This is a genomic window from Ruegeria sp. AD9, from assembly GCF_056542305.1.
This window is the reverse complement of sequence record NZ_JBQFZP010000011.1, coordinates 56219-113590: the sequence shown is the minus strand read 5'-3', so window position 1 is coordinate 113590 and position 57372 is coordinate 56219. Positions and strand designations below refer to the sequence as shown.

The 57372-nt window shown below is 55.7% G+C and carries 55 protein-coding genes and 1 pseudogene (1 of these 56 running past the window's edge); 28 read left to right on the top strand and 28 right to left on the bottom strand.

The features are described from left to right. A protein-coding gene (locus ACR0AM_RS15705; protein WP_480623425.1) for an Lrp/AsnC family transcriptional regulator crosses the window boundary here: on the bottom strand, positions 1–377 show its 5' portion. Its footprint begins 118 nt before the window's first position; only the first 377 of its 495 coding nucleotides appear in the window; its start codon is at positions 375–377; its stop codon lies off the left edge, out of view. Positions 378–462: 85 nt separating this feature from the next. Here ACR0AM_RS15705 and ACR0AM_RS15700 point away from each other — a divergent pair, with 85 nt between their 5' ends. Further along, on the top strand, positions 463–1650 hold the full coding sequence (locus ACR0AM_RS15700; protein ID WP_480623424.1) for a diaminopropionate ammonia-lyase: 1188 nt from the start codon (positions 463–465) through the stop codon (positions 1648–1650). Between the two features lie 135 nt (positions 1651–1785). Here the strand turns inward: ACR0AM_RS15700 and ACR0AM_RS15695 are convergent, their stop codons facing one another. The 4 genes from ACR0AM_RS15695 to ACR0AM_RS15680 all read right to left on the bottom strand — a co-directional run bounded on the left by ACR0AM_RS15695 (position 1786) and on the right by ACR0AM_RS15680 (position 4295). After that, positions 1786–2568, bottom strand: a complete 783-nt coding sequence (locus ACR0AM_RS15695) for a VOC family protein (protein WP_480623423.1) — start codon at positions 2566–2568, stop codon at positions 1786–1788. A gap of 128 nt (positions 2569–2696) precedes the next feature. Continuing rightward, positions 2697–2909: a hypothetical protein gene (locus tag ACR0AM_RS15690; protein WP_480477745.1), complete on the bottom strand. Its 213-nt coding sequence runs from the start codon at positions 2907–2909 to the stop codon at positions 2697–2699. A gap of 117 nt (positions 2910–3026) precedes the next feature. Then, complete coding sequence (locus tag ACR0AM_RS15685; RefSeq protein ID WP_480623422.1) at positions 3027–3752, bottom strand: MOSC domain-containing protein; 726 nt, start codon at positions 3750–3752, stop codon at positions 3027–3029. Then, positions 3753–4295 (bottom strand): MarR family winged helix-turn-helix transcriptional regulator, encoded by a 543-nt coding sequence (locus ACR0AM_RS15680; protein ID WP_480623421.1) that lies wholly within the window; start codon positions 4293–4295, stop codon positions 3753–3755. It lies immediately after the preceding gene. Positions 4296–4382: 87 nt separating this feature from the next. On the opposite strand from ACR0AM_RS15680, the gene ACR0AM_RS15675 reads away from it, so the two are divergent. The 4 genes from ACR0AM_RS15675 (at position 4383) to ACR0AM_RS15660 (ending at position 7715) form a co-directional block, all read left to right on the top strand. Continuing rightward, positions 4383–5132 (top strand): hypothetical protein, encoded by a 750-nt coding sequence (locus tag ACR0AM_RS15675; protein ID WP_480623420.1) that lies wholly within the window; start codon positions 4383–4385, stop codon positions 5130–5132. 56 nt (positions 5133–5188) lie between these two features. Further along, a complete protein-coding gene (locus tag ACR0AM_RS15670; protein ID WP_480520712.1) occupies positions 5189–5713 on the top strand; it encodes a redoxin domain-containing protein in 525 nt (174 codons plus the stop codon). A gap of 343 nt (positions 5714–6056) precedes the next feature. Further along, the gene (locus ACR0AM_RS15665) at positions 6057–6842 is read left to right on the top strand and encodes a phosphodiesterase (protein WP_480623419.1); all 786 of its coding nucleotides are present in this window, start codon (positions 6057–6059) and stop codon (positions 6840–6842) included. Positions 6843–6845: 3 nt separating this feature from the next. Further along, a complete protein-coding gene (locus ACR0AM_RS15660) occupies positions 6846–7715 on the top strand; it encodes an EamA family transporter (RefSeq protein ID WP_480623418.1) in 870 nt (289 codons plus the stop codon). Between the two features lie 292 nt (positions 7716–8007). Here the strand turns inward: ACR0AM_RS15660 and ACR0AM_RS15655 are convergent, their stop codons facing one another. The 7 genes from ACR0AM_RS15655 to ACR0AM_RS15625 are packed head-to-tail and all read right to left on the bottom strand — an operon-like array spanning position 8008 to position 16878. Beyond that, on the bottom strand, positions 8008–9372 hold the full coding sequence (locus ACR0AM_RS15655) for an aminotransferase (RefSeq protein ID WP_480555787.1): 1365 nt from the start codon (positions 9370–9372) through the stop codon (positions 8008–8010). Further along, positions 9365–10939: a trimethylamine methyltransferase family protein gene (locus tag ACR0AM_RS15650; protein ID WP_480623417.1), complete on the bottom strand. Its 1575-nt coding sequence runs from the start codon at positions 10937–10939 to the stop codon at positions 9365–9367. Before ACR0AM_RS15650 ends, ACR0AM_RS15655 begins: the two co-directional genes overlap by 8 nt. Further along, positions 10936–13002, bottom strand: coding sequence for an FAD-dependent oxidoreductase (locus ACR0AM_RS15645; RefSeq protein WP_480623416.1), 2067 nt, complete (start codon positions 13000–13002; stop codon positions 10936–10938). Before ACR0AM_RS15645 ends, ACR0AM_RS15650 begins: the two co-directional genes overlap by 4 nt. Positions 13003–13062: 60 nt before the next feature. Further along, the gene (locus ACR0AM_RS15640; protein WP_480477765.1) at positions 13063–14124 is read right to left on the bottom strand and encodes an ABC transporter substrate-binding protein; all 1062 of its coding nucleotides are present in this window, start codon (positions 14122–14124) and stop codon (positions 13063–13065) included. A 17-nt stretch (positions 14125–14141) separates the two neighbouring features. Beyond that, positions 14142–15239, bottom strand: a complete 1098-nt coding sequence (locus tag ACR0AM_RS15635; RefSeq protein WP_480623415.1) for an ABC transporter ATP-binding protein — start codon at positions 15237–15239, stop codon at positions 14142–14144. After that, the gene (locus ACR0AM_RS15630) at positions 15236–16024 is read right to left on the bottom strand and encodes an ABC transporter permease (RefSeq protein ID WP_209599079.1); all 789 of its coding nucleotides are present in this window, start codon (positions 16022–16024) and stop codon (positions 15236–15238) included. Before ACR0AM_RS15630 ends, ACR0AM_RS15635 begins: the two co-directional genes overlap by 4 nt. Further along, entirely contained in the window at positions 16021–16878 is an 858-nt protein-coding gene (locus ACR0AM_RS15625; protein WP_480520727.1) for an ABC transporter permease, read from the bottom strand. The genes ACR0AM_RS15630 and ACR0AM_RS15625 overlap by 4 nt, the downstream gene beginning before the upstream one ends. A 139-nt stretch (positions 16879–17017) precedes the next feature. Between ACR0AM_RS15625 and ACR0AM_RS15620 the strand changes: the two genes are divergently transcribed. The 11 genes from ACR0AM_RS15620 to ACR0AM_RS15570 all read left to right on the top strand — a co-directional run bounded on the left by ACR0AM_RS15620 (position 17018) and on the right by ACR0AM_RS15570 (position 25886). Beyond that, on the top strand, positions 17018–17647 hold the full coding sequence (locus tag ACR0AM_RS15620) for a TetR family transcriptional regulator C-terminal domain-containing protein (protein WP_480520802.1): 630 nt from the start codon (positions 17018–17020) through the stop codon (positions 17645–17647). Between the two features lie 402 nt (positions 17648–18049). Next, on the top strand, positions 18050–18442 hold the full coding sequence (locus ACR0AM_RS15615) for a COG4315 family predicted lipoprotein (RefSeq protein WP_480623414.1): 393 nt from the start codon (positions 18050–18052) through the stop codon (positions 18440–18442). 6 nt (positions 18443–18448) lie between these two features. Beyond that, positions 18449–18994 (top strand): RNA polymerase sigma factor, encoded by a 546-nt coding sequence (locus tag ACR0AM_RS15610; RefSeq protein WP_480623413.1) that lies wholly within the window; start codon positions 18449–18451, stop codon positions 18992–18994. Then, positions 18991–19737, top strand: a complete 747-nt coding sequence (locus ACR0AM_RS15605) for an anti-sigma factor family protein (RefSeq protein WP_480623412.1) — start codon at positions 18991–18993, stop codon at positions 19735–19737. The genes ACR0AM_RS15610 and ACR0AM_RS15605 overlap by 4 nt, the downstream gene beginning before the upstream one ends. A gap of 196 nt (positions 19738–19933) precedes the next feature. After that, complete coding sequence (locus ACR0AM_RS15600) at positions 19934–21094, top strand: Gfo/Idh/MocA family protein (RefSeq protein WP_480623411.1); 1161 nt, start codon at positions 19934–19936, stop codon at positions 21092–21094. 395 nt (positions 21095–21489) lie between these two features. Then, complete coding sequence (locus tag ACR0AM_RS15595) at positions 21490–22104, top strand: TetR/AcrR family transcriptional regulator (RefSeq protein WP_480623410.1); 615 nt, start codon at positions 21490–21492, stop codon at positions 22102–22104. Then, entirely contained in the window at positions 22101–23255 is a 1155-nt protein-coding gene (locus tag ACR0AM_RS15590) for an efflux RND transporter periplasmic adaptor subunit (protein ID WP_480623409.1), read from the top strand. The genes ACR0AM_RS15595 and ACR0AM_RS15590 overlap by 4 nt, the downstream gene beginning before the upstream one ends. Next, positions 23252–24388: an ABC transporter permease gene (locus tag ACR0AM_RS15585; protein ID WP_480608018.1), complete on the top strand. Its 1137-nt coding sequence runs from the start codon at positions 23252–23254 to the stop codon at positions 24386–24388. The genes ACR0AM_RS15590 and ACR0AM_RS15585 overlap by 4 nt, the downstream gene beginning before the upstream one ends. A gap of 4 nt (positions 24389–24392) precedes the next feature. Next, positions 24393–25106, top strand: coding sequence for an ABC transporter ATP-binding protein (locus ACR0AM_RS15580; RefSeq protein ID WP_480477790.1), 714 nt, complete (start codon positions 24393–24395; stop codon positions 25104–25106). After that, complete coding sequence (locus tag ACR0AM_RS15575; RefSeq protein ID WP_480477792.1) at positions 25103–25504, top strand: hypothetical protein; 402 nt, start codon at positions 25103–25105, stop codon at positions 25502–25504. Before ACR0AM_RS15580 ends, ACR0AM_RS15575 begins: the two co-directional genes overlap by 4 nt. Positions 25505–25664: 160 nt before the next feature. Beyond that, entirely contained in the window at positions 25665–25886 is a 222-nt protein-coding gene (locus tag ACR0AM_RS15570) for a hypothetical protein (RefSeq protein WP_480623408.1), read from the top strand. Between the two features lie 29 nt (positions 25887–25915). On the opposite strand, the gene ACR0AM_RS15565 is transcribed toward ACR0AM_RS15570, so the two are convergent. After that, on the bottom strand, positions 25916–26386 hold the full coding sequence (locus ACR0AM_RS15565; RefSeq protein WP_480477796.1) for a MaoC family dehydratase: 471 nt from the start codon (positions 26384–26386) through the stop codon (positions 25916–25918). Next, entirely contained in the window at positions 26383–27399 is a 1017-nt protein-coding gene (locus ACR0AM_RS15560) for an aldo/keto reductase (protein WP_480623407.1), read from the bottom strand. Before ACR0AM_RS15560 ends, ACR0AM_RS15565 begins: the two co-directional genes overlap by 4 nt. A gap of 175 nt (positions 27400–27574) precedes the next feature. On the opposite strand from ACR0AM_RS15560, the gene ACR0AM_RS15555 reads away from it, so the two are divergent. Genes ACR0AM_RS15555 through ACR0AM_RS15540 form a run of 4 tightly spaced genes read left to right on the top strand, consistent with a single transcriptional unit; the run spans position 27575 to position 31510 of the window. After that, on the top strand, positions 27575–28720 hold the full coding sequence (locus ACR0AM_RS15555) for an acyl-CoA dehydrogenase family protein (protein ID WP_480623406.1): 1146 nt from the start codon (positions 27575–27577) through the stop codon (positions 28718–28720). Beyond that, positions 28717–29487, top strand: a complete 771-nt coding sequence (locus ACR0AM_RS15550; RefSeq protein WP_480623405.1) for a 3-ketoacyl-ACP reductase — start codon at positions 28717–28719, stop codon at positions 29485–29487. The genes ACR0AM_RS15555 and ACR0AM_RS15550 overlap by 4 nt, the downstream gene beginning before the upstream one ends. A 9-nt stretch (positions 29488–29496) precedes the next feature. Then, positions 29497–30645 carry a dihydrodipicolinate synthase family protein gene (locus ACR0AM_RS15545; protein WP_480623404.1) on the top strand — a complete coding sequence of 383 codons (1149 nt, stop codon included), beginning with the start codon at positions 29497–29499 and terminating at the stop codon, positions 30643–30645. A 4-nt stretch (positions 30646–30649) separates the two neighbouring features. Further along, a complete protein-coding gene (locus ACR0AM_RS15540; protein WP_480623403.1) occupies positions 30650–31510 on the top strand; it encodes a sugar phosphate isomerase/epimerase family protein in 861 nt (286 codons plus the stop codon). Between the two features lie 68 nt (positions 31511–31578). Here the strand turns inward: ACR0AM_RS15540 and ACR0AM_RS15535 are convergent, their stop codons facing one another. From ACR0AM_RS15535 to ACR0AM_RS15525, 3 genes are read right to left on the bottom strand one after another with little or no spacing between them, the layout of a single operon-like run. Continuing rightward, positions 31579–31890: a Dabb family protein gene (locus ACR0AM_RS15535; protein WP_480623402.1), complete on the bottom strand. Its 312-nt coding sequence runs from the start codon at positions 31888–31890 to the stop codon at positions 31579–31581. Between the two features lie 25 nt (positions 31891–31915). Beyond that, positions 31916–32680, bottom strand: coding sequence for an enoyl-CoA hydratase/isomerase family protein (locus tag ACR0AM_RS15530; RefSeq protein ID WP_480623401.1), 765 nt, complete (start codon positions 32678–32680; stop codon positions 31916–31918). Continuing rightward, on the bottom strand, positions 32680–34260 hold the full coding sequence (locus tag ACR0AM_RS15525; RefSeq protein ID WP_480623400.1) for an acyl CoA:acetate/3-ketoacid CoA transferase: 1581 nt from the start codon (positions 34258–34260) through the stop codon (positions 32680–32682). The genes ACR0AM_RS15530 and ACR0AM_RS15525 overlap by 1 nt, the downstream gene beginning before the upstream one ends. Before the next feature lie 144 nt (positions 34261–34404). Between ACR0AM_RS15525 and ACR0AM_RS15520 the strand changes: the two genes are divergently transcribed. Further along, positions 34405–35223, top strand: a complete 819-nt coding sequence (locus ACR0AM_RS15520; protein WP_480623399.1) for an aldo/keto reductase — start codon at positions 34405–34407, stop codon at positions 35221–35223. A 75-nt stretch (positions 35224–35298) separates the two neighbouring features. Here the strand turns inward: ACR0AM_RS15520 and ACR0AM_RS15515 are convergent, their stop codons facing one another. The 8 genes from ACR0AM_RS15515 to ACR0AM_RS15480 all read right to left on the bottom strand — a co-directional run bounded on the left by ACR0AM_RS15515 (position 35299) and on the right by ACR0AM_RS15480 (position 44689). Continuing rightward, on the bottom strand, positions 35299–36900 hold the full coding sequence (locus tag ACR0AM_RS15515) for a GMC family oxidoreductase (protein WP_480623398.1): 1602 nt from the start codon (positions 36898–36900) through the stop codon (positions 35299–35301). Further along, positions 36900–38402, bottom strand: coding sequence for an aldehyde dehydrogenase family protein (locus tag ACR0AM_RS15510; RefSeq protein WP_480623397.1), 1503 nt, complete (start codon positions 38400–38402; stop codon positions 36900–36902). Before ACR0AM_RS15510 ends, ACR0AM_RS15515 begins: the two co-directional genes overlap by 1 nt. Before the next feature lie 28 nt (positions 38403–38430). Then, entirely contained in the window at positions 38431–38988 is a 558-nt protein-coding gene (locus tag ACR0AM_RS15505; RefSeq protein WP_480623396.1) for a hypothetical protein, read from the bottom strand. Then, a complete protein-coding gene (locus ACR0AM_RS15500; RefSeq protein ID WP_480623395.1) occupies positions 38989–40047 on the bottom strand; it encodes a zinc-dependent alcohol dehydrogenase in 1059 nt (352 codons plus the stop codon). Next, positions 40044–40985: an ABC transporter permease gene (locus tag ACR0AM_RS15495; RefSeq protein WP_480623394.1), complete on the bottom strand. Its 942-nt coding sequence runs from the start codon at positions 40983–40985 to the stop codon at positions 40044–40046. The genes ACR0AM_RS15500 and ACR0AM_RS15495 overlap by 4 nt, the downstream gene beginning before the upstream one ends. A gap of 10 nt (positions 40986–40995) precedes the next feature. Beyond that, on the bottom strand, positions 40996–42504 hold the full coding sequence (locus ACR0AM_RS15490; RefSeq protein ID WP_480623393.1) for a sugar ABC transporter ATP-binding protein: 1509 nt from the start codon (positions 42502–42504) through the stop codon (positions 40996–40998). Positions 42505–42514: 10 nt separating this feature from the next. Next, on the bottom strand, positions 42515–43480 hold the full coding sequence (locus ACR0AM_RS15485; protein WP_480623392.1) for an ABC transporter permease: 966 nt from the start codon (positions 43478–43480) through the stop codon (positions 42515–42517). A gap of 102 nt (positions 43481–43582) precedes the next feature. After that, a complete protein-coding gene (locus tag ACR0AM_RS15480; protein ID WP_480477832.1) occupies positions 43583–44689 on the bottom strand; it encodes a sugar ABC transporter substrate-binding protein in 1107 nt (368 codons plus the stop codon). Positions 44690–44956: 267 nt separating this feature from the next. Here ACR0AM_RS15480 and ACR0AM_RS15475 point away from each other — a divergent pair, with 267 nt between their 5' ends. The 5 genes from ACR0AM_RS15475 (at position 44957) to ACR0AM_RS15455 (ending at position 50040) form a co-directional block, all read left to right on the top strand. Continuing rightward, positions 44957–45604, top strand: a complete 648-nt coding sequence (locus ACR0AM_RS15475) for a TetR/AcrR family transcriptional regulator (RefSeq protein ID WP_480477834.1) — start codon at positions 44957–44959, stop codon at positions 45602–45604. Positions 45605–45792: 188 nt separating this feature from the next. Beyond that, positions 45793–47043, top strand: a complete 1251-nt coding sequence (locus ACR0AM_RS15470; protein ID WP_480623391.1) for an ABC transporter substrate-binding protein — start codon at positions 45793–45795, stop codon at positions 47041–47043. Positions 47044–47122: 79 nt separating this feature from the next. Further along, on the top strand, positions 47123–48040 hold the full coding sequence (locus ACR0AM_RS15465; RefSeq protein WP_480623390.1) for a carbohydrate ABC transporter permease: 918 nt from the start codon (positions 47123–47125) through the stop codon (positions 48038–48040). After that, on the top strand, positions 48040–48921 hold the full coding sequence (locus ACR0AM_RS15460) for a carbohydrate ABC transporter permease (RefSeq protein ID WP_480495230.1): 882 nt from the start codon (positions 48040–48042) through the stop codon (positions 48919–48921). The genes ACR0AM_RS15465 and ACR0AM_RS15460 overlap by 1 nt, the downstream gene beginning before the upstream one ends. Before the next feature lie 3 nt (positions 48922–48924). Next, positions 48925–50040 carry an ABC transporter ATP-binding protein gene (locus ACR0AM_RS15455; protein WP_480623389.1) on the top strand — a complete coding sequence of 372 codons (1116 nt, stop codon included), beginning with the start codon at positions 48925–48927 and terminating at the stop codon, positions 50038–50040. Between the two features lie 102 nt (positions 50041–50142). Here the strand turns inward: ACR0AM_RS15455 and ACR0AM_RS15450 are convergent. Continuing rightward, positions 50143–50877: pseudogene (locus ACR0AM_RS15450) on the bottom strand (IS5 family transposase). Positions 50878–51443: 566 nt separating this feature from the next. Between ACR0AM_RS15450 and ACR0AM_RS15445 the strand changes: the two are divergent. Both ACR0AM_RS15445 and ACR0AM_RS15440 read left to right on the top strand, forming a co-directional pair. Beyond that, complete coding sequence (locus ACR0AM_RS15445) at positions 51444–53435, top strand: DEAD/DEAH box helicase (RefSeq protein WP_480623388.1); 1992 nt, start codon at positions 51444–51446, stop codon at positions 53433–53435. Between the two features lie 343 nt (positions 53436–53778). Then, positions 53779–56277, top strand: a complete 2499-nt coding sequence (locus ACR0AM_RS15440) for a tetratricopeptide repeat protein (RefSeq protein WP_480623387.1) — start codon at positions 53779–53781, stop codon at positions 56275–56277. 231 nt (positions 56278–56508) lie between these two features. Here ACR0AM_RS15440 and ACR0AM_RS15435 read toward each other — a convergent pair whose 3' ends face one another. Together ACR0AM_RS15435 and ACR0AM_RS15430 are read right to left on the bottom strand one after the other, a co-directional pair. Next, positions 56509–56670 carry a hypothetical protein gene (locus tag ACR0AM_RS15435; protein ID WP_480612346.1) on the bottom strand — a complete coding sequence of 54 codons (162 nt, stop codon included), beginning with the start codon at positions 56668–56670 and terminating at the stop codon, positions 56509–56511. A 124-nt stretch (positions 56671–56794) separates the two neighbouring features. Further along, on the bottom strand, positions 56795–57025 hold the full coding sequence (locus tag ACR0AM_RS15430; protein WP_480477850.1) for a hypothetical protein: 231 nt from the start codon (positions 57023–57025) through the stop codon (positions 56795–56797). Between the last annotated feature and the right edge of the window lie 347 nt (positions 57026–57372).

The following is a 57372-nucleotide window of genomic DNA, read 5'->3' as shown; positions in this document are numbered from 1 at the left end:
TCTCGAACGATAACGATCAGAACAAAATCCACTTCACCAGTAACATAGTAACATTGCTGAACCTCAGGGGCATCATAGAAGCTGTTCTTGATTTCATCAATTTTTCCGCCTGTCTCGGTTTTTAGTTCGACTTCGACGAAAATGGTCAGCGGCAATCCCACGGCTGCCGGATCAATATGCGCTGATTGCGCGGCAATGATCCCTTCCGCCTCCATGCGTTTGATCCTTCGCTGTACGCTGGGCGCAGACAGATTCACGCTTTCACCGATTTGACGGTGCGGCACCGTATTGTCCTGCTGCAACACCCTAAGAATCGCGAGATCGAAGCTATCCAGACTTCCTGATGAAAATTTTTGCTTCACGGCAACCTCATGCAAGTTTGCTTCAATTTCACCTGCAACTTAGAGCGAAAACATCACCGCTATTGATTTATTTTTGCACCAACAATGGAAGGACCACAAAATGCTCGCAAACTTTGAGACTGTCGGAATTGAAAGCCATGCAGCCAAGCCACGCTTTGGCCATGCCGCCGCAAACACTTTACCCCGCGAGGGTTTTGACCTCGCGCAGCGGGAAATTCAAAGCTGGAATGGATATGAAAGAGCCCCAATGCTATCCCTTCAAGGTCTAGCCGATGCGCTGAATCTGGGCACAGTCTGTTACAAGCATGAAGGGTTAAGATTTGGCTTGGGCAGTTTCAAAGCACTTGGCGGCGCTTATGCGGTTCTGCGGGTATTACAGCGTGAATTGACCGAAAAGGCAGGCCGGGAAGTCACCGCCGATGAGATTAGAAACGGCACCCATGCTGCCGGAATTGCAGACATAACCGTCATCTCCGCAACAGATGGCAATCACGGGCGTTCAGTGGCTTGGGGTGCCCAGCGCTTCGGCGCGCCTTGCCGAATTTACATTCACAAAGAAGTAAGCGAATTTCGCGCCGACGCAATGCGCCAGCTGGGGGCCGAAGTGATCCGAGTTGATGGAGATTACGACGCTTCCGTAGCACAGACCCGCATTGATGCAGCAGAACACGGCTGGTTGATCGTTTCGGATACTTCCTGGCCCGGTTACACTCAGGCACCGCTTGATGTCATGGCTGGCTATGGGGTCATGGCGCGTGAGATCGTGCAGGACTTAGCTTTGCCACCCACTCATGTCTTCCTGCAAGGCGGCGTTGGAGGCTTGGCGGCTGCCGTCACCGCGGTATTCCTCCAGGATTGGGGGCAGAATGCTCCGCGCGTCATCGTGGTCGAGCCTGAATTGGCCCCCTGCCTTTTTGCAAGCGCCCAGGCAAATCGGCCTACAGCCGTCGAAGTAGGCGAAGAAACCATAATGGCTGGGTTATCCTGCGGCGCGCCGTCCGAATTGGCATGGAACGTTTTGGGAGAGGCCGCCAGCGGTTTTATGACGATCCCTGATCAGCTTGTGGCACCGGCCGTCCGCCTATTGGCAAACGGCGCTTTCGGAGATGAGCCAATCGAGGCTGGCGAAAGCGCCGTAGCCGGTCTGATTGGCTTGATCTGCGCGTCATTGCGCACCGACCTGCGACAACAATTTCAAATTACACCAAAATCCAGAGTGATGTTAATCGGGTCAGAGGGCGTCACAGATCCGCATGTTTTCAACCGGATCATGAATGATAGCAACTGACATGCGGAAATGACCCCGCTTGGTATTCCCCCTTGGTGGAAGCCGCGCCCGGCTTCCACCTTCCGGCCAGGCCGCCGGAGTTTACCGCTGTCCCACCTGCTAGATACGCCTTTGTCCTTAGCCAATCATGCAGGTTCACTTCCTTTCGACAGTGAACCGCGTTCCCCACGGGTCCGTCAGCTCTTGCGGTTGCAATACAATCCCATCCGTCAACAGCACGATCTCGTCCAAGCCGCTGCTGTCAGTTGGACGAGCTTTTACGCCATTGCTGTTCCAGATATTGCCTGCAAAGTGATGGTGGTACCCGCCCGAACTGTAGAACCCTGCTGAACCTTCGTGCAGCATGCAGTCCTGCGCTAGATGTCGCGTCATGAATTCGTCGACCGCATTGATATCCCCGACCTGTAGGTGGACATGTCCGACCACCATATTTTCCGGAGCCCCGGACCAGTCTTGACGGGCCGCACCCGCAATGGCCTCCAGGTTCAGATGATGCGAGCCCATGCAGATATACTCTCCATCCATCTGCCATGTTTCAACAGGCCGGTCGGCGTAGATTTCGATCCCATTGCCTTCTGGATCGTTTAGATACAGCGCCTCGCTGACGTCGTGATCCGCCGCCCCGGTTAAAGGGATGCGGTTTTGTGCAGCATAGATCAGCCAGCGTCCCAGGTAATCGCGGTCCGGCATCAGAAAAGCTGTATGGAAAAGACCCGCCGCATGCGGATAGCGACGCGCGGTACGGTCTTGGCGCAACTCGAGCAGAACGTTGTTTCCAGCGCCCAGTTTCAGGGTTTCGCCATCCCGCGCCAATTCCTCAAGGCCGAGCACTTGTTGGTAAAAGGTCCCAACAGCGTCCAGATCGTTCACAATCAGTGCCACACGGCCGATTGACACGGGGGCTTCACTGCTTTTCATGCCAAAGACTCCTTTTCTGAGATTCGAAACCCCCTTCCCATCAACCGCGCTGGCGTAGGCCCGCGTTCCCAGCATATTCGCGATCATCGTTGTACTGGCGGCGGCAGTCAAACCTCCAGCCATCCTGTTTAGAAATCCTCGCCTGTGCACATTGCCGGGATTGCAGCATAGAGACCCTCGGCAAGCACGCGGTACAGATCGACCTGCACATCACGATCGGCGGCCAGTTCACCGGCAACAGCCTCGATCAACTCAACCGGCCCCTCGCCACACGCGGTGGCGTGCTGAACATAGGTATCGCCAATATACCACGCGAAGTTGTTGAGGTTCCGGTAAACCAAAACATCCCGACAAAACCCTTCGGACAGTTTGATCGAGGCCTGGGTTTGTGCGTCTTTGCTTAGCTTATCGGCAGGGAGCGGGGTACCTGCCCAAGTCGTCCACCCATCATACCGACGTCACCCAGTGGACCCCTCGGACGACGTATTCGGCATGCTCCCCAATCTTGCACGCGTATCTTCTTTTACATCGCCCATGGCCATGCGCGCGAAGGCTTGCCGCCAGCCTAGGGCGAGGTCTGTCAGATTTGCGAGGGCTTCGGCATCTTCACGGGAAACTCGTCGTGTTAGACGGGCGCGGGTCACGTACAACACGCTCCAGTCCGGATTGCGCCTTTCAATCAACGTTATTCGATCTCCTGCTTCGACCTCACCGGTTTCCAGAACACGGTAGTACCACCCTGTGCGACCCGTTTTCTGAAACAGGTAGGGCATCCATTCATTTCCAGTGTGCAGTCCCAGTTTCCAGCAGGGCTGACGGCCCTGGCTGATTTGAACGATTGCCGTGCCCAGCCTCAGGATGTCGCCAATGCACAGATTTTCCTCGGTCAAACCGGTTGTTGAGATGTTTTCACCAAAAGCAGCGGGCACTGCGCCGGGGGGCAGCTGCCCTTCTCTCTGCCAATCCGCATAGTGATCCTGCGCATAATGGTGAATGGCTTTCTCTGCACCGCCATGCACGGTCAGGTCCGCCTGTGCATCGTCTGAAAAACCAGTAAGCGAAATGACCTGACGTCCGGGCACCCGGTCCTTTTGAATGGCAGAGGGCGGCCTTGCCTCCCAGCGGTTAGTGACACGACCCAGGAAAATGCCACCGATTTCTGAGGATTGTTCAGGAAGGAACATTCAGGCTTCTTTGTGTTCGATGCATATCTTTTCTTCTTCGCCGCGCTCGAGGCTAAGGTTCAGCAAGGTGCAATAGTCATTTCCCATACCTGTCTCATGATAGGCGCAGGTCATGCATTTCCCGAACGAGTGGCCACCGTTCGCTGCCAATGCCAACCTCAAACTCTGAAGAAGACCCTCCTTGAGGGACACCTGAACGCTGGCGGGCAGATTGCCAATGGCGTCTGCAATCGGATTGGCCTCTGCCAAAACGGCGCGGCCAGCCTCGGTCAACTCATGCGAGATCGACCGCTGGTCAGATTTTTGCCGGTGTTCGGCGGCGTATCCCTTGCGCACAAGCGCCTTCAGCGTCTGGGACATCGTTCCGCGTGTTGTCCCTAGGTAATCTGCGACATGTGACGGTGAACGGGAAAACTGATTTGCCTCGGACAGGTACTCCAGCGCGGCTCTTTGCGTCGGATTCAGGTCGCCCGCCCAGCCCGCAGCGGAATCTATCCTGGCAAGGCGGTTGATAAGGATACGTATATTGTGATCGTTTCTCATGCTACAACAAGTAGCGAGTCGAAATTAAAGTTGCAATACGTTTCTTCTTATAGTATCGAATCGCTATTACTTGACCGGAGATGAGAAATGACACTTACCTGGAATTCACTTGCTGCCATTGTGATCGGAGCTTCACCTGCCATCGCAGACGGCACTCACGCCCTTCATCAGGAGGGGGCTGTTATCTCTCCCGCTGATGCCAGCATGACGGCTGACTTCGACATCCTTGCAGCGCATGCGCATCGCAACGGCAATATTGTTACGTTTCACATGACCACCAGCGGCACTGCCGGGGCTTCGGTTCCAGCGGCAACCGGGTCAGTGGGCGGGTCAGACGTCTGGTCCTATGTGTGGCCTACATCTCTGGATCCGTCTGCAGTGGGTTTCGAAGGCGGCACCGGCATCCTGGCAATGGCAGCAACCAGCCACCCGGATTTTGACGACACGCCTCTTTTTGATGAAAACGGCGATGGCAATCCAGCCAATGATGGCATCGAGTGGCACAGCCACTGGGTTGTACTCACCCCGACCGAAGCTTGCAGCCCGGGCGCCCTTGCAGTGCGCGATATTCCCGAAGGGTCGACGCCAAAGCTTCCTGCGACCTGGCCTGGGTTCCCAATCTTTCTGGACAGCCCTGGGTTCACACCGCTGTTCGATGGCCCGGAAATTCAGGTTAATGCTGGGTTTTCCAGCGACGTTCAGCTTGAGGGCATCGCTTATGATGGCGTGACCTCTGCCCTGCGGGTAAACGCCAACATTCACGCTCCGCTGTTGTGCGTCACGGATGTTTTCGACATTGCGTCGGGCGACCTGAGCCTGCCGGGCAAGCTTCAGTAACGGTATCAGCCGGTCGCTTCACGCAGGCGTCCGGCCCCTGAACAAGAGAGACCAATATGCAAGCACCTGAACTACAGGTCAGTGAATGGTTCAACACTGACAAGAATTTAAAGCTTTCGGATTTCCAGGGTAAGGTTGTCCTGATTGAGGCTTTCCAGATGCTGTGCCCAGGCTGCGTCCTCCATGGCATTCCTCTGGCACAAGCTGTGCGGGAGCATTTTTCCAGCGAACACGTCGCCGTAATCGGTTTGCACACCGTTTTCGAACATCATGACGCGATGACCCCGGTATCACTGAAAGCCTTTCTTCACGAATACCGTATCAAATTTCCTGTGGCGGTCGACAAACAGGGCACCGGGCCGTTGCCGGAAACCATGGCGGCATACGGAATGCGCGGCACGCCCAGCCTTGTTCTGTTGGATCAGTCAGGACGGATTGCAGCACATCACTTTGGCCAGGTCTCAGAGCTGCAAGTGGGTGCAGAGATTGGCAGCCTGCTTGCCCGTAAGGCTGCTGCTGAGGACGCAAGTCGGCACCCCAGTCAGGCCAGCCGGTGTGATGACACTGGCTGCGCTGTGTAAAACGGAAGTGTAGAGAAGACAAACCAAGGCGCACTTCCCATTCTCGGTTTGTGCTACTTGGGTTCACCCTTTTCTTAACTGTGCAGGTCTGCCCTGGTTTCACATGATCGTTTCGGCCAGGCACCACGCCCGTTTCAGATTTGAATACCGCGATAGCAATAAGGCCGGATCATCTGGAATACGGTTTCACACCGGTCGAGGCAAGTTTCGCAAACTCTGTCGTGTTCGGCTGCCAACCTTGTCGTGTATGAGCGAGTGATGCCAGTGAAATTCTTACTAAATCCGTGCGATCGGCAAGCTTCGTCGATACCTTGTTTCTTGCATTACTCGGGGGAAATGGCGGATGAAGTTCATTCACATCACTGATATACACCTCGTCCGCGACTCCGGACCGCTCAATGGCGGTTTTCCGTCCCAACGGTTGGACGCCTGCTTGGACGATATCCTTCAGTGGCATTCCGATGCGGCGTTCTGTGTCATCTCTGGCGACTTGGCTGAATTTGCCGAGGAGGAGGCCTATCGGGCGCTCAAGGCGAGACTGGCCGCATTTCCTCTTCGCTCATTTCTGCTGATTGGAAATCACGACGACCGAGCCGTTTTCCAATCGGTCTTCCCGGATCATCCAAAGGATGCCAATGGGTTTGTCCAGCATCGGTTCGAAATGGACGAGGGTGTTTTCTTGTTTCTCGATTCAACCAAAGACGGGCGCGATGTGCATGAAGGGCAGCTTTGCCCTGCCCGGCTGGACTGGCTCAGGCAGCAACTGACCGAAGCCGAGGACAAGCCCACCTATGTGTTTTTGCACCACCCACCCTTTGACCTTGGCATTCCCCTTGTGGACGATATCAGGCTGGTCGAGGCGGACGCCTTTGCTGATGCCCTCAAACACGGGCGCAATATTCGGCATGTATTTTACGGTCATGTACACCGCATGACCTACGTGAATTGGCGCGGCTTTCCATTTACCAGCCTGCCCAGCCTCAACCACCAGGTCCCGTTGAATGCGGCCAGCGCCGATGGCGAGTTCTGCGACGAACCTCCGGCCTACGGTGTGGTACAGATTGCCGAGGATCAGTTGACAGTGCATTTCAACACTTTCCTGCAACGCAACCCATTGCATCAGACCTGAGGCATGGAATCCTACTGGATCGCATTGGTTCTCGTTTCGGCGGCAACCCACCCATTGCGCGACCTTACGCTGAAAGGGGTTGCGCATCCGGTGTCGTGCTATGTCGGAGTGTCTCTGACCTGGGTGATCCTGGCGGCGGTTCATACGCTGGTCATGGGTCAGGAATTGAGCCTGCCGCTTGAGACCTGGCCCTTTGTCGCAATCTCAGCCCTTGGTTTGACCTTCTATTACTACGGCACATTGTCGGCCCTGAGACGTGGGAACCTGTCGGTTTATTATCCGATTATCCGTTCGTCGCCGATTGCCATTGTTGCTTTCAGCTGGCTGGCCCTTGATCAGCATTATTCGTGGTTCACATTGGTGGGAATCGCGCTGGTCCTTTTAGGCAGCCTGATGATCCAGAAGTCGCCCGGCGGCCTACTGCACGATCACAGAGCATTCGCGCTGGCAAGTATGGCGATGCTGGGGTCGGCTGCCTATTCGTTAAGCGATGCCCAAGCGATGAAGCTGACCAATCCGGCACCTTTCCTGTTTTTCACCTATATTCTTGTGACACCGCTGCTTGCTGGCATCAGGGCCTGGGAAGATCGCCACTTGTCAGCCCCGTTCCTGGGGGTCGTGCGGGGCTGGGCACAGGCACCGGTGCGGATCGCATTTGCCGGGATCGTGTCCTATCTGTCCTACCTGTTCATCCTGACCGCTTTTCAGCTTGGGGCTGAGGCCGCCACAGTCAGCGCGGTCCGGCAAGCATCAATCCCGGTTTCGGTGACCCTCGCAGCGATCATCCTCAAGGAATCCCGCTTTCTGCACCGTATCGGCTGGGCCAGCCTGATCGCACTGGGAATCCTGTTGATTATGCTGTCCCGAGGTTAAACCTGTATCCACTGTCTTGATGTACCGCAAATTCACCATTCTTCCACTGGCCTTGTTTAGGATCTTTCCGGAAAAAATGGCCGGTCCTGAAGTGGCGTGCACGACAAAACCAACGGATTATACTGATCGACCCGAAACGCTCTATCGCTGGACCCAATGCTTGGATGCCATAGTCGTTCTGACAGTGCAAATACGCCAATTCCTAAGCGAAAAATGAACTTGGCAATCCCTAAGATCGAAATGCCGCTATATTACCCGATCTCCAGATTATTACAGAAACAGCCCACACCAGTCACCGGCCACTGATTCTGCCGAGCCATTCGGATGTCGCTTCTAGCCCTTGCCGCAGGATAGTAAACATATGCTCGATTTCGCCTTGTGTAATGATGAGGGGCGGCGAAAGAACACACATGTTGATCACGGGTCGAACAAGCAGACCACGTTTCTGGCATTCCATATCGATACGGCTGCCAATCTCATAGTCGCGCCCCAGCTCGCTCTGGGGATCGCCATCGACTGAGCACTGAACACACCCCATCAATCCCATCCCACGCGCATCGGCCACGATGTCAATCTGGCGCAACTGCTGTAACTGATCCTGAAAAACCGGGCCGACTTTTCGAACGTGTTCGAGTATCCTTTCCCGCTCGATAATCTCGATGTTTTTCAACCCGGCAGCCGCGCTGACCGGATGGCCCGAATAGGTATAGCCATTCGAAAAGGTGGCATCTTTTCCCGCAACATCCGCAATCAGCCTGTCAGAAATAATCGCGGCCCCCATCGGCGCATACCCGGATGTCATTCCTTTGGCACAGGTGATTATGTCAGGCTGAATGCCAAAGACAGCCTCGGAGGCGAACCAATGGCCCAATCGACCGAAAGCCGTCACGACCTCGTCGGAAATATACAAAACATCATACTTCCTGCAGATGTTCAGGCAGCGTGCGTGATACCCAATTGGTGGTACGATGACGCCGCCCGAGGCCAAAACCGGTTCGGCGATAAAAGCGGCAACATTTTCCGGGCCAAGTGCCACAATGGCGTTTTCGAGATCGGCAACTTTCTCGTTCAGAAAGCTTTCATCGCTTTGACCGGGCGCGCGGTAAAGCGGGTTCACGTCCGGCAGGAAATGCGCCAGGTCGTCGGCCTTGTCGAGCCAGAGCCTGTCACGTTCCTTCCCACTGACGCTGGCCGCCAGATATGTGCTTCCGTGATAGGCTTTTTGCCTTGAAATGATTTTCTTTTTCTCTGGCCAACCCATTAGGTTGTTGCGGAAATGGACAAACCGGATGGCAGTATCAACCGCAGTGGAACCGCCGGTTGTAAAGAAGACATTATTCAGGTCACCCGGCGCACGTTTGGCGATTTCGCGGGCAAACTGTGCCGCAGTCGAGTTTGTGTTGTTGAAGGGCGAGAAATAGGCAAGGTTCCGGGCTTGCTCGGCCATTGCTTCGGCCATTTCCGCGCGTCCATACCCAATCTGGGTGCACCACATGCCCCCCGGTCCGTCGATCAGGCGTGCACCTTTTTCGTTTATCAGATGAATGCCGCTGGCACCTTCGATAAAGGTGCGGTCGTTTTCACCCAAAGCCTCCATCCCTTCCCACGGGTGCAGGAAGTGGTCGTTGTCCCATTGCTTTACGTTGGAATTATCCATGGCGTGCCATGCTTTCCGCGCTTAACACAATGGGAAATTCTTCGCGTACCCGAGCGTCCAAGGCGCCAAAATAGTTGGGGAAATGGCTGTCGAGGATGGAATTCGCCTTGTCGCGGGCGCGGTCCAGAAGATCCGTTTTCCCCTCGTTCTCCCAAGTGTCCGTACGCTCGCGGTCCATAAGCTGAGGGTAGACGAATTCGCTGTTCATATAGCTCAGCGTGTGCGGATTGCCGAGGAAATGACCCGGATCTATGGCACATTGGTGAATCACATCCACCGCCATGGTTTCATCGGTAACCTCTATCCCGCGCAACGATCGCAGGATCATGCCGCCGGCTTCGTCATCGATGACCATGCTTTCAAAGCTGCATCCCATAAGACTACCGATCATACCACCAAACTCGCACAGGCGATTGGCGCCGGCATGCGCTGCAAGGGTAAAGGTCAGCGCCTTTTCCAACCCGTATTGTGCATCAGGTATTTTTGCATCGGTCATACCTGCACCCACCGAAGTGGGAAGGCCGTAAAAGTTGCCCATCTGAATTGCTGCGGCACCGATCAGCGCCTGTTCACCACTGCCGCCGGTGAAAGACCCGCTGCGCAGGTCCGTTATGAAAGGCCAGGCCGCAAAGCAGATAGGGCAACCCGGCGTGATCAGGTTGACGATGGCGACGCAGGCAAGTGTTTCGGCGACGGTTTGAACCAGTGTTCCCGCAAGCGTCGCCGGAGCCGTGGCCCCGGCTTGAGGCGGCACGGCCAGATCAACAGTCAGGCCCAGCTTGGCCGTATCGATCAAGATTTCCATGTTTTCCTTGCCGACCCGCAGAGGGGAAACAATGGGGCAGCCGCCGAATATGACGCTTGGCTTTTTCAGGAAAGCCCCCTCGCCGCCCTGAGCTAAGTCAAACATGCGGATGGCATGTGGAATGTGGCTGCGGTCGCGGAATGTCAGGCAGGCGGGTTTTTGGCTGCCTGCAAGCATGGCGTAAACGGTGTTCATGTCATGGGTGAAATCATCGGTCACATCCGTCGCCAGAACCGTGTCGCCCAGCATGTGAATGTTTTCCAAACGGTCTACCAGGCGGGTGAAATCATAAACATCACGCAGAACCGACGGACGATAGGTTTTGGTTTTGGCATCGAATGTTGTCACGGCGGTTCCAGAGTTGGCGAAGTAAACGCTCTCTGCCGAACAATGCATGTCGTCTTTGCCTTCACGCTCTCCGCGGGCATAGACATAAAACTCCTTGGCAGCACCAGCCAGGATGTCTTCCATCAGGGCGCGTGGAAAGCACAGCCGGTTGAGGTCACTCAACATTGCACCTTTGGGAAGCACCAGCTCAAGCAACTCCGGGAAATGGTCGGTAATACCGGTTTGTTCCAGAACGGTCAGGGCTGCATGATGGATGTTCTCCATATCGATTTGAGTCAGCGGTCTATAGCGTCCGCCGCTCAGACCCCCGCGTACGGCTTCGTTACCCGTGGTCGTCTGTTGTACCTTCAGACGCGCTGCGCGCCCGCCGCCCCCGCGACGACGTGAACGGGGTGCTTCATTGGTGCTGTTCATGTCGCATCCTCTGCCAAATCAATAATCTCACGGCGAAACCAGTCTTTGTCTGCATCGGCCTTTGGGCGCTCGAAATCGCGGGCGGCGCGATGGCCGGCAAAAACCGCGTCTGCGATCAATCCCGGCGACGCGGCATCACCAATGAGGTCAAGGGTTTTCAAACCGGCCCCCTTCAGGCTGTCGAAAAGGGCAGTTTCACGCTTGCGCTCGGTCACCAGAACCGTTGAGGCGCACTGGATTTCAATTTCGCGGCCGGTAAAGGCACAGCCGATCCGCACCGCGCCGCCCTGAACCGCCGTAAGCACCTGATTGCAGCGGATATCCACCCCCAGTTCGATCATACGGGCCTGGATGCGGGACTGTTCCAAAGTATGAACGGCGTAGGCCGAAACCAAACTCTCTGGCGTGGCAAAAATGACCTGATATCCGGCAGTCGCCAGTTTCTCGGCAATCACTCCCGCCAGATAGATGTGGTCATCATCATAGATCATCACCGGGCCGCCCGGGGGCAGAACCCCATTCATGATCTCATCAGGCGTCAACACATTGGCATCCGGCATGACCGTGGGCAGGCGGCGCTGCGTGTTGCGACCCACGCCATCTGCGCGCCAATAGCTGCCGGTTGCGACAAAGACATGTTCGATGCCAAGCTCGGAGACTTGTCCGGCTTCGAGCTTGCTGTCCGTGAACAACTGTACGTTGGCCCGCTGCTTCAGATCGTTCAGGCGATAGTCAACCACCCGCGACCAGGCGGCGAGGCCGGGAAGTCTGCTTTCCCTGCCAACCCGTCCACCAAATTCGGTCGAGGCCTCGGCCAGTGTCACCTGATACCCGCGCCGTGCCAATTGCATGGTGCATTCCAGCCCCGCAGGTCCGCCACCGATGACCAGCACTTCTGCCTCGCTTTTTTTCGGCTCAATGATCTCGGGGTGCCAGCCGCGGCGCCATTCCTCGCCCATCGTTGGGTTTTGTGTGCAGCGGATCGGAACACCCAGATTGTCCGACGACACGCAGATATTGCAGCCGATGCATTCGCGGATTTCGTCGATCCTGCCTTCCTCGATCTTTTTTGGTATGAAAGGGTCCGCAATGGATGGCCGCGCGGCACCGATAAGGTCGACAATTCCCTTATTGACCACCGACAGCATCATGTCCGGGGACGTCAGTCGGCCAACGCCAACAACAGGTTTTCGGGTGATCTGTTTGACGTGAGACAGAAACGCGTTCTGATAACCATCTTCGGGCTGGAAACGGGTCGTTGCGCTGTCATTGGACCAATCCGCCACATTCACGTCCCACAGGTCGGGAAGATCGGCCAATAGCTCGACAATGGCGCGGCCTTCTTCTGCCGCCTGCATACCGTCGGCGCCCATCATCTCGTCAATGGCAAAGCGGAACGCCACGGCACAGCTGTCGCCTATGGCATCGTGGGTGTCTTCCAGCAGTTCACGCGTCAGCCGCACTCGATTTTCAAGCGACCCCCCATATTCATCGCTGCGCTGGTTCATATGGGGCAGCATGAAATGCTGTGCCAATGTCATGTTGTGCCCGGCATAGACATAAACGATGTCAAACCCGGCCTCTTTCGCGCGCAGGGCCGCGTCGCGGTGCCAGCGGCGAAGTTCCCTAATATCAGCCTTGTCCATGGCCTGCGCATGCTTTGGATGCGTCGTATCCACAGACATTTCGGAAGGTGCAAGAACCGGAGCGCGGGTCAGCAGATTCTGCGCATGGTTGCCGTTATGAACCAGTTGGATGGCCGCCAGCGCGCCATGTGCATGCACTGCATCGGTCATCAGCCGCAGCGCAGGCACATCGCGTGCATCCCACAATCGCCCTTCAGGGAACGGGGACAAATCCGAGGTCGGATGAATCTCGGTTTCCTGATTAGACACCACGGCCCAGCCACCTTCTGCTTTCATTCCCCGCACGGCAGCGTCCGCCCGCGGCCTGAGATGCCCCATCCCGGTGCAATGCGGCACCTGATAAAAGCGGTTTCTGGCTGTCACCGGCCCGATCTGGATCGGTTCAAAAAGCAGAGCATATGGGTTCGCGTTCGACATAATCACGCGTTTTCCTGTAGTTGGGTTCCGGAGCCCTTAGGCCCCGGATGATGGGTTGTGTTAGAAGCCGGCTTTGATCCGCTCGAATTCGGCCAGCATCTTCGCCTCAAGCTCGGGGTTCACAGCATCAAAGAACAAGCTGCCTTCGAAGAAGCTTTTGGGATCGGAAAAACCATAGGCTTCGATATTGGCCTGATCGGCGATTTCAAACGCTTTTGCGTTGGAATGCGGGTAGCCCCAGTTGTCGATGATGTACTGACCACTGGCAGGGTCCGTAAGCGCGTTCAAAAGGTCATAGACCTGATCGACCGGTGTCGTGGACGATTTCAGATGCACATAGCCACACGCCCAGGTCGCGATGCCCTTGTCCACGTTGCGCATCATGGCCGCGGGCACTTCGTTCCAGATCAGGTTCAGTTCGGACTGGTTCCAGGCCCAACCCATTTCGATCTCGCCACTGGTCATGGCCTGGTCAAACTGACCCGCATCGGACCAGTAAAAGCGCATGTTTGGATGGATCGAGCGCAGGAAATCCGATGCTTCCTTGAATTGCTCATCGCTCAGGTTGGTGTAGTCATCCGCGTTTCCGGTGGCCAGCGCGGCCAGGGCATAAGCAGACGATGCGGCATCCGGGATGGCGATTTTGCCCGCAAAGGCCGGGTCCGCCATCAGTTGCAGCGAGATGTCATCCCCCGAGATCTTGTCGGTGCGATAGATCAGGCCCGTGTTCCCCCATTCAAATGGCAGCATGTAAAGCTGGCCGTCCAGAACGATGGCGTCGACCTCTTTGATCTCGGGCAGCACATCCGTCCAATTGGTCAGCTTGCTTTCGTCCAAAGGCTGAATCAGATCAGCTGCGACCCATTTTCTGACAGCGTCGGAACAAGGATGTGCCAGATCAGCGGTAAAACCGGAACTCAGCTTGGTAAAGGCTTCTTCCTGGCTTCCGAAATAGGAATAGCTTGGCGCTTCATCCCCGTATTTTTCCATGTAGCTGGCAAAGAACCCGGGATCTTCATATCCCGACCAGTCAAAAACCGTCAGATCAGCGCCACCTGCACTGGCACTGCCTGTCGTTAACGCCGTCGCACATGCGAAGGCCGCAATTCCCTGAAGTTTCATTCTATCCTCCCTCTGTTTTATTCCGAATTCGTACCAAGATCGATCACACTCGCCGCCTGAAGCCCCAGCCAAACGGAGTCGCCACGATTGAAATCGACCGTGTGAAAATAGTTTGGAACCGAGACCGAGATTGGTTTTTCGGCCCCTGCCACCTGAATGTGGTAGTGAATATTTTCACCGTAGAAGGCGACGTTGCTGACGGTGCCTTGAACCGTTGATAGGTAGTCTTCAGGCCGATCCGCAGCAATCTCCAGCTGTTCCGGTCGAATACCGATATTCATGTTTCTGGCGCTGATCGCCACATTGGGATTTCTCTCGATTTCCATCCGCCCGAAGGCAGCCGCATCGATTGACAACGTGTCACCGCTTTCGCCAAGCAACCGGGCCGGCAATATGTTCATCTCACCGATGAAGCGGGCCACTTGCTGATCACAGGGACGGGCATAAAGCGTTGTTGGCGTGTCCACCTGCTTGAGTTGCCCGTTGAACATCACGCCGATACGGTCGGACATGGTCATCGCTTCGTACTGATCATGCGTGACCATCACAAAGGTAATGCCAAGCGACTGTTGCAGATTGCGCATTTCAAACTGCATCTGTTCGCGCAGCTTCTTGTCAAGCGCTGACAAGGGTTCATCCAAAAGCAACACCTTGGGTCGCATGATCAGCGCGCGGGCAAGCGCCACCCTTTGACGCTGCCCGCCCGATAACTCGCTTGCACCGCGATCCTGAAGACCACCCAGTTCGACCATTTCCAAGGCTTCGGCGACGCGCTGATCGATCTCGGCCTTAGGCGCTTTGCCCCGCAACCCGTAGGCTACGTTATTCCCGACATTGAGGTGCGGAAAGATTGCGTAGCTTTGGAAAACCATGTTCGTCGGGCGTTTGTTGGCGGGCACTCCTTCCATATCCTGACCGTCAATCAGCACCTTCCCTCTGGTGGGTTCCTGAAAGCCCGCGATCATGCGTAAAACCGTGGTCTTGCCACATCCCGAAGGACCGAGGAGCGAAAAGAACTCGCCCTCTCTGAGGTCAAGGTTTATGCCGCTCGCGGCCACAAATGTGCCGTAGCGCTTTTCGACGTCCCTGAGCTCTATGATGTTTCTGTTTGTCATCGGACCTCAGATGCGGATGAACGGCGGCGGAAGTATTCAGCCAGAACCAGAAGCAGAACCGAGGTTAGCAACAGGATCGACCCCAGTGCCAAAACATTTGGAAGCTTGGCGGGGAAACGGATCTGGCTCCAGATATAAACCGGCAGGGTTGGCTGGTTACCGGACAGGAAAAAGGCGAGGACGAATTCATCGAAACTGACGGTGAATGTGACCAAAACACTGGCTACGATACCGGGGGCAACGACCGGCAGCGTCACGCGACGGAATGTTTCGAACACGCCGACGCCCAGATCGTAAGATGCTTCCTCCAGTGATGCGTCGAAGTCATCAAAGGCGGATTTCAAGATCGAGACAGAGAACGGCAGCGCGAGAAACGTATGGCCCAGAATGACGGTCAGCAATGACGGCTTGAGACCGAGGAACAGAAACAGGACCAGCATTGAAGAGGCGACGATTATGCCCGGGATCACCAAAGGCAGCATCACCAGACCTTCTGCCGCGCGTTGACCCCGAAAACGGTACCGAACAAAGGCACGGGCGGCGAACAATCCCATGGCGGTCGATAGAAGGGCAACAACAGTGCCGACGGCAAGCGAATTCCAAAGCGCCTGGATCAACGTGTCCTGCTCGCCTAGCTTCCGATACCAGTCCAGTGTCCAGCCCTTGATCGGGAACGCAACGATTGTGCCGCTGTTGAACGAGAACAAGGGAAGGAACAGAACCGGCAGGTACAGAAACAGCAGATACAGGAACGCATAGGCTGTCAGGGTTGTAGGACGTCTCATCTGATCCGCCTCCCCAGCCGCGTTGCGGACATGACAAACACGATAGCCACAAAACCCACCGACAGCATTGCGATCAGCGATAGCGTAGCCCCAAGGGGCCAGTTGTTGGCGGCCCCGAACTGCACCTGAATAAGATTGGCGATCATCTTCCCATCTGAACCACCAACCAGAGCCGGGGTCACATAATCACCAACTGTAGGGATGAAGATGATCAGGCAAGCGGCAATGATACCTGGGATCGTCAGCGGCAGCGTCACCCGCATAAAACGTTGAATGGGACTGTTCCCAAGATCTGTTGCAGCCTCAAGTAGACTGGGATCGATTTTCTGCAATGAGACATAGATCGGTAGGATCGCAAATGGCGCCCAGGCATGAGCGAGCGTCAGCACAACTGCGAATTCGTTGTAAAGCAGGAAGTCGAGAGGCTCGCTGATCAGACCCAGCGCCAGAAGCGCAGAGTTCATAACGCCGTTGAAACCCAAAATGAGTTTCCAGGCAAATACGCGCAGCAAATAGCTGGACCAAAATGGAATGGTGATGAGCAGAAGCCAGATGGTCTTTTTCTGGGCCTTCATCGCGATAAAATACGCGATGGGATAGGCCAGTGCGACGGTGACTACGGTTACCGCTCCGGCAATCCAGATCGACCGAAGCATCAGGTGCCGGACCAGCGGATCCGCAAACGCATCGCTGTAATTCTTCAGCGTCGGTGTCTTGTCGAGCGTCACATAGGTTTGGGTCCAGAATGAATAGGCAATCAGGATCAACAATGGCGCCGCGACCAGAAACCCCACGTAAGCCGTGGCTGGCGCGCTGAGGGTATATCCCCGGGACGCTTCGCTGCGAAAGATCACCCAACCTCCCTTCCCGAAATTCACGAGTTGCTAATGGACGATCGTCCATTAAATGTTGCGCCAGAAAGGCCTTTCGTGTCAATATTCCTTTGATCTACCTCTATAAGGCATTCACAAACGGTTGGTAACATTGAACAAAGTGCAAAGCACCAAGGAACAAAAACGCGGTTCAAAGCGGGATCCGGAAGCCAATAAACAGCTACTGATCGACGCGACTCTGGACACAATTGCCGATATTGGAGTTACCGATACCTCGGTCAGCCGAATCTGCGAGCGCTCCGGCCTGTCGCGCGGAATGATCCATTTGCATTTCGGGGGTAAGGACAATTTGCTGACCGCAGCCGCCCGGCATTTCAGCACCGAGTATTATGCCGAGATGGACAGAAGGATGGATCTGGGCGCGAGCGCAACGCCCGAAGACCGTGTTATGGCAGTGATTGAGGCCGACCTGTCAGAAGCACTGCTCAATCCGCGCAGTACGAAAATCTGGCATGCGTTTCGGGGTATCGCAAGCTCTCATCCAGGTATCGCCCGTTACAGCAGCACTCAGGATGACAAACTTGTCGAAACCTTGCGGTCCGCGTTCAAAGAGATAGCCCCTAAAAACGGACGTGACCCGAACCTAGTAGATGACGCAACCAGCGGAACGCTCGCCTTGCTGGAGGGGATGTGGGTGAATTACCTAACCGATATGCAGGGATTTTCACGCCGCCGCTCTGTCAACCTTGTTCGAAGGTTTTTATGCGGACTTTTCCCCGGAAAATTCTAGGTTTAAGCCTTGGCGGTGTTCTAGTTCAAGTTGGATAACTCGGAGACAGAAGTTTCTGAGAGAAAATTGTTCCGGGCGCATACAATCAGCTCGTCTGTGCTTTCGTTTTGAAACAACTGCGACTGCCGTGCCATTACTTACATACCCAAACTTGGGACACTGTCAGGTGACGAAGCCCCCTGCCCCACGGGCCTAAGGCGCTTGTCCACTTGTCGACAGATACAGGTTATTAGTACCCAAACCGGACATGGGTGACCTTTCCTGTAGGCTCGGATTTTGGCTTAGCCACCACAACAATGCCTACACGCCACAAAAAAAGTTTCACTTTGGGGAATTTTTTCCAGGCGCCTTCGTAGTTGTATTGTCTGCCATCCGGCAGACCTGAAAAAGTCGGAGAATCCAATGTCCCTAAAATCCCTCACTTTTACCGGTGTCGCGCTGGTTGCGACTGCAACCGGTTCATTTGCGGATGGTCACACCGGTGCGCCAGCCGCAACTGGCCAGCTCAACGGAGAAACCTTCCTGATGGATGCGCGCAAGATGACGCTCTATACCTTTGACAAGGACGAGACAGGCGTTTCGAATTGCTATGATGACTGTGCCGCCAAATGGCCGCCGCTGATGGGTGATGCCAACATGGAACTGAAAAAAGGCTACAGCCTGATTGAACGCAAGGATGGCAGCGTTCAGGTCGCCTACAAAGGAAAGCCGCTTTATCTATGGTTCAAAGACGAAAACCCTGGGGACATGACAGGGGACGGTGTAAAAGGTGTTTGGCATATCGCACGCCCCTGAACCTTGGTGCCGGGGGAAAGTTTCCTCCCCCGGCTTACGTACATGCTTCAGTCATTTGAAAACCAGCTTGAAAACTGCCTCCCCGATCTTTGGCGTTATGCCTGGTCGCTGACCCGTGATCGGGATGCGGCGGATGATCTGGTGCAGGATTGTGTTGAACGCGCCCTTCGCAAACGATTGCTATGGCTTCCGGGACGGCCGTTGAAACCATGGCTCACTAAAATATTGTTGAACCTCTATCGGGATAGGTGGCGTCGAGAGACCAAATTCAACACTGTCGATCTCGACAACATTTCGACGCTGGCAGCAACAACAAGCACGGCCGAAGAATGGTTGGAACTCAAGGCTGTCTGGAAGGCGCTGGATTCTGTTCCCCAAGATCAGCGAGAAGCCCTTCTTTCTGTTGTGATTGGTGAGTTAAGCTATGACGAAGCGGCCACAACTTTGTCCATTCCAAAGGGTACGCTGATGTCGCGGATCTCGCGCGCGCGTACTAAAATCAAATCTGAAATGGACGCTTCGACCGCCGTGAAGATCAGGAGCGTGAAATGACGCACACCCCATCCATCGAAGACCTGGTTCAGCGTTGCATAGACGGTGAGTTGTCACCGGAAGAGAGCGAACGCCTTGACCGTCACCTTGCCCGTCACCCGGACGATGCAGCGCGCGTTCGTGCAATGCAGCGTCAATCTGATCTGATAAACAAGGCGGTCCCTGTACCTTCTGCGGCACATCTTCGAAGTCTGCGGAAACAGGCCACGCCACCCTCGCCAGTCTCTTTGAGGCTGGTTGCTTCGGTCGCGGTTTTTACAGTCGGATTCGGCTTGGGATCTTATTTGCAACCTTGGAACAGTGGAACAACCGACGATCTGGCATTGTTTTCGCAACACGCAAAGGCGGCGCATTCTCTATTCGCCGTTGAGGTTCTTCACCCTGTAGAAGTCGCCGCTGCGGAAAAAGACCACTTGCAAACCTGGCTCTCCAATCGTCTGGGCTCTGCCATTATCGCGCCGCAACTTGGGGAAACCGGGTTCTCCCTGATTGGAGGACGCCTTTTGCCCGCAGGAGACCGAGCCTCAGCTTTATTTATGTACGAGAATGCAGAGGGTGATCGGTTAAGTTTGATGGCCACGCATGGCGACACAACTCAAACTCAATCATTTCGGTTTCGACAAGAGGACGGGTATCTTGTCGTCTTCTGGCAGGACGGACCCTGGCAGTATACGTTGGTCGGAGACCAGCAGCGCGACCCGATGGAACACATCGCCCGCTTGGCGCATGGTCAAATGATCTAGAGACTGCTTTGAGCGGCTTCATTCGCGCAGAAGCTTTGCGAAACCCGCAAGTTTACAGCAAAAAGCAGTCCGAAGTTACCGGTGTCTGTTGCGGTGAACCGCACCAAGTGGCAAGAACTTTTTTGTTGGCTGAGAATATCTTAACTCCGCGTATGCCGGTCAGTGAACGGTGTTCGGTATTCAAAAGGAGAGCTACATGGCAAACCTATCAGGGGTTCGTGCGGCAGTCATTGGAACGGGTTTTATCGGAACAGTTCACGTGCAGACCTTGCGCCGCTTGGGTGTGCAGATAGCTGGCGTTCTTGGCTCATCTCCAGAAAGAGGCGCAGCCGGCGCCGCAGAACTTTGTGTGGCACAGGCATACTCGTCCTTGGAGGAGTTGCTGGCCGATAATAGCGTGGATGTGGTTCACGTAACTTCCCCAAACCAGGCGCATTATCCGCAGGTCATGGCCATCCTCAGAGCCGGAAAGCACGTGATCTGCGAGAAACCACTGGCAATGACCAGCCAGCAATCGGCTGAAATGGTCGAAATGTCGGCTGCGTCCGGTAAGATTTGCGCGGTGTGCTACAATATCCGGTTTTATCCTCTGAACCAGCACGCACACGAAATGGTCAACCAAGGTGATTTGGGCGATATCCGCCTTGTCACGGGCCACTACCATCAGGATTGGCTTGCGAAACAAACGGACTGGAATTGGCGATTGCAGGCCGAGTCAGGAGGAGTTCTGCGTTCGGTTGGCGATATTGGCACGCACTGGGTCGATTTGACGGGCTTTATTACAGGATTAAAGGCAAAATCCGTTTTCGCGGATTTGACGACATTTCTACCGGAGCGGCAGCGCCCGATGGGGCCAGTTGGAACATTCTCAAACGCAGGTGGCGCAACCGAGACCGTGGCGATTGATACAGACGACAGCGCAGCAATCCTGATACGGTATGAGGGCGGCGCCAAGGGGGTCATGACGACGTCGCAGATCAATTTCGGACGCAAGAACTCCCTAGTCTGGGACATAGCCGGAAGCAAATCCAGTGCGGCATGGGACAGCGAAAAGCCGGATCATCTGTTCATAGGTCATCGCGACGCCGCCAATCAGGTATTGATGCGTGATTTTACCCTGATGAATGCAGCCGGGACCTGTGCCGCGTCTTTACCGCCGGGCCATGTCGAAGGGTTCGCGGACAGTTTTTTTAACTTTTTTAACAGCGTTTATCTGGACATTTGCGCAGGCACGCGCGGGCAAGGCAGCACGTGGGCGACATTTGAAGACGGTCACTATGAAATGCGTTTCTGCGAGGCCGTTCTCAAATCCGCCCGAGAAAGCCGCTGGGTCGATTTGGTTGAGATTTCAGATTGATGCCGCTAAACGCGGCGTCCAGTGTTCTGTTAAAACACTGACTGCCGCCGGGATCTGTCGCAAACTTCACCCCCACCTGTTGTCCGTCGTCAGGGATTTTGGTACAGATGGCTATCTGTTCTAAGAGAGGGTCCGGCGCATCTGACTGGTTTGATTATGCGGCCTATTTGCGACGATCCCAAGCGGCTTGATGTCGTGTTTTTCACGAAGTTTGTCTTTAGGTGCCCCGCGGTTATTGGGTGCTTTCCGCTATTTTCCTGTAGATCATATCGCTCCTAATAGGTGCCAAGCCATTCTTTCCGCCCCCGATACCGAAATCAAATGCTGGTGCGCTTGACGGCAAGTGTACCTCGTTTTAGATAGTTAGTTATTACTCACTAACAAAATGATATCCTATGCCTTCCCGCAAGCCCGCAGATGAACGCAAGACCGAGATCGTACAGGCAATGCTGCGTCTCGCGGACGAGTTGGGCCCAGATCGCCTGACCACGCAGTCGGTTGCTGATACAGTCGGGCTGACGCAGCCCGCAATCTTCCGGCATTTCGCGACCAAACAGGATTTATGGTTGGCGGTGGCAGCTGAGATTTCTGAACGCCTCCGAACCGCATGGGGTGACGCGCTTAGGACATCCGCCGATCCGGCAGATCGGATCAAAGCGCTGATCTTGGCACAATTGCACCAGATCGAGACTATGCCGGCCATCCCGTCCATTCTGTTCTCGCGCGAGCTACAGGTCGAAAACGACGATCTCCGGCAATCTGTTCTTACGCTGATGACTGAATTGGTCGGATTGCTGTCCATCGAGCTGACCAACGGGCAAAAAACGGGCCTGTTCGACACAGACCTGCCGCCTGAAGACGGAGCGCTACTGTTGGTCTCGCTGGTGCAAGGGTTGGCGATCCGCTGGACTTTGGGGAAACGCGGTTTCGCATTGGAATCCGAAGGAAGCCGATTGCTCGATGCTCAGATGCGGCTATTCCGAATAGCAAGTACAGAGGTTTCGCCATGAACCGCCGTATCATCCTGGGTGTCAGCCTTGTTGTCGTCCTCGCAGTCTTTGGCAGGTTCGTCCTTACAGAGCGCCCGATCAGTGTTTCCGCGGCCGCAATTGAACAGAATGTCCCTGTACGTGTTTATGGGCTGGGTACGGTCGAGGCCCGGATCGTCTCAGATGTTGGATTTGAAGTTGGTGCCACGCTGACAGAACTTTCGGTCGACAGTGGTGATACGATCAAAGCGGAGCAGGTCCTTGCCCGGCTTCATCCGACGGAACAACAAGCAAAAGTCGCGCGCGCCAAAGCGGGGGTTGCCGCCGCAGAGGCTACCTTGGGCAAGGCTGAGGCAAATGTGATACGCGCGCGTGCCATTCTTGCGCAGCGGCAGTCGACAAATGCGCGCCAGCAGGAACTTGCCGGGCGCAACGCCGTCTCGACTCAGGCTGCGGAAGAAGCGCAGCGGGATGTCGATGTTGCAGCCGCTGATCTGGTCGTAGCAGAAAGTGATGTTGAGGTTGCCAAATCCATGCACAATGACGCCAAGGCAGTTTTGCAATACGAGCGTGTACTGCTTGATCATCATGTGTTGCGGGCACCGTTTGACGCGGTCGTTGTTGAGCGTCATGTCGAAGCAGGTACTGTTGTTGTCGTTGGTGAACCTATCTTTACCCTTGTGGACCCGAACACTGTCTGGGCATTGGCCTACATTGATGAAGAGCGGGCCGGGGGCCTGCAACTCGGACAAGTTGCCGAAGTGAGGTTGCGGTCTTTGCCGCACAAGGTCTTCACCGGCAAGATCGCGCGGATCGGTATAGAAAGCGACCGGGTGAACGAAGAACGCCGGGTCTGGATTGCATGCAATCGGTGCCCGGAACAGGTTTTTCTCGGCGAACAGGCCGAAGTTTGGATCACAGTGACAGAGCTGGTCGATGCGATGTTGGTTCCAGAGATCGCAATAACCGGTTTTGACGGGCATGAAGGTCGTATCTGGGTCGCGCAGGATGGGCGTGCACATCAGGTGTCGGCAGTTTTCGGGCACCGGACCGAAGATGCGCGGGTCGAGCTGGTTAGTGGTATTCCCAATGGCTCGCAGGTCATCTTGGCACCCGTTAAAGGGCTGTCTGAAGGGCGCATGGTTCGGGTCGTCGAGAGGAATGAGCCATGAACCTCGCCTACCGCGATGTGCGTCACAATCTGTTCCGCTTCATTCTGACTTGCCTCGGCCTCAGCCTTCTGATGGCGGTCGTGCTGGCAATGATTGGTATTTACAATGGGCTGGTTGCGGACGCGCTGAACATCGTCAAAGCACCGCGAGCAGATCTTTGGATTGTTGAAACTGGTACACGCGGGCCGTTTGCAGAAGCCTCAAAAATACCCGACGGAACCCGTGATGCCGTGGGGCGCTTGCATGGTGTGGCCGAAGCGGGCAGCATCACATACCAGACCGTCGAGGCGCCCTTTCGCGGCGAAACGCTACGCCTGTACGTGATCGGATACGAGCCAGGTCACCCCGGTGGACCCGAAGCAATCACGGTAGGGCGTGGGATCAACCAGTCGCATTTCGAAATCGTGGCAGACGCCAAATCCGGACTGTCCGTCGGTGATGTGATCCGACTGGGCCGCGATCCTTTCACTGTGGTCGGGTTGGTCGAGGATACGATGAATTCCGCCGGTGATCCGGCTGCGTTCATCACTTTACGCGATGCGCAGGTGCTACAGACGCAACTGGCCCCGTCGGCGCAACGCATTCAGCAGGCACGAGGCGCGGGGTTGCTCGAAAGTCAGGACAGCGTTGCGGCTGTGATCGCGCGGCTTGAACCGCTTGCAGACCCGCAAGAAGTGGCGCAGTCGGTGCGCCAATGGAAACATCTTGGGGCCCTGACACAAGCCGATCAGGAGTCTATCTTGCTAATGTCTGTGGTGGATCGAGCAAAGCGGCAGATAGGTTTGTTTCTGGGCATTCTATTGTCCGTTTCAGCCGTTGTAATCGCGCTAATTATCTACACGATGACCATGGAAAAGCTGAAGCAGATCGCCACACTCAAACTGATCGGCGCCCCCGACCGCACGATCATCGGGCTGATCGTGCAGCAATCCATTGCACTTGGTGCGGTTGGCTGGAGTTTCGGCCTGATCCTTATCCTGCTAGTCAAGGACTACTTCCCCCGCCGGGTTGTGTTGGAGCCGATCAACGCCGTCGCTTTGGCAGGGATCATCCTCGTTGTCTGCATCGTCGCCAGCGGCCTTGGCGTTCGTGCCGCACTCAAGGTCGATCCGGCCACGGCAATCGGAGGGTGACGTCATGCTCAATGATCCGCGCCGCGTGATTGTAGATGTTACCAATGTCTCCAAGCACTTTGGCGAAGGTGATGCTCGCGTCGACGCATTGAAGGGTGTTGATCTGTCAGTCCAGGCAGGCGAAGTCGTGGCACTACTCGGCCCGTCTGGATCGGGTAAAACGACGCTTCTGAATGTCATTGGCTGCATCATTGCTCCGAGTACGGGGAAGGTTACGCTGGACAATGAGGTGGTTTACGACAAGCAATGGCTGCGAAACGATCTGCGCAAGCTACGGCTCGACAAGATCGGGTTTATCTTTCAGTTCCATAATCTTCTGCCATTTCTCGATGCCAAAGATAACGTTGCCCTGGTGCTGAAACTGGCTGGAAAATCGACGATCGAAGCGCAAAGGCGCGCTATCGAACTGCTGGACTATCTGGAGGTCGGTCACCGCAGGGATGCGATGCCCGCGCTTCTGTCCGGAGGTGAGGCGCAGCGTGTGGCCATCGCACGCGCCCTTGCCAACAGCCCGCGCATCATTCTGGCAGATGAACCAACTGCGGCGCTTGACAGCCAGCGGGCCGGGATCGTGATGGACTTGATGCGCAAGCTCGCGGCTGAGCAAGACGCCTGCATCATCGCTGTGACACATGATGAAAAGATTTATGACCGGTTCGACAAGCTGTTCCACCTGCGCGACGGCCTACTTGATGGAACGGAAGGGGGCGTGACATGAGAAATGCGACCCTTGGCAACCGCGCCCTGAAAGTAGCGTCAAGCGTAGCATTAGTTTTCGGCGCGTTGACCGTATTCTCAGGCGGGTGGGCCTTGTTTGGTGGCGAGGAAGCACGCACCGCCGTTGGCGATGCGGTGCCCTTCGTGCTGTGGTTCAACTTTCTGGCGGGGTTCGCCTATGTCGTGGCCGGTATTGGGCTGTTTCTTCGGCACCGGTCAGCGGCCTGGATATCAACAGGCATTCTGGTTGCCACCGTTCTGGTTTTCCTGGCCTTCGGCGTTCATGTGTTGCAAGGCAACGCCTACGAGATGCGCACGGTTGGTGCGATGACCCTTCGCGCGGGTGTCTGGTTAGCCATTTCTGTTGTGGCTTGGATACATATCTTGCGAACGGATTGACCCTGGCAGACCCTGATTTCCCGGCCGTAGAATAATTGGTGAAATCCAACGTCGCTTCACACATGGGACACGGCCTGGACAATGAATACATGACCGCTCTGTTCGGCTCTCGGTCATTGAGATGGTGTACCGCGTTCCTGATCACCGTCCTCTCAGAGTAATGGCCCAACTGAAGCGCTCAACCAAGCTCTTCATGGAAGAAACACCTACGGCAGTCATCGCGCCACTGATCGAGATCTGCAAAACCAACGGGATCGCGGTCGCCAAAATAATCGCGAAGCGGCTTTTTTTATACCACGAGGTCTGGCTTTCGGCTATTTGCCGAGATTGCGGGATAGGTGTGCCCGGTAAGTCGCTGCTTCTGGCCGCTCAAAAAGTTTGACACATCCGTGATGTCGACATGTCCGCACATCAATCTTGATGAAGGTGCAGATCAAAGATCAACTCATTGGTTCCCTGCTGAACTCTCAGATCATCTTGATTGAAAACATCAAACTGAAATTCAATGATCCCGCGTTTTCCCGATGTCGTAATGCGTTTTGAGACGACGATCAGATCAGCCCGGATCGTGTCACCTGCGAAGACGGGTTTCTCGAACCGCCAGTTCCACCCGAGCGACGCCAAGCCATCGGGTTTTGCTTGAGACTGAAACTTGAGCCCATCAACCACTGACAGCACAAGAAGGCCATGCGCAACGCGGGCTTTGAACCCCCGCCGCCGGGCTGCGTCATCGTCGAGATGAAGCTCATATTCATCTCTGGTCAGCGCGGCAAAAGCGGCAATGCGATCCGCAGAAATCTCTGCGGACCCCGTTTTCATGACATCCCCGACCGTTAGATCGTGATAGCCATATCTTCCTGCCGGCAGCGCAGTTCGCTTCATTCCGGGACTGGGGCGCCTTCTCGAAGAAGCCCCTTTGCCTTGAGGTCAGACCAAAACTCTGCGGGAGTGTCGTGGCTGAACCAGTTGAGGTTCTGGTCCAGCTGCTCGACCGTGCGGGTCCCGGCCAGAAAACTGGGGACTGCCGGGTGCGCCACAACAAATTGCAGTGCGGCTGCGGGCAAGGGCACGTTGTATTCCGCGCAAACAGCTTCGATCTTGGCGACTTTTCCCATGATCTCGGCTGGTGCTGGGGCGTAGTTGTACTTGGCCCCCTCCTTGGCACCAGTCGCCAGAATGCCGGAATTGAAGCCACCGCCAACAACCACCGCCGCGCCGCGCTCCTCGCAAAGTGGCAGGAATTTATCCAGCGCATCCTGTTCCAGCAAGGTGTAGCGCCCCGCCAGCAGGAAGCAGTCGAAGTCACGCTGCTCAAGCGCGGCGTGGCAGACTTCCCACTCGTTCACACCAACACCGATTGCTTTAACAACGCCTTGGTCGCGCAGGCTTTCCAGCGCTTTCCACGCACCATCCATAGCTTGTCTGAACACTTCGGGCTGTTCGTCACCGCGCGTGAAGACATCGATATCGTGAATGAAACAGATATCCATCCGCTCCAAAGCCATCCGCTGCAAGCTGTCTTCAAACGACCGCATGACGCCGTCGTAAGTGTAATCAAAATGCATCGTGAACGGCGCTGCGTTAGTCCACGGAGCGAAATCGATATCCTGACGTCGCTCAGGCTTCAGCACGCGCCCCACTTTGGACGACAGGATGAAGTCGCCACGGTTCTTCCATCGCAAACTATAACCGGTCCGCATTTCCGAAAGGCCGTGGCCGTACATCGGTGCCGTGTCAAAATACCGAACACCCTTGTCCCAGGCATGCTGGATCATCGAATCCGATGTTTCTTCGTCGATTTCACGAAAGATGTTACCGATTGGCGCTGTGCCAAATCCAAAGGCGGTCACCTCTAGATCGACCCTACCAAATTTGTTTTTTGCATTCGGATTCATGCGAGCCTCCCATTGGCAAACCGGAACCAGGAAAGCGACCGGGTTGCGTATCTCTGTTGTTTATTAAGTAACTGTTTGGTTATTTATCCTAATTTTTCAACCCGATCAAGCCACTTGACGAAGGCGGGTCCGACAACGTATTAGTAACCGATTAGTTACATCTTGAGGCACAGTTATGTTTCTGACGGAAACCCACATTCAAGTCCGTGATATGACCCGGCAGTTCGCAGAGGATGTAATCCGCCCCGTGGCGGAAGAACTGGATCGGGACTCTCGCTTTCCGGCGGAAATTTATGATCAGATGGCCGAACTTGGCCTGTTTGGCATTGGTGTTCCCGAAGAGCTGGGCGGGCCTGGTTTTGACACCGTAACCTACGCGCTGGTGATGGAGGAGCTGTCCCGCGGCTACGCATCGATCGCAGATCAGTGCGGCCTGCTTGAGCTGGTTACAACCTTGCTGGTGCGTCACGGAACGGCGGAACAGCAGCAGAAATGGCTGGGCAATCTGCTGGCCGCCAAATTGCGGCCAGCCTATTGCATCACCGAACCCGAGGCGGGCACTGACGTGTCGGGTATCCGCACCACTGCGGTACGCGATGGTGATGGATGGGTTTTGAACGGCGGCAAAATCTGGATTCACAACGCACCTGTTGCGGATTTGGGTTTTGTTCTGGCCCGAACAGACCCCAAAGCGGGACATCGCGGCATGTCCATCTTTGTGGTCGACCTGCACGCCGACGGCGTTTCGCGAGGTTCGAAAGAGCTCAAAATGGGCCAGCGCGCCAGTCAGGTAGGACCTTTGTCATTCGACAATGTACGTCTGCCCGCTGATGCATTGTTGGGCACCGAAGGGCGCGGCTTTCACATGATGATGAGCGTGCTCGACAAGGGTCGGGTCGGCATTGCGGCGCTGGCCGTCGGAATAGGCCAAGCAGGTCTGGAAGCCGCCACCGATTACGCGCAGCAGCGCAAACAATTCAACAAACCCATCTCGGATTTTCAGGGCGTTCAGTGGTTGCTGGCTGACATCGCCAAGGATGTCGAAGCGGCCCGGCTGCTGGTTCACTCAGCCGCCTACAAAATCGACACGGGCCAAGATGCAATAAAGGCCTGTTCAATGGCCAAATGCTTTGCCGGTGATATGGCTGTACAGCGCTCATCGGATGCTGTGCAGGTATTTGGAGGGTCCGGGTATATCCGTGGATTTGAGGTGGAACGCCTGTATCGCGATGCGAAAATTACCCAGATTTATGAGGGCACAAACCAGATTCAGCGTATGATCATAGCTCGGGAGTTGCTGACAAAAGGGGCAGCAACATGAGCGCGCACGCAGCACTTGTAACCGGGTCCTCCCGGGGGATCGGCCTTGCGGCAGCCTTAGCTTTGGCGCGCGAAGGTTTTGCCATCGCCGTCAACGGTCCCCAATTGGACGACGAACTGAGCGCCGCCGTGGACAGGATCCGCGCAATTGGCGTTCCCGTTGTCGCCGCCGCTTTTGACGTTTCGAACACCGCCATCCACAATGAGCAATTGGCAGCCGTCGAGGCAGCAATCGGGCCTCTGACGACACTGGTCAACAATGCTGGCGTCGGTGTGATGCAAAGGGGAGATCTGCTGGACGTCTCCGAAGAAAGCTATGATCGCTGCATGTCCGTGAACACAAAGGCGATGTTCTTTCTGTCGCAAGCCTTTGCCAGACGCCTTTTGGCGCGGGATCGGGACACGGAGACATTTCACAGCATCGTCAACGTGACCTCCTCGAACGCGGTGGCTGTTGCGACCCCGCGGGCAGAATATTGCGCCTCGAAGGCTGCTGCCGCCATGATTTCCAAGACCTTCGCAGTGCGGCTCGGGCCCGAAAACATTGCGGTTTACGACGTCCAGCCCGGCCTGATCGCCACCGACATGACAGCCCCGGTGATCGAGCAGTACGACCAGCGCGCCAAGGACGGGCTGACTTTGTTCCCCAGGGTGGGTCACCCCGATGAGATGGGTAAGATCATCGCCTCTCTGGCCAGCGGCAAACTTCCTTATACAACCGGACAGGTAATCTCGGCGGATGCCGGGATGCTTGTTCCCCGTTACTGAGGTCACCCGATGAAGATCAGGCTTCCCGACACAACTGGCAAATTGCTTGACTACGCATTAGTCGGAACACCCGTCTCGCCCTCGAAACTGACACCCAATTCGGCCCGGGTTTTGTATTCTGCCGCGCATGTGGTGGCCGACCCGTTTGGCGATCACGACCCGACAGGCCCTGCCCATGTGGACTGGGACAAGACGATGGAGTTCCGTCACTATCTTGCCGGTATGGGTATGGGTATTGCCGAGGCGATGGATACCGCCCAGCGCGGCATGGGTCTGGACTGGAAGGGCGCGCTGGAACTGATCCGCCGCACCAGGGAAGAATTGCCGGATGCGCTGGTCGCCAATGGCTGCGGCACTGATCATCTGGATCCTGCCGATGCGCGCTGTCTGGACGATGTGCGCCGCGCTTATCTGGAACAGGTCGAAGCAATTCAGAAACTCGGCGGCCGCATCATCCTGATGGCGTCGCGCGCCTTGGCGAAGGTTGCTACCAGACCCGAAGACTATGTCTCGGTATATAGTGACGTGCTGTCCGCCTGCGATCAGCCCGTAATCCTGCACTGGCTGGGCGAGATGTTCGACCCCCAGCTGGCCGGGTATTGGGGGACCAACAGTTTCGATACCGCACTTGAAACCGCGCTGAACGTTATTAGCGGCAATGTGGACAAGGTCGAGGGCATCAAGATCTCGCTACTTGACGCCGAGAAAGAGATCGTCATGCGCCGTCTTCTGCCCGATGGCGTGAAAATGTATACGGGTGATGATTTCAACTATCCCGAATTAATCGAAGGCGACGAACAGGGCTATTCCCACGCCTTGCTTGGTATCTTTGACCCGTTGGCCCCGGCAGCGGCCTATGCAGTCAGCAAACTCAGCGAGGGTGACGCCAAAACCTTCCGTGCCACGCTTGATCCCACCGTGCCGCTGGCACGTCATGTCTTCCGCGCCCCAACGCAATACTACAAAACCGGTGTTGTCTTTCTGGCCTGGCTCAATGGTTTTCAGGACCATTTCATCATGTTGAACGGCGCACAGGCGACGCGGTCCCTGCCCTATTTCTCTGATTGCTTCAAAATGGCGGATGCGTGTGGCTTGTTGCGCAGTCCGGATCTGGCCGTCGAGCGGATGGAAAACTTGCTGAACCTATACGGAGTCTGAGGGGATGCGCGACTTCTCGCAGGATCATTCCGCGCTGGCCCTAAACACGGCGACCCTTGGCCACAATCTTGACGGCCATGGTGCTGGATGGTCCCCCGAGCGTGTCATCCATGCCTGTGCCGAGCGGGGATATGGCGGCATCACCTTCTGGCGGCGCGAACTGGACGGGCGTGAAGCCGAGATCGGGCAGCGTGTTCGCGATGCGGGCATGCAGGTCGCGGGTCTGTGCCGAACACCTTTTCTGACCGGCCCATTGGCGTTGCCAACCGATCAGCAGATCATGGATGATTTCCACCTGTCCATTGATCAGGCTGCGGCCTTGGGAACCTCGGTGCTGACCATTGTAACCGGTGGCCCGGAACCGGGCACCAAGGGTGTTCTGGAAAGCCAGAAAATCCTTGCCAACCGCGTTGGCCGCGCAGCTCCTTATGCGGCAGAGCGCGGGGTTCAACTGGCGCTGGAGCCGCTCAATCCGGCGACTGCGGGCAACCGGACCTGTCTTATGACTGCCGCTGACGCGTTGAACGTCTGCGACGCGGTTGGGGCCGACAATGTGGGCGTGGCGATCGATGTCTATCACGTTTGGTGGGACACGACACTGGCCGAAACGCTGACCACCCGCGCGAAGGGTCGCATTCTGGGATATCACCTGTGTGATTGGCTGGCCGATACGACGGATGTACTGTTGGACCGGGGCATGATGGGTGACGGGGTAGCCGATCTGCCCGCGCTGCGTAGTGCAGTCGAAGCTGCCGGTTATGCCGGTCTGTGCGAAGTCGAGGTTTTTTCGGCTGACAACTGGTGGAAGCGCGACCCAAACGAAGTTCTGGACACAGTCGTTGACCGTTTTCGAAGCTGTTGCTGAGTGGAAAACTGCTCGCGCAGCCCGTCCAGATTATCACCCACTACATCGAAAAAAGGCAGTTTCCCACATTACAGTTCAATGTCACATACAAAGACACCGTCTGGACCACCGGCGACTTTTGCCACGATACGGCTTCCGATTTCCTGATGCGTCGGGTCAACTAGATAAGCATCCCGGACAGTAGCATCACGAAAATCAAACCAGAACATATCATCGAACCCGCGAACCAGGTCCGTCTCGACCGAGACATTCTTTCGACTTTGGAAATCCAAAACACCGTCAATTCGATCCTTGAGGCTCTCAAGGTCCTGATACAGCGCTGTTTTTTGGTCTTCTGACACGTCGACTTCAAAACGCAGGTGAACAAGGTGACGTATCATTTTGGGCTTGCCTTTCATCGAGCTGTTACCAGAATTTAGCTTTTTTGCGGTCCTTGAAGGCGGACAGGCCGGTTTGCAGCTCGGGTTGTGCGGCAGCAATACGACCGGCGAGCGCCTCAAAGACACGCTCGCGCTCTTCTCCTTCGGCGGCATTGATCAGCATCTTCACCAACTCAGTTGCAACAGGCCCGCGATGGCGCATGCTCTTGGCCAAGGCGTCGGCGGTCGCCAGACCCTCGCCCTTTTCAACCACCCGATCGACGATCCCTGCCGCCAGCGCGGCTTCCGCCGAAAACTCTTCACCGAAGATGGCCATGCGCCGCACAATCTGAGCACCAAACCGGCGCACCGCCCGCTGAGTTCCGGACCAGCCGGGGATTATACCAAGCGCGGGCTCGGGTTGCCCGACCCGTATGTGGGATTCTGCGATGCGATAGTCTGCGCATGCCGCCAGTTCAAGTCCGCCGCCCAAAACATGGCCGTTCAGCACAGCTATCACCGGTTGCCGCAGGCGTGAAAGCGCGTCCAGCGCCTGATGCCCGTCCCGTAGCCAATGTCGACTAAACCCGTCCGGAGGTCGGCTTGCCCAGGCGTCGATGTCGCCGCCCGCACAAAACGCCTTGCCCACGCCGGTCAGGACAACAACATGCGCATCGCCGGCATGTTCGATCTGTCGGCAGAGGACCAAAAGATCGTCCATCATGGCTTCATTGATCGCATTCAGCCGGTCAGGCCGGTTAATGGTCAGCCGTGCGACACCGTCCTCGATCTTCAGCAGAAAGTGCTCCATCAAGTCGCCTGCAATTGCAGACCCATCGGGGCCGGATCAAACAGGTCTGCATCCATTGTTGCCAAGTCATCCGAAACCAACAACCGGGTGGCCGCCTGATCCAGAACGTCTTGTTTCAGATCCACGCCTGGCGCGATTTCGGTCACCATCAGGCCACGTTCCGTGAGTTTGATCACACAGCGCTCGGTCACATAGGTCACGTCCTGCCCCTGTGCATTTGCGCGAATGCCGGAAAATGAGATCTGGTCGACCTCGTGAACAAATTTCGCGACCTTACCCTCTTGCAGGATTTTCAATTGCCCTGCTTCAATAGTCATTCTTGCCCCGGCATTGAAATTGCCAGAGAAAACGATCTTCCGGGCCCGCGCTGTTATATCAACAAAACCACCCGCCCCGGCCGTTCTGTGGGGAATAGCGGACAGGCGTGAAACATTGACAGAGCCGGTCCTGTCAACCTCAAGGAACGACAGGAGCGAGGCGTCAAACCCACCCGCCTGAAAATAGCAAAACTGATGAGGCGACGGGACGAAGGCCTCGGCGTTGGCAGAACAACCGAACTTGAAATCCAGCAATGGCACGCCACCAACCGCACCCTGTTCGATCATCCAGGTAACCGACCCATGCAGCCCCTCCTCAACGAGAATGCGAGGGACATTGGCCGAGATGCCAAAACCGATATTCACGGCCCAGCCGTCTTTCAGTTCTTTCGCAACCCGGCGTGCGATGACCTTCCCGACGTTGAATTCCGCCATGCGGAAACTTTCAATGGGACGCGTCAGTTCACCTGAAATTGCCGGGTCGTATTCTGTCGCCGTCGTCTGCAACTGATCCGGGGCCTCGACAATTGCGTCAACCAGAATGCCCGGCACATGGACATCGTGGGGCCGAATGCTGCTGGCGGCAGCGATGCGCTTGGCCTGGGCGATCACGACACCGCCGTTGTTCCGCGCAGCCAGCGCCATTTCCATTGCCCCCAAATAAGCGCCTTCGTGCTCAAAACTCAGATTGCCCTTTTCGTCAGCGGTGGTGGCGCGAATTATCGCCACGTTTGGGGCCATGGATTTGAAATACAGCCAATCCTCACCTTCGAACTCCATACGTTTGACGATTGGTTCGGCACGGGCTGCATCGTTCATGGCGCAACCTTCGATGTCAGGGTCCACAAATGTATCCATCCCTACCTTGGTCAAAACACCAGGCCGCTTAGCCGCTGCTTCACGCAACATGTCAAAGATGATGCCCGACGGGACATTATAGGCGCGCACCTGTTCGCTTGTGATCATTTGCCAGATCAGCGGCGGTTCGGCCTTGCTGGGACCTGACGGGTACGAGCCGCCAATGATCCGGGTCAACAGACCGGGTTTTGCGATGTGATCCACGCCTTTGGTGCCAAACATATCTCCAGCCGCGATAGGATGGATCGTCGTCAGGCTACTCGGCGCACCTTCCTCGTCAAAGCGTTCGCCCAGACCTTTGAGAATCGCATCGGGGCAGCACAGTCCGCTTGACGAGTTTATTGCCACTGTCGCCCCGTCAGGAACAAGGTTTGCTGCTTCGCGTGCCGTCATCTGCTTTTTCATGCGATCCTCACGAAAGTAACTAACTGGTTATATGTATGCCTTGGCAGACTACCAAAATCAACCAGAATTAGTCACACAGCAGAATTGACCTGACATAAAGTAACCATTAAGTTACTTAATAACTCGAGATCAGGAAGGACCGCTATGAATATTTACTTTCAAAACACCAATCAGCGTACTTTTGGCACATTCCCACTAACCGGAAACGAACTTCGGGACGCCATGATGATCGCGGCAGAGGTCGGGTATCGCTCGTTCGACACAGCACAAATGTATGAAAACGAAAAAGAAACCGGAGACGCGCTGGCTGAACTCGGTCTAGCCCGCAGCGAGGTTTGCGTCACCACAAAGGTCCATCCCGACAATTTCGGCGCTGCGGCGTTTCTACCGTCCGTTGAGGAAAGCCTGAAGAAACTGCGACTGGATTACGCCGACGTTTTGCTTTTGCACTGGCCTCCAATCGGCGGCGACATCGCGCCATCCCTCAAACAGTTGGAACTAGCACATGCAAATGGGCTGGCCAGGAATATCGGTGTTTCGAATTACACGGCGCAGATGATGCGGGACGCAACCAAAATCATCGATACGCCGTTGGTAACGAACCAGGTCGAGTTCCATCCGTTGCTGAATCAGGATATCCTGCTTGCAGCGGCCAGTGAAACCGGGATTCCACTTTCCTCTTATTGCTCGGTTGCGCGTGGCGAAGTCTTCAAACATCCGATCTTTGCCGAAATCGGTGAAGGTTATGGAAAGACCGCAGGTCAGGTAGTGTTGCGGTGGATTCTGCAAAAAGGCGTCTCGATCAACACGATGTCCACCAAACGCGCCAATATTCAGGCTAATTTCGAAGTAATGGACTTTACGCTTTCCAGCATTGACATGGATCGGGTTGATGCCATGACCCGGGCCGGCTACCGGATTGTCAGCGAAGATCTGGTGCCTTGGGCGCCTGAATGGGACTAAACAAAAAAAACGGCGGTGCCGCTATTAGGCACCGCCAGTTCGGGGAGTTATCCAAGCCTTTGAGAGCGGAATAGCTTAGCAATTACCCCTGATTATGTCAGAAGCTTTCTCTGCCATCATTATTGTCGGGGCATTGGTGTTTGATCCGATCAGGCTGGGCATTGCCGAGCTGTCGCAAATTCGCAACCCTTCAATCCCATGCACGCGCATCCGCGGATCGACCACCGCCATCTCATCCACGCCCATCTTACAGGTGCATGTGGGGTGGTAGGATGTACGCCCGTATTGCCGTGCATAAGCTTCGAACTCGGTGTGCGTCCTGACACTGTCATCCGGGAACCGGATCTTGCGGATATATCTCTGCAGGCTTTTCTGCCGGAAGATCTCGACACTTTGTTTCACTCCCTCGATCGAGGTTTTCAGGTCATCGGGATGCCCAAGGAAGTTGGGGTCAACGAGCGGCATGTCCTCGACCCGGTTTGAGCGCAGCCGCACAGTACCTCGTGCCTTGGGACGCAAGGTGTAGGAGTTCAGTGTGATACCCGAGCTGCCTTTGGGAACACTTGGCACACCGGCCTCGGCACCGGCGCCGGCCAGGAAATGAAACTGCAAATCAGGCTGACTTTCGGACCTGTCACCGTACCAGAATGCGCCACCTTCCACCACGTTCGATGCCACCGGCCCTGACCCGAACAAGTAATATTGAATCCCGGCCCACATCGCCCAGTGCGGTTTGTTGTATTTGTCGAGGCTTTGATGCCCATTCAACTCTGCCACGATATCAATGCCGAAATGGTCATTCAGGTTTTCACCTACTCCCGGCAGATCTTGTTTGACCTCGATCCCATGCGCGCGCAGATGCGCGGCCGGACCAAGGCCTGACAGCATCATCAGTTTGGGTGTGCCGATCGCACCAGACGTCACCAGAACCTCCTGATCGACCGCCACCCGCCGCATCTGTCCACTCTTGTCGTATTCAACACCGGTCGCACGCCCACCTTCGATCAAAATGCGATGCACCTGGCAGCCGGTTTCAACGGACAGGTTTGGTCGTGATAGCGCCGGTTTCAGGTAACCCACCGCCGCCGAACAGCGTTTCGCGTTCCATATCGTGGTCTGATAGACACCCGCCCCTTCTTGAACCGCGCCATTGAAGTCAGGATTATAGGGAATGCCCGCCTCCTGACAGGAACGCACAAAGGCACGCGTCATTTCCTGTGGCGAAGCGATATTCGATACGCCCAATGGGCCTTCGGTCCCGTGCCAGTCACCAGACAGAATTGCATTGCGTTCCGAGCGGACAAAATACTTCTGGATTTCCTTGAACGACCAGCCCTCGCAGCCTTCTTCCTTGGCCCAGCGATCATAGTCGATGGGGTTGCCTCGGGTGAACACCTCGGCATTGATCGAGCTGCCACCGCCGATCACCCGACCCTGAGCATAGGGAATCTCGCGGTTGTTGGCGTTGACCTGCGGAACTGTGGTAAAACCCCACGTGTGGGGACCGTCAGTCATCTTGGCAAAACCCACAGGCATGTGGATCAGCGGATGGCTGTCCTTGCCGCCAGCCTCCAGTAGCAGAACCCTGGCCGCGCTGTCTTCGGTCAGGCGGTTCGCCAGAACGCATCCGGCCGAGCCACCGCCGACGATAACATAGTCATATCTAGTTTCAGCCATCACTCCACCCAATGCGTCCGCTTGCCGATCTCGATATGGATCGATTTGACCTGCGTATATTCCTCGACCCCGTGCATTCCGGCCTCACGCCCCCAGCCGGACGCCTTGAAACCTCCAATCGGCAGTTCCGGTCCCCCGGCCAAAGTGGTGTTAACCCAAAACCGGCCCGCCTGAACCCGACGCGAGACGGTCAGTGCCGTGTCGATATTCTTGGTCCAGACACTCGCGGCCAGCCCATATTCCGTATCGTTGGCAATCGCGATTGCGTCGTCAATCGTATCGAACGGAATCACGCACAGGACGGGGCCGAAAATCTCTTCCTGGGCAATCGCCATGTCCATCGTGACATTGGTGAAGACAGCCGGGTCGATATACTGGCCACCGGAAATCTCGGGCGTGGTTCCGCCTGTCAGCAGCGTCGCCCCTTCTTCCTGGCCTTTTGCGATGTAAGACAGGATAGTGCGGTTCTGCGCATCCGTAGTAATTGCTCCGGCCTGAGTGTTTTCATCCAGTGGATCGCCAACACGTACCTTCCGTAGCTTGTCTGCCACTTGGTTTGAAAACTCCTCCGCGACCGATCGTTCGACCAGAAGGCGGGCACCGGATACGCAGCATTGCCCGGTATTGAACGCGATACCAAAGGCAACGCCGTCGGCGGCATCCTCCAGATCGGCATCCGCAAACACGATTTGCGGGTTTTTGCCGCCAAGTTCCAACCCCAGCTTCTTGAAGTTGCTCTGGCCAGACGCCGCAACCACCGACCGGCCGACGGCAGTCGAGCCGGTGAAAGACAGCATGTCGACATCCATATGCTCGGCCAGTTTCTGGCCAATCACACTGCCCGCGCCGGTGACGACATTAAAAACCCCGTCAGGCAACCCGGCCTCACTGAGAATTTCCGCAAGAAGCAGGGTTGTTGCGCTGGTCACCTCGGAAGGCTTGGCGACAATCGTACAGCCAGTGGCAAGGATATACGGCACCCTCTCGCAAAGGATCAGAAACGGAAAATTCCAGGGCGTGATAAGTCCGACGACACCCACGGGTTCACGGGCGACGATACCCATTGCCCCGTCGCCGCTGTTGTTGAAGCTGTCACCATGCAACGCGCGCGCAAGGCCTGAGGCAAACTCGAACATCCCGACACAGCCCTGAACTTCGGCCCGCGCCTGACTGATTGGCTTGCCGTTTTCCAGCGTTTCCCAATAGGCAATCTCATCTGTACGAGTGCGGATCAGCTCTGCCGCCTTCAGAAGTACTGCGGCGCGATCAGCGCCGGACAGACCACACCAGCGACGATCATCAAACGCATTCCTGGCCGAAGCGACAATCGCGTTCAGATCGTCCTCGGTGCAGCGGGGGATGCGGGTCACCGGAACGCCATGACCGGGTGAGGATCGTTCGAATACCTCACGGTCTCCGGCAGGCACCCATTGCCCATCCAGAAAAAAGCCAAACTCCCGCGGCTCAGACGGCGGTGTCAGAATGTGGCTCTTTTGATCCATTTGATGTGCTCCATAGTTGCGTTTCGAATCAGGCCGACGCGTCCAGCCTGTCGCGGAAATCGTTCCAGCCACCTTCAACCGAAGACGGCGCATCATGCCATTGGTGCAAGATCTCTCCGGTCGCCGGGTCATTGTCTGGGATCGGTAGCATCATGATCCGCTTGGCTGCTGCCTGAAACAACTCGGGCGTCAGGAAAGCTTCCTGAATATTGTCCCAGTCGCGGCCTCCGGCATAACCACCGCACATCATGATGTCGTCCGAGCACCCGACCATCTCATGGCTGACACCTGCGGGCATGACGATCACGTCGCCGATTTCAATCCGCACTCTGGTCCAGCCTTCCACAGACAGGTTGAATTCCATCCAGCCTGCGGCACAGCCCAGGCATTCATGTGAGGTCGAGTGGAAATGAGGGTATTCGTAAATGCCAGGGTATTCCCAGTTGTTCCCCCACCCATTTGAACGAAACCGCGACTTGACCGCATCCACTCCACCACCGGGAATTGCTCCTCGATGGACCAGCAGCGGAAAGCGGCTGTTGGGGATCATACCTTCGGGTTTCGATTTGTAGATTTCAACAGTCAATTACAGCTCTTCCCCGGTTGGCTGATGCGCTATGACAATCTGGGTTTTCAGGTCCTTTGGCCGGTCCCGGAAGCTGTCAAACGCCTCCTGAATGCGATCCAGCGTGTAAGTGGCTTGGGTAAAGAGACCGGTCTTGATCCGGCCATGCGTCAGCAAAGTCAGGGCATCGTGCATATCCTGACCCATGCCTGCGACGGACCCTTTGATCGAGTTCTCCTGCAGGATGGTCTGCAAGATATCGACCGGCAATGTCTTCCCAGCACCGGTCAAGCCAAAGGCCGCAATGTGGCCGCCCTTGCGGATCAGTTGCATCGCCTGCCGGTACAACGCCGGCAGACCAACACTTTCAATCACCACATCCGCGCCGCGCCCGCCCGTGTGTTTCAGGACGGTTTGTTCCAGCATGGCCGCGTCGGTAACACCGATGTCGGCCCCCGCCTCAAGTGCCATGCTGACCCGATCCTCGGACAGATCCGCCACGATGACCGGAGCGGCACCGATAGTACGAAGCAGCTGCACATGCAGATTGCCGATGGGCCCTGCGCCCAAGACCACTACGGATTGACCGAAGGTGATATTGGCCTTGCGCGCGCAGCGCACTACACAGGCCAAAGGTTCAGTCAGGGTCAGAACCTCGGCGGGAACGTCGTCCGGGGCCGGGATCACCAACCTGGCGGGAACCGAAATATATTCTGCGAAAGCTCCGTCCATGGTGATACCCAACTGCTGCATCTCAGGGCAGTTCAGGATCTCGTTCCGAAGGCACCAATAACAGGTGCCGCAGCCAATATTCATATCAACTACAACCGGAGCACCCAAACTCAGGCCGGTCACACCCTCGCCTAAAGCTGAAATTGTTCCGGTAAATTCGTGACCCGGAATCATCGGCAGGTTTTCCACCGAATAGTGGCCTTTGAAGATATGAATGTCCGTGCCACAGATGCCGACCCGCGATATGCGAACCAGCACCTCGTCTCGACCAGGATCAGGGCACGGCACATCTCGAACCTCGAACTGTCCCGGCCTGGTCAGGACAGCGGCTTTCATGGTCCCGGTCATTTCACGACCCTGAGCTTTGATCGATCGATGGTCAGAGCAATTGCCACGATCAGGATGAGGCCAAAAACCATCTGTTGCTTCGTGGCGTCCACTTCGAAATACAGCATCGAGGACCGGATCACCGCCACGATAAGTGTACCGATCAACGTGTTGATGACGCCGCCGACGCCACCGGTCAGCGGGGTGCCGCCAACCAGAACCGCGACGATTGCAGGCAGCAGGAACCCGTTCGCCAGTGTGGGAGAACCACCGGACAGCTTGACCGAGAACAGCAGGCCCGCAATCGCCGCCAGCCCGCCGGACAGCGCGAATGCCATAATCTTGATCCGGTTGACATTCAGACCCGAGGCGACCGCCGCAGGTTCCCCCGCGCCCACCGCCTTGAGCGCACGCCCGAAGGTCGTCCGCGACTGCAGGAACCACGCACCCAGAACCAGAACAGCCGCAATGATCAACTCGCTTGGCAGACCGAAAATTGACCTGGTCGCCCAGCCGAAGGTCGCATCCCGCAACGCCGCGTCCATGAACAAGGCGCGCTGACCCGACAGGTATTGCGCCGTCGAAAACGCGATACCGCCAACCGCCAGGGTCGAGATGAACGACGGCACGAACAGTCGCGTTGTTACGTAACCCGAGATACTGCCCAGAACGACGCCTGACAGAATGCAGATCAGCCCCGCACCGATGCCGAAGGTTGGCAGAGCGATGGTGGCTACAACAGTTGTCATATTTGCAATTGATTGGGCCGACAGGTCGATACCGCCGATATAGATGGCAAACGTCATGCCAAGGGCCATGATGAACAATGGCACGATGTCGGCCACCATCGATATCAGGTTCGCGGGTCGCAGGAAATTTGAATCCGCGAGGCCAACCACCAGCACAAGCGCCAGCAAGGTGATCCAGGGCAGATGGGGTTTGATGCGTTCAAAACTCATGGCGCGGGCCTCAGATCATATGGTGGACAAGGTCGTACAGCGACGGCTTGTCTCCCGGGCTGCAATCGAAACGTTTCTGTGCGACACCATCCTTGAGAACGATGATTGTGTGGCTGAGGCCGATGGCTTCTTCCAGAGTATCTGCGACCAGAATGATGCCGACACCGTCATCCGACATTTCGCGCACCATGTCATAGACATCCTCTTTCGCACCGATATCCAGACCGCGTGTCGGATGGTCGAGCAGGATGATGTCGGATCCGGCTGACCGCCATTTGGCCAATACGACTTTCTGCTGGTTACCCCCCGACAGCCCGCCGCAATCCTTGTAGACATCCGGTGTCTTGATCGCGAGGCGATCTATCCATTTGCGGGCCAGCGCCTTTTCCTCGGCAATGCGCAGCACGCCCGAGTTGGCATAGTTCCCCATCTGACTGAGCGTCATGTTCTCGTAGACGTTCATCCCGGCTACGATGCCTTCGACCTTGCGTTCGCGGGGGACGTAGCCCACCCCGCCCACGACACCGGCCTGCGCGGTAAATCTGCTGACGGTTTTCCCCTTGAGTATCACCATACCCGAGGACGGGGTTTCCAAGCCAAAAATCGTTCGCAGGATGGCCTCTCTCCCGGACCCTTCGGTGCCAACAAGACACAGAACCTCGCCAGGATGCAGTTGGAACGAGATGTCTGTGTATTTGCCGCTGACCGACACGTCGCTGAACGCGACAAGGGGATGCGCAGCGGACTGGTAGGGGTTCTGCTTCTGCTCGCGGTAATATTCTTTGTCGACGTCACGACCGACCATCTTGTGCTGGATGGAGCTGACATCGGCATCATCGTGGGCAACGACATCCACAACCTCACCATCCTTCATCACGTAGATGCGGTCGGAAAGCTCCAGGACCTCATCCATACGGTGGCTAACAAAGATGAACGACGCACGGTTGGTCAGTTCGCGCACCAGGCCGAACAAAAGCTCGACCTCTTCTTTAGCCAGAACCGATGTCGGCTCATCGAGCAGGATAACCAGATCACCGTCGATCCGTTCTTCCAGCGTCAAAACCTTGGCCAACTCCACCAGTTGCCGTTGTGCAAAGGACAGCTTTGACGTGATCATTCCGGGCTCGATATCCAGTTTGACCTTGGCCAGTTGCTTGCGCGCGGCCTCGGCCATAGCGTTCCAGTTGATGACGCCAAAACTGACGAATTGCTGCTCGAACCCCAGAAAGATGTTTTCCATCACAGTCAGGTTCGTGATCAGGGATTGCTCCTGAAACACCATGCCGATCCCATGATCCATCGCCTGGCGCGGGTTCTGAAATCGAACTTTAATACCGTCGATCGTGATGTCGCCGCCATCGGGTTGGTAAGCGCCATAGATGACCTTCATCAGGGTCGACTTTCCCGCGCCGTTTTCACCCACAAGGCCAACGATCTCGCCTCGTTCAATCTTGAAGTTGACGGATTTCAGCGCGTGAACGCCGGGAAATTTTTTGTCAACGTTTATAAGTTCGTACATCTGCCCGCCCCTATTTCACGAAGGTTACGGATTTTCGGTCGGTCGACAGAACGACCGCGGCAATGACCAGAACACCCAGAACGCCGTCCTGCACGTAGCCCGGCAGTCCGATCACAACCATTCCGTTGTTAATGACATTTACGATCAGAACGCCGATCAGCGTGTTCCAAACACCGCCAATTCCACCCCAGAGTGCGGTGCCGCCCACGACGACCGATGTTATTGACACAAACATGAAGTTCGACCCGGTCGCGGTTTCAGCAATCCCGATCCGTCCAACCGCAAGCAGCGCGCCAACCGCGTAGAAAACCCCAGCCAGCGCAAACCCCATGATCCGCACACGCTTGACGTTCAGGCCAGATGCATGGGCCAGCTCTTCACCCCCGCCAACGGCGTAGAAATTCCGCCCCAAGGTCGTACGCGATTGGATAAACCAGGCAATCAACAGAAGAAATAGGGCCACATAGCACATAATCGGAAACCCAAACCAACGCTCGGTCAGGAGCGAACGGAACAGCTCATCTTCGACCCGGATCCGATCACCCCCGGTTAATAGCAATGCAAACCCGGTACCTACAAAGCCCATGGCCAAAGAGGCCATGAAGGAAGGAACCCTGAGAATGACATGGACAAGCCCGTTCACCAGCCCGATTGCGGCGCCGACCAGCCCTGCCAGTGGAAGGGCCAGCCACGCCCAGGATGCCAATGTGCCCCCCATACCGATAAAGGCAAAGGCGAAGACTACAGCACAGACCGAAACCGTACCTTCCATCGACAGGTCAATCGATCCCATGATGATGATGAATGTCACACCGATAGCGACCATCAGCGCAGGCGTGGACGAGATACCGATCCGTGCGAAGTTGCGCAGCGAGAAGAAACGGGGCTCAATCGCCGTAAAGAACAAAACCAGGACGATAAGGACGATCAGAGGGGCCCATTTGATCAGAACATCCCGTGCCAGCACATTACGCATGTGCTTCCTCCCACTGAGTGAATTATTCGGGCTGACTGCCCTTGAACTTTTTAGCCAGACATGAAGTGGCAGACCGGGCTATAACCCGGTCCGCCTAGGCCACTACTTGTACTGAATCTGGCCGTTTGACGTGGACCAAAAGTCTTTCCAGTCATAGGTGGGAACATCGTCCAGATATTCTGCCTTGAACGCCAGCGCATCTTCGGGCCGGACCATGATGGTCGGACCATAGAACTCGCGATGTTCATTGGGCTCTTCCGAAGGCTTGAAATGGCCGGTCGCCGCATAGTAGGCCAACGCCGCCGTTATGCCGCCGCCCCAATGCGGGTTGGTAAAGACGGTAGCCAGGATTTTGCCTTCGCCCACCAGTTGGACTGCCTGCGGGTTGCCGTCATAAGATACGATTGGCATGTCCTCGATACCTTCGGCGCGCAGCGCTTCGAGCACACCATAGGCGATTGTGTCGTTGGCACAATGAACCCCTTTGATCTCATCACCATAACGGGTCAGGAAGGCACTCATGACCTGATTGGCTTTCTGAGTATCCCAGTCGGCAGGCTCAGCGGCCAACAGCTCGGCGTTCGGATAGTCTTTCAGTGCGTTCTTCAGACCTGCTAAACGTTCAATCGCAGGGTTATTCGACGCGATGCCACCTAGATGGACAACGCCGCCTGAACCGCCCATCGCATCCAGCAGGATGCGCGCGGTCTGCTCGGCGGGCCCCTCGTCAGACCAGCTCATATGGCTGACATAGTTGTCCCCGAAATCCCAGGGATGCAGATCGTCAGTTTTGTTCCAAAGTGTCGAAACATAGGCGCCGGCTTCCACACAGGATTCCACCACCGGGCGCGCGTTTGGCGCGTCATTGGTGTCGATAGCCAACGCCAGCTCACCATTGGTTTTGGACAGCAGCGCCTTAACATCTGCCAGCGACTTCTCTGACGAGCCTTCATTGATCAGATGCGTTAGAAAATCCTTGGGCTTGCCGAGACTTTCAACGAAAGCCTCACCACCCGAAACAATCTCGTTCCAGTACGGATTGGTCCGGTTGCGGTACGACCATGCAACCGTCGGGTCTGTGATCGCCGCGCGCGCCATGCCGCCCAGCATACTCGATACTGCTGCGCCGCCCACACCATAGGCGGATGCGAGCAGGAAGCTACGACGGGTTATCGTCTCCTGCTCGATGTATTTTTTGATGAATGACATAATGTCCTCCCTTTCGATCAGCACTTGGGACCACAGGTACTTCCCATGTCGGCCCCTCCCCGACACATATCTCGCATAACGGCAAATTGCGCCATTAATGCACTAACCAGTTACTTCTTTAAGAAACGCTATGTCAAGCGTTAAGAATGAGGTAGAAACGAAGGTGGGCGGCACGCAGTAGCGTGCAATTTAAATCGGAAGGTCAGGCAAAAGGACCGCGTTGGCCATTTTCACCGTGCAAGAAGCCCGGAAGAAAGGAAGTTCGTAGTGGTCGAAAAAACAAAAAACAAAAAAAAGAGAGATGCTGAGGCGACAAAGGCACGGATACTTCACGCCGCGAAGAAAGAGTTTGCCAAACATGGTTTGGGTGGCGCGCGCGTGGATGAAATTGCCGAGCGCGCGGATGCGAACAAGCGGATGCTCTATCACTATTTCGGAAGCAAAGAAGATCTGTTCCGAACCGTTCTGGAAGCGGCCTATCTCGACATCCGAACCGCGGAACGCAAGCTAAACCTGGAAAGCCTGTCACCGTCCGATGCCCTAGAATCCCTGGTGAGGTTCACCTGGAAATACTACCTCAGGAACCCAGAGTTCATTACACTCGTCAATAGTGAGAACCTGCACCGTGCGCGCCACATAAAATCGCTTTCGAGTCTTCCGGAAACAACCAAAGGTCTCGTGGAGATGGTGGAAGAAATTCTGAAGCGAGGCGAAGAAAGTGGCGAGTTTCGTTCGGGTATAGACGCCACCCAGCTGAACATCACAATTGCCGCCATCGGGTATTACTACCTGACCAACAGGTTTACCGGCTCATTTCTGTTTCAACGGGATATGATGGACGAACAAGCCTTGAACGAGCGCTTGGACTTCAATGTCGACAGCATTCTGCGGATCGTTCGAAAGGAGCAGCCTTAGATGTAGTGAAACAAAAGCATCGAGTAATGCTGACAGTTGGATGATCTAAGAAATCCTTTCCTGCGTGGCCGCGACGTTACTTAGTGCCCACGCCAGGTATCGAATAAGTTTTCTTGACTTGGTGAACACTTGCGTCACTATAGAAAAAGTAACCGAACAGTTACTAAAGTACAATCAGGGAGGACATCATGAAAAAGATTGCCAAGATACTGCACTTTACGACAGCCGTTGCTGCCCTATCCGTGACAGCTGCTCAGGCCGAAGATGTGGAAGTTCTGCACTGGTGGACATCAGGCGGCGAAGCTGCGGCGCTGAACGTGCTCAAACAGGATCTGGAAAGCCAGGGCATCGGTTGGCAGGATATGCCCGTTGCCGGTGGCGGTGGAACCGAGGCTATGACTGTATTGCGTGCCCGTGTCACTGCAGGTGATCCGCCCACGGCAGTTCAGGCGCTTGGTTTTGACATTCTGGACTGGGGAAATCAGGGGGCGCTTGCCAACCTGAATGAACTTGCCGCCCAGGAAGGATGGGATGAAGTTGTTCCCGAAGCGCTGCAGTTTTTTGCCAAAGTTGATGGCAAGTGGATTTCAGCACCTGTGAATGTGCATTCAACAAACTGGGTCTGGGCCAACAAATCCGTGCTTGATGCCAATGGTATTGCCGTGCCCGAGTCTTGGGAGGATTTCGTAGCTGCGGTTGAAACTCTGAAAGCGGCGGGCATTACGCCGATCGCGCATGGCGGTCAGGCCTGGCAGGACGCAACAGTGTTCGATGCGGTGTCCATGTCAACGGGTGGGCCAGATTTCTACAAGGCCGCCTTCATTGATCTTGATGAGGAAGCTCTAGGTTCGGAGACCATGAAAGAGGCATTCGACCGGATGGTGTTCATTCGCGAAAACGTCGATGACAACTTCTCGGGCCGCGATTGGAATCTGGCGACGGCGATGGTCATCAATGGCGAAGCCGGCTTTCAAATGATGGGTGACTGGGCGAAGGGCGAATTCCTGAATGCAGGCAAGGTCCCGGGCGAAGATTTCCTGTGCTTCCGCTTCCCCGGCACTCAGGATCAGGTCACATTCAATGCAGACCAGTTCATGATGTTTGATCAGGGCGGCACCGTTTCGACGGAACAGGCCGCTTTGGCCAGCGCCATCCTGTCCCCGTCCTTTCAGATCGCCTTCAACAAGGTGAAAGGGTCTGTCCCTGCCCGCACCGACGTGGATGGAAGCGAATTGGATGCCTGCGGCCAGCAGGGCATGAAGGACCTTGCAGCAGCGGCATCCTCGGGCAACTTGTTCGGCTCGATGGCGCATGGTCATGCTGCTCCGGCTTCGGTGAAGAATGCGGTTTATGATGTGGTCACCGCGCATTTCAACGGCGAGTATGACAGCGAAACCGCTGTCCAGGAACTGGTCGACGCGGTTTCCATCGCAAAGTGATCAACCTGCGTGGGGCGGTTCCTAGGGATCGCCCCTCACGGCTTTGAAATCCACGTAACCCGTTCTCAGGAGAGTTGCCATGGCCACGGTTGCCGAGGCAGATTTCAAGACCCGTCTGCAAAACTGGATTCCCAAGCTCGTCCTATCGCCGTCACTGGCTATGGTCCTGATTTTTGTCTACGGGTTCATTCTGTTCACGATCTACGTATCGTTTACCGACAGCCGCATTTTGCCGTTTGTCGACAAGGACGGGCAGCGGACATTCGACCTGATCGGGCTGTCGAACTACGAAAAGCTGTTCAAGCTTTCCCATTGGGAGATCGCATTGACCAACATGGCCGTCTTTGCCGGTCTGTATATCGTAGTCTGCACAATTATCGGCCTGACACTGGCCATTTTGCTGGACCAGAAAATCCGCGGCGAGGGATTTTTGCGCCCGCTTTACCTCTACCCAATGGCATTGAGTTTCATTGTAACCGGCACCGCCTGGAAATGGTTTCTGGATCCGGGCATCGGACTGGAAAACATTGTGCAGTCCTGGGGATGGCAGAGCTTCGAGTTCGACTGGATCAAGAACCGGGACTTCGCAATCTATACGGTCGTTCTGGCGGCCGTCTGGCAGACCTCCGGGTTTGTCATGGCAATGTTTCTGGCCGGTTTGCGCGGCATCGACAACGAAATCCTCAAGGCCGCTCAGATGGACGGCGCATCGAACTGGAACCTGTATCGCCGTATTATTATCCCGCAACTGCGACCAGCATTCCTTTCGGCATTCGTGATCCTTGCGCATCTGGCAATTAAAACCTTCGACCTAGTCATCGCGATGACCGGAGGTGGCCCCGGCAGGGCGACGGAACTGCCTGCGACTTTCATGTATTCCTACACGTTCAGCCGCAATCAGATGGGGATCGGTGCATCCTCGGCCGTCATCATGCTGATGACGATCGCAGCAATCATGATCCCTTATCTCTATGCTGAGCTGAAGGAGAAGAAGTGATGGCCGTCGCAAGCCCTGACACCGCTATCCGAACGGGCCGATTCACTCGCACGCTGATCTACGTCGTGCTGATCCTGTTCGTGTTGTTCTACATGCTTCCGCTTTATGTCATGCTGGTGAATTCAGTGAAACCGCTGTCAGAAATCACCGGCGGAGGGATGATGTCCCTTCCAAATGCCTTCACGCTGGAACCATGGGCAAAGGCGTGGTCCACCGCGCAGGTCGGTGTCGAGCCGACAGGTCTCAGACCCTATTTCTGGAACTCAATTTCGATGGTCGTCCCGGCCGTTGCAATTTCAACGGTACTAGGGGCGCTGAATGGATACATTCTGACCAAATGGAGGTTTCGTGGCGACACGATCCTGTTTGGGTTGATGCTGTTTTCCTGCTTCATCCCCTTCCAGATCGTACTGATCCCCATGGCTGCGATCCTCGGCGTTCTTGGCCTGTCCGGCAAGACCGCCGGACTGGTTCTGGTCCATGTGGTTTATGGCGTCGGTTTTTCGACGCTTTACTTCCGGAACTACTACGCGGCGTTCCCGACCGAATTGGTTCGGGCCGCTCAAATCGATGGCGCCGGATTCTTTCAGATCTTCTGGCGCATCTTGTTGCCATCCTCGGGCCCGATCATCGTGGTTTGTGTGATCTGGCAGTTCACCAACATCTGGAACGACTTCCTGTTTGGTGCCTCCTTCGCCTCGGGCGATGGCGCCCCGATGACAGTCGCCCTGAACAACCTTGTGCAAAGCTCGACCGGCGTGAAGGAATACAACGTCCATTTTGCCGGCGCGATCCTTGCCGCAATGCCAACCCTGCTCGTCTACATCGTTGCCGGACGCTATTTCGTGCGCGGCTTGATGGCGGGCTCTGTTAAGGGGTAACCGATGGGTTTTCTCGATATCGACAACGTCACCAAATCCTACGGCTCTGTCGAGGTTCTGCATAAAGTCAATATTGCCGTGGAAGAAGGCGAGTTTCTGGTGCTTGTTGGGCCCTCGGGTTGCGGCAAATCCACACTGTTGAACATGATTGCGGGCCTAGAGGGCATCACGTTGGGGGAAATCCGGATCAAGGATGCGCGCATGAACGGAGTACACCCGTCCAATCGCAATATCGCGATGGTATTCCAGTCCTACGCCCTTTACCCGAACATGACAGTCGGTCAGAACATTACCTTTGGCCTGGAAATGCATGGGGTTCCCAAGCCCGAACGTGAAAAGGCGATGGCAGATGTCGCCAAGCTGCTGCAGATCGAACAGCTGCTTGACCGAAAACCGGGCCAGTTGTCGGGCGGTCAACGTCAGCGGGTTGCCATGGGTCGGGCGCTGGTGCGCAACCCTGACGTTTTTCTGTTCGACGAGCCCTTGTCCAATCTCGACGCCAAGCTGCGGGTCGATATGCGCACTGAAATCAAGAAGCTGCACCAGAACCTCGGCACAACCATTGTCTACGTGACCCATGACCAGATCGAGGCGATGACACTTTCGACCCGGATTGCCGTTATGAATGGCGGATATGTTCAGCAACTGGGCACGCCAAAAGAGATTTACGACACGCCGGCAAACCTGTTCGTCGCTACATTTATGGGCTCACCGTCAATGAACCTGATCAAGGCATCCGTACGGGTCGAAGGGGCCTCGGTATATGCAGTTACATTTGATGATCGCGGCGACGAAGTGCGACTCGCGCTTTGTGCGTCTTCGGACGCTATAAAGGCATATGAAGGTAAAGATGTGTTATTGGGTATCCGCCCCGAAGCGCTTACCGATGTGGAAGGCGCTGATCATCGGTCAACGCACATTGTGTCGATCCGAAACACGGTGACGGTGACAGAACCCGCAGGCTCGGACACCTTTGTGGCCACAACGATCGGAGGCGCCGAATGTGTCGCCCGCATGCGCGCGGATGCTGAGGTTGCGCCCGGCCAACAGGCCGAGTTTGCTTTCAATATGGAAAAGGCCGTCGTGTTCGACCCGGTATCCGAGAACAGAATTGTGTAAATGCGCAAGAACAACTAAGGGAAGCACGAGGCGTGTTTTCGGCCAACTCGGGGTCGGTTGCGGCTGGGGTGAAATCCTGCCCTAGGCTTCAGACTCATTTATTTACAGCCGGAACAAGACGGTGGCTACGAGCGCGATGGCGGGGAGGAAGATCTTTAGGCATCTGTCGCAACGGGTGGCCAAACGGGCCAGTCCTTCACGCGACCGAACATGATTTCAGTTCTATTTCTCCGTTTATCGCGGCGCTTGTCGTGCCGGGCAGGCTTGTCGCGTGTCTTGCGGCCCGGGATGCAGGGCATTCCGCCATTGTCTATCAGGGCTTCACGAAACCAATCCGCTTCAAAACCGCAATCACCAAGTAACCAATCATCCAATGGCAGGCTGTATACCAGAGCCCTGGCGCCCGTGTAATTGCTCACCTGGCCAGCGGATATGAAGAAGCGTATCGGGCGTCCGAGAGCATCGGTAACGGCATGCAACTTCGTATTCATACCGTCCTTGGTTCGTCCGATCAGTATGCCACGCCCCCCTTTTTCAACTGCAGGCTTGAGGCCGTGCGGAGCGCTTTGAGGTAGGTCGCGTCAATCGCCATGGTCTTGTGATCGGCCCCTCCGCTGCCGCCCCGGCCATGATCCGAGCAAACTCCCATGTCGCTCCACCGCTTTCAACGGTGGTACAGCGCCTTTGGCGGTCCATATTCGCGAGGGGCATTAGGTCACTGCAACCCATTGCTGTTAATAAAGATAATACCACTCAGGACACGCCGGTCGTCAACCCTCGGCTTGCCATACTCTTCGGAACGTAAGGCTTCAGACGCTCCCACTGTTCGTCATTCAGCTAGAATAGATTGCTTGTTACACACCCCAAAAAATCTGGGACTTGAACCAAGCAGTCTAAGTCATGGCAACCGATTTAAAGGGTCCAGAACCTAGATTGGCCCGTGGAAACACAAGCCACTGAAAAAACAGGTGGCAAAGCACAGGCTATTTCCCGCAAAGCAAAGATAATCAGGCCTATTACCCGTTTGTCGCCCGGGCAAAAAAAGTGCGTGAAATCGTGTAAAGTACCTATTCTCGCCTCGCGTCATCGCTCAACCACTATCATTCGGCGGTCAACAAGGCCGCGGCACTTATGGTGTCGACTCAAATCTGTGATAGGTGGCGGCACGAGCGTCAATCGCTTAACGACTGTAACAGGTCCAAGCCGGAATCTGCATGATCGTCAATCCAGAAACAAAAGCTTGCGACATATCCTTGACACATTCGGGCGCGCGTTACGGGCTATACATCTGAACCAAAAACCACTATCGCCAGATCTTTCCCGGCAATTGGTGACCTATGAATGATTTCTCTGCCCTCCCGAAAACCCTGTCCGCAGCTCTGTCCCAAAAAGGCTATAGCAACTTGACGCCTGTACAAGAGGCTGTGTCAGATGAAGAGCTGGCAGGAAAAGATCTGCTTGTCTCTGCGCAAACCGGTTCCGGCAAGACCGTGGGCTTCGGGCTGGCGATGGCGGAAGAACTTCTCGACAAGCACGGCCGTTTTGACCGACCAGCAGCGCCTTTGGCCGTGGTCATCGCACCCACGCGCGAACTGGCTCTGCAAGTGCGGAGAGAATTCGACTGGCTGTTTGCCGAAGCCGGGATCGTTACTGCATCGGCTGTCGGTGGTATGGATGCGCGCACAGAGCGCAGGGCGCTTGAACGCGGCGTACATGTCGTAGTCGCCACACCTGGGCGGCTGCGCGATCATATCACACGTGGGGTGATCGACCTGAGCGATCTGCGGACCGTCGTCCTCGACGAAGCCGATGAAATGCTGGACATGGGGTTCGCCGAAGATCTTGAATACATCCTTGATCAAACGCCCGAAAACCGGCGCACCCTGATGTTCTCTGCCACTGTTCCACGAGGCATTGCCAGGCTTGCCCAGACCTACCAGAAAGAGGGTGCGCAGCGGATCAAGGTCGGAAGCGCAGATGTCCAGCATTCGGATATAACCTATAGTGCCTTGAACGTAGCTCCGTCGGATATTGAAAAAGCGATCATCAATTTGCTGTGTTATCACGACGTTCAAACCACGATTGTGTTCGCCAACACCCGGTCTATGGTGGCGCGTCTGACCGCGAAACTTTCCAATCGGGGGTTTTCTGTCGTCTCACTGTCAGGGGAACTCAGTCAGGCAGAGCGCACCAACGCGATGCAAGCCCTGCGTGACGGGCGCGCGCAGGTTTGCGTTGCGACCGACGTGGCCGCCCGCGGCATTGATCTTCCAGGGTTGGAGTTGGTGATCCATGCGGATCTGCCCTCAAATGCGGAAACTTTGTTGCATCGCTCTGGACGGACAGGCCGTGCCGGACGCAAGGGAACATCCATTCTGATCGTGCCGGCTCGGCAGCGTTCAAAGGCACAACGATTGCTGAAAACCGCCAAGCTGGAGGCCGAATGGGGCGCACCACCCTCAGCCGATGAGGTGTTTAAACGGGAAGAGGAACGCATCGTTTCCAATCCCGCCCTGGATGAGCCGCCAAGTGCTGAGGAAACGGCTTTTGCCGAGCGGCTGCTCAGCGGAAGAACTCCCGAGCAGATCGCCGCAGCCTATATGCGCCTCTACCGAGAGCGCCACTCGGCACCAGAGATCCTTGGAACGGCACCAGAGTCTGGAAAACGCGACACTGATCGGCGCGCGGCGTTTGGGCCAAGCACCTGGTTCTCACTTTCTTTGGGACGCAAACAGCGTGCGGAGCCGCGTTGGTTGCTGCCAATGCTGTGCCGCAACGCGGGTTTGTCCAAAGACGCTATCGGCGCAATCCGCGTTCAGTATCAAGAGACCTTTGTCGAGATCGCCAATGATGCTGTGCCCGCAATGAAACAAGAACTGGGCGCTGATCTCATCATAGAACAAGGTGCGACGTTGACCGAGCTGGTGGGCACACCAGATTTCGATGCCTCGCCCAAAGGCCCGCCTGCAGCGCCACATTCATCGGACGAGCCCGCCAAATCCCGAGCGCTTGATTCAGGCAAGCCGTCGAAAGCTGTGCCTGGCTCCGAACGTTCCAACCAAGACTTCCGGACTGCATCCGAGCGCCCGAAGAGCAAAAGAAAATCTGCAGCAGGTACGCCGAACAGACAAGCAAGCGAAGACAAGAGAAAACAGGACTCGGCTCCGCAAGCGCGACCGACGCGTGAGCGCGGAAAGGCCAAACCACAGCCCGTCGCAATGGATAAGAAGCGACAAAAGCAAGATAAGAACGCTTCTGACACATCCAAATCTCTGAAAGCACAAAAGGCGCGTTTCAAGACCGACACCAAAGACTCGAAAGCGCCGCGTTCAAAAAGCAAAAACGGCAAGGGCGGAGAAGCAAGGCCTTTCCGCAAGTTTTCAAAGAGAAACTGAGCGCTCGGGCAAGAGACATTCATCACGGACACCGGTACAGTGGCGCATCGTCCTAGACGGTCCTTAATCCTTCCACCCAATCCGCTTGAGGGCGAAGGACTCGGACGGCCAAGAGCAGTCATGGATCGCGTTCAAATGCGCATCGATGTTTCTTCGCAAGGCGGACTTTCATGTGTGTTGCAGCCCTTCGAGCTCAATTGGCCAGGTCATCCGTCGCGCAGAACGCTCTGACCGGTCAGCTTTAACGCCTTGGTTCACACAATTGTTTGTGTATCATGTCACAAAACGGTGCCGCCTTAAAGATTTACACAACCCTTGGCCACACTTCTGCGGAGTGTAGTTAGTGCCCGCCAAAAATGATCTCTCATGGCCTGAAGCGTTTATCGAGCTTTTGCCACTGGTTGCTGACAAGTGGTCAGTAGAGGATGAAATTTATTTTCACCGTCAGCTAAGTGCCGGTAAGTCCGGAGCTCTTGTCTATATTGTCGACATTACATGCGACGCGTTCAGCGGCCAGGCCATTCTTAAGTTCGACGCCCTTCCCGATCCGGAATGGAATGAAAAGGCCGAAAACCAAAGGCATCGGGAGGCGTTTGAAGCAGTTCCCGCGTTTGGATCAAGGCATCTGGCGCGCATCGTCCACTCTTTGGAATACGACGGTAAGATTGCGATACTTTCCACCGTTGTGGCTCAAGGGCTTGAATACTCACTTCCCTGGAACGATTGCGGCTACGAACTGGCCTTGAACGTACTTGAGCGGCTGTCGACAAGCCTGCTTGATGACTGGAACGTTGATTACAGCATGGCGCCTGGTTTGCAATCGCCTCGGGATCTGCTTTCGGGATGGCTCGGCTATAGATTGGATCCTAAGCTAGGTCGGCTTCATCACTTTCTTTCGGGTATTTGCGGTCATGACCCGAATGAACGTTGTCTGATGTTTGAAGGACATTGGTACCCGAACCCACTGGCTTTTGCCTGTGACGAGCATTTTCCAAGCCGGTTGAGCTTAAGAGCAGCAAAAGGTCGAGTGCACGGGGATCTGCATGGCTACAATGTACTGGTTCAAGCGCACAAAAGCCGCGATCCAGATTATTTTCTGATCGATTTGGCACTGTACGAAGACAAGCAGTTCTTATTTTATGATCATGCCTATTTCGAGTTGGCATACCTCTTGGCGCGGCGCGGAAATTGTGTACCTGCCCAATGGGATGCTATCCTTGATGACCTTGGCCTCTTTCATTCAAAACACCACACATTAGGGCTTTGGCAGGATGACGTCGGCATCGTCGAGTTTGTCAGAACTCTGCGGCGAGGCGCTATGAGTTGGGTTGAGCGCCACGAAAGCCACCGGCTCAGCTTTATGGAAAGCCAATACTTGCTTGCCCGTGTCGCAGTGGGACTGAATTTCGCACATAAGAACCTCAGCGTCGGTGCGCGCAGCCACGCATTCTTGTATGCAGCTCACAATCTCAAAGACTACATGACGCTCAACAATGTTGAATGGCCCAGACACGGACCTGTGTTCCGTTTTCCAACAACGCTGGAACCTTTGACCGAACCTCGACCTGAGGTCGAAACACTTGCACCAATTACCGAGCCTCCCGCCGAAAAAGACCGACTGTATGATCAGATGGTTACCCAGCTACCGACGCCACAGAAGCCGGTCATTGCGGTGCTGCCGTTTGACTGCATTAGTGGACAAAGCGACACCAACGGATTTGTGGCTGGCATCAACCATGAACTCGTGACCGAACTTGCTAAAGTGGATTGGCTGTCGGTCGTCTCACCCTCCTCCACCAAGCTCCTCAAGGATGCTTCTTTGCTCGGAGAAGAGATCGCGCAACGTCTCGGGGCTCACTATTTGGTTGAGGGCACCGTCCGTTATGACGATCAGCGCGTTCGCGTAACTGCCCATCTAGTAGATACATCGACCGGGCATGATCTTTGGGCCGATCGCCTGGATCACAAGACAGAAGATGTCTTTTCCTTGCAGGAGGAGATCGCATCAGCCGTTGTGGGGCACATAGATTGGGAGTTGCGGTTCGACGTGCGTGAGCAAGCGCGGCTAAAACGTGGCGAAGTCAACGTATGGGACAGCGTTCAAAAAGCACTGTGGCATCTGTTCAAATTCACAGATGAAGATACTCAGAAGGCAAGGGATATTCTAAACAGAACAATAGATATCGCACCAGACTATGCACTTGCGCACGCGGTGATGGCAAATGCCGAGCTTCGGAAACTGTTCTTCGTACAGGTCGATAATCGAAATGAGGCCAGAGAACGCGCGCTTTATCACGCAGAGCACGCCGTGGCGTTGGATGAACAAAGCAGTTTTGCGCATGCCAGTCTTGCCCGTGCCTACACGCAGTTCAACAAACACGATGCCGCTATTGCGGAGGCACAGCTTGCCGTCAGCCTCAACCCAAGCGCGGCAAACGCTCACTTGGTTCTTGGATATGCGCATCTCGCAAACGGGCAAGCAAAGCTAGCGCTATCGCATTTCGAGACCGCAACCCGGTTTGGACCATCGGGTCCTTATTTCAAGGTGAAATTGTTGGCTAAGGCCTTTTGCCTTTACTTTCTCGACCGCTTTAGCCAGGCCGAAACTTGTGCGAGAACGGCATTGGAGGGCAAATCGGTTGATCCATTCGGCCGTTATGTGCTGGCGGCGATACTGATACGGCAGAAAGCCACAGACGAGGCGAGACGAATAATTGGACAGAGCCAAGAAAAACGCCCTGACATGACCTGTTCCCGTGTCTGTCTGGCATTCGAAAACCTGCAACAAAGCAATCTTGACAGGTTTGTCGGAGATCTTCGGAAAGCTGGGTTGCCGGATTGAGCTTGGCCCTTTTCGATCTGCGCGGTGCGGCAAAGCACTTCTTTCAAATCGTTTGGCCAGAAAAGGAACCCATCGCCCGCTAGGTGCATGGTCAAATGATCTAGAAACCGCTTTGGAGGGTTTCGCTCGAGCAAAAACTTCGCGGCAAAACCTCTGGGACTATGGCAGCTCATCCAACAACATCGGGTACAGCAAGTTTCCTGCCTGCGGCCCGGCCCAGAGGTAATCAACCTATTGATCGGTCGACTCGTTGTACCACCGGTACCGTTCGATCTTGTCATACAGCCCGTTCACGATGGTTTGCTGTTCTGAAATCGGAAAGCGCACCCAATCATCTTCAGTGATAATCATGATCTGAGACTTATAGGACAGGTCAGGCAGGTATTCGTCCAACGCCACAACTTCGGCAAAGCTTGGGTCTGATTGGCGTGATACCTGATCAGCTCTGCGGCATCTCCAAGAACCTGTGCAAAGAAATGATCAGGGTTCACGACGTTCCGCTCGGCCTGGTCGACAATCATCTGCAATGCTTCTTCCAGGTTATGCGCTCACGGATAATCCAGTTCAGGCTTTCGGCGCTCAGCCCCGTGGTAGAATACTGATCATCGAATTCGCGAGGACCTGCATCTGTAACCAGTACGATAAGCCGACGCCCAAAGTCGCTCCAGTCCATGTCTTCCAATGCGTATTCAATACCGCGATAGCTGTCTTCGCGAAAATTCTTGCTGCTGGATTCCGCTTCTTGCATCTGATCGATGCCACTCAGGAAGTTGTCAACGTCAAGGCCCTGCTGAAGGTCCGCGAAAGTCCGAAGGTCATACCCAAGGCCCGGAGCTGCCTCGAGGCGGTCACGATAGCCGACAAGCCCGAAACTGATCGCGTCTGCTGCCCCGCTGATCCCGCGGCCTCTCGATAAACCTCCTGCAGTGCTGCACGGGTAGCGCGGATATACCGCTCCGTGGATATCGTGGTGTCCACGACAAAGACCACTGCTGTTTTTAGGTCACCCGACTTCTGACTACCCGATGGCGCCGGACGGTACGGGGGGTGTTGTCACGTTAACTGTGTTTTGTTGCTCTTGCCCGCAGTTGGACG

Excerpts from the sequence above, each read along its gene's own strand:
- ACR0AM_RS15670 (WP_480520712.1), top strand. The coding sequence starts at position 5,189 with ATGCAAGCACCTGAACTACAGGTCAGTGAATGGTTCAACACTGACAAG.
- ACR0AM_RS15510 (WP_480623397.1), bottom strand. The coding sequence starts at position 38,402 with ATGGATCAAAAGAGCCACATTCTGACACCGCCGTCTGAGCCGCGGGAG.
- ACR0AM_RS15550 (WP_480623405.1), top strand. The coding sequence starts at position 28,717 with ATGAGCGCGCACGCAGCACTTGTAACCGGGTCCTCCCGGGGGATCGGC.
- ACR0AM_RS15545 (WP_480623404.1), top strand. The coding sequence starts at position 29,497 with ATGAAGATCAGGCTTCCCGACACAACTGGCAAATTGCTTGACTACGCA.
- ACR0AM_RS15680 (WP_480623421.1), bottom strand. The coding sequence starts at position 4,295 with ATGAGAAACGATCACAATATACGTATCCTTATCAACCGCCTTGCCAGG.
- ACR0AM_RS15490 (WP_480623393.1), bottom strand. The coding sequence starts at position 42,504 with ATGTACGAACTTATAAACGTTGACAAAAAATTTCCCGGCGTTCACGCG.
- ACR0AM_RS15590 (WP_480623409.1), top strand. The coding sequence starts at position 22,101 with ATGAACCGCCGTATCATCCTGGGTGTCAGCCTTGTTGTCGTCCTCGCA.
- ACR0AM_RS15645 (WP_480623416.1), bottom strand. The coding sequence starts at position 13,002 with ATGTCGAACGCGAACCCATATGCTCTGCTTTTTGAACCGATCCAGATC.
- ACR0AM_RS15675 (WP_480623420.1), top strand. The coding sequence starts at position 4,383 with ATGACACTTACCTGGAATTCACTTGCTGCCATTGTGATCGGAGCTTCA.
- ACR0AM_RS15495 (WP_480623394.1), bottom strand. The coding sequence starts at position 40,985 with ATGAGTTTTGAACGCATCAAACCCCATCTGCCCTGGATCACCTTGCTG.
- ACR0AM_RS15660 (WP_480623418.1), top strand. The coding sequence starts at position 6,846 with ATGGAATCCTACTGGATCGCATTGGTTCTCGTTTCGGCGGCAACCCAC.
- ACR0AM_RS15565 (WP_480477796.1), bottom strand. The coding sequence starts at position 26,386 with ATGAAGCGAACTGCGCTGCCGGCAGGAAGATATGGCTATCACGATCTA.
- ACR0AM_RS15570 (WP_480623408.1), top strand. The coding sequence starts at position 25,665 with ATGGCCCAACTGAAGCGCTCAACCAAGCTCTTCATGGAAGAAACACCT.
- ACR0AM_RS15630 (WP_209599079.1), bottom strand. The coding sequence starts at position 16,024 with ATGAGACGTCCTACAACCCTGACAGCCTATGCGTTCCTGTATCTGCTG.
- ACR0AM_RS15665 (WP_480623419.1), top strand. The coding sequence starts at position 6,057 with ATGAAGTTCATTCACATCACTGATATACACCTCGTCCGCGACTCCGGA.
- ACR0AM_RS15460 (WP_480495230.1), top strand. The coding sequence starts at position 48,040 with ATGGCCGTCGCAAGCCCTGACACCGCTATCCGAACGGGCCGATTCACT.
- ACR0AM_RS15465 (WP_480623390.1), top strand. The coding sequence starts at position 47,123 with ATGGCCACGGTTGCCGAGGCAGATTTCAAGACCCGTCTGCAAAACTGG.
- ACR0AM_RS15540 (WP_480623403.1), top strand. The coding sequence starts at position 30,650 with ATGCGCGACTTCTCGCAGGATCATTCCGCGCTGGCCCTAAACACGGCG.
- ACR0AM_RS15515 (WP_480623398.1), bottom strand. The coding sequence starts at position 36,900 with ATGGCTGAAACTAGATATGACTATGTTATCGTCGGCGGTGGCTCGGCC.
- ACR0AM_RS15455 (WP_480623389.1), top strand. The coding sequence starts at position 48,925 with ATGGGTTTTCTCGATATCGACAACGTCACCAAATCCTACGGCTCTGTC.
- ACR0AM_RS15485 (WP_480623392.1), bottom strand. The coding sequence starts at position 43,480 with ATGCGTAATGTGCTGGCACGGGATGTTCTGATCAAATGGGCCCCTCTG.
- ACR0AM_RS15560 (WP_480623407.1), bottom strand. The coding sequence starts at position 27,399 with ATGAATCCGAATGCAAAAAACAAATTTGGTAGGGTCGATCTAGAGGTG.
- ACR0AM_RS15430 (WP_480477850.1), bottom strand. The coding sequence starts at position 57,025 with ATGCAAGAAGCGGAATCCAGCAGCAAGAATTTTCGCGAAGACAGCTAT.
- ACR0AM_RS15585 (WP_480608018.1), top strand. The coding sequence starts at position 23,252 with ATGAACCTCGCCTACCGCGATGTGCGTCACAATCTGTTCCGCTTCATT.
- ACR0AM_RS15575 (WP_480477792.1), top strand. The coding sequence starts at position 25,103 with ATGAGAAATGCGACCCTTGGCAACCGCGCCCTGAAAGTAGCGTCAAGC.
- ACR0AM_RS15600 (WP_480623411.1), top strand. The coding sequence starts at position 19,934 with ATGGCAAACCTATCAGGGGTTCGTGCGGCAGTCATTGGAACGGGTTTT.
- ACR0AM_RS15635 (WP_480623415.1), bottom strand. The coding sequence starts at position 15,239 with ATGACAAACAGAAACATCATAGAGCTCAGGGACGTCGAAAAGCGCTAC.
- ACR0AM_RS15695 (WP_480623423.1), bottom strand. The coding sequence starts at position 2,568 with ATGAAAAGCAGTGAAGCCCCCGTGTCAATCGGCCGTGTGGCACTGATT.
- ACR0AM_RS15500 (WP_480623395.1), bottom strand. The coding sequence starts at position 40,047 with ATGACCGGGACCATGAAAGCCGCTGTCCTGACCAGGCCGGGACAGTTC.
- ACR0AM_RS15520 (WP_480623399.1), top strand. The coding sequence starts at position 34,405 with ATGAATATTTACTTTCAAAACACCAATCAGCGTACTTTTGGCACATTC.
- ACR0AM_RS15555 (WP_480623406.1), top strand. The coding sequence starts at position 27,575 with ATGTTTCTGACGGAAACCCACATTCAAGTCCGTGATATGACCCGGCAG.
- ACR0AM_RS15640 (WP_480477765.1), bottom strand. The coding sequence starts at position 14,124 with ATGAAACTTCAGGGAATTGCGGCCTTCGCATGTGCGACGGCGTTAACG.
- ACR0AM_RS15655 (WP_480555787.1), bottom strand. The coding sequence starts at position 9,372 with ATGGATAATTCCAACGTAAAGCAATGGGACAACGACCACTTCCTGCAC.
- ACR0AM_RS15530 (WP_480623401.1), bottom strand. The coding sequence starts at position 32,680 with ATGGAGCACTTTCTGCTGAAGATCGAGGACGGTGTCGCACGGCTGACC.
- ACR0AM_RS15580 (WP_480477790.1), top strand. The coding sequence starts at position 24,393 with ATGCTCAATGATCCGCGCCGCGTGATTGTAGATGTTACCAATGTCTCC.
- ACR0AM_RS15700 (WP_480623424.1), top strand. The coding sequence starts at position 463 with ATGCTCGCAAACTTTGAGACTGTCGGAATTGAAAGCCATGCAGCCAAG.
- ACR0AM_RS15595 (WP_480623410.1), top strand. The coding sequence starts at position 21,490 with ATGCCTTCCCGCAAGCCCGCAGATGAACGCAAGACCGAGATCGTACAG.
- ACR0AM_RS15525 (WP_480623400.1), bottom strand. The coding sequence starts at position 34,260 with ATGAAAAAGCAGATGACGGCACGCGAAGCAGCAAACCTTGTTCCTGAC.
- ACR0AM_RS15650 (WP_480623417.1), bottom strand. The coding sequence starts at position 10,939 with ATGAACAGCACCAATGAAGCACCCCGTTCACGTCGTCGCGGGGGCGGC.
- ACR0AM_RS15470 (WP_480623391.1), top strand. The coding sequence starts at position 45,793 with ATGAAAAAGATTGCCAAGATACTGCACTTTACGACAGCCGTTGCTGCC.
- ACR0AM_RS15480 (WP_480477832.1), bottom strand. The coding sequence starts at position 44,689 with ATGTCATTCATCAAAAAATACATCGAGCAGGAGACGATAACCCGTCGT.
- ACR0AM_RS15615 (WP_480623414.1), top strand. The coding sequence starts at position 18,050 with ATGTCCCTAAAATCCCTCACTTTTACCGGTGTCGCGCTGGTTGCGACT.
- ACR0AM_RS15535 (WP_480623402.1), bottom strand. The coding sequence starts at position 31,890 with ATGATACGTCACCTTGTTCACCTGCGTTTTGAAGTCGACGTGTCAGAA.
- ACR0AM_RS15605 (WP_480623412.1), top strand. The coding sequence starts at position 18,991 with ATGACGCACACCCCATCCATCGAAGACCTGGTTCAGCGTTGCATAGAC.
- ACR0AM_RS15685 (WP_480623422.1), bottom strand. The coding sequence starts at position 3,752 with ATGTTCCTTCCTGAACAATCCTCAGAAATCGGTGGCATTTTCCTGGGT.